We start from the raw sequence: 40933 nt of genomic DNA, 5'->3' as shown, positions 1-40933 counted from the left end.
CGTCGCCTTGTCCTGATTTAAATTTAATCCACTAAATATCGAAAAGGTCGTCTGAAAAGGGGAATCAGCGTCCGGATAGGTTTTGCGCCTGTCTGTGGCGGACCAGCAGTTCGTAATGCCCTTGCAGGCGTTGGGCGAGTTTTTCGACGACATAGACGGAACGGTGCTGCCCGCCGGTACAGCCGATGGCGATGGTCACGTAGCTGCGGCTTTCTTTTTGCAGGCGCGGGAGCCAGTGGTTCATAAAGTGGTCGATGTCGTCCACCATTTCCTGCGCCAGGGGCTGCTGGTCGAGATATGCTTGAATGGGGGCGTCCATGCCGGTGTAGGGGCGCAGCTCGGGATCGTAATAGGGATTGGGCAGGCTGCGCATATCGAACATGAAATCGGCGTTGTTCGGCACGCCGTATTTGAAGCCGAAAGACTCGAGGATAACCAAAAGCCCTCTGCGCTCGATGTTGAGCCATTGTTGAACGGCATAACGCAGTTGCTGCGCGTTCATTTTGGATGTATCGATGCAGTAGGCGATGTCTTTAAGCGGGAACAGCCATTCGCGCTCTTTTTGCAGGCTTTCCAGTAGGGTAAGGTTCAGCCCCGACAGCGGATGGCCGCGCCGCGTTTCGGAAAAACGGCGCACCAGCACGCTTTCTTCTGCCTCCACAAACAATACTTCGACCTGATGGCCTTCATCGCGCAGGTATTGGATTTGCTCCTGCGCTTCCTGAATGTTGATGCCGGAGCGGACATCGACGCTCACGCCGAGTTTGGTTTCATCGGCGCGCTCGATATGGTGCAGCACCAGCGAAGGCAGCATTTCCAGCGGCAGGTTGTCCACGCAGAAATAGCCGAGGTCTTCAAGCTGTTTGAGGGCAACGGACTTGCCCGAGCCGGACAATCCGCTAATCAGGACGATTTTCATGGTTTTGTTCGTTTTCTTTGAGTTGTGTTTGATGGCGTTCGAGGAATTCTTTAGTGCTGTCTTTGCCGCGCAACTGGAGGATGTAGTTGCGCACCGCCGCTTCAACCAATACGGCAAGGTTGCGGCCCACGGCGACAGGCAGGGTGACGGAACGGACGTTGACGTTGAGGATGGACTCGGTTTCCGTGCGTATGCTCAAGCGGTCGAGCTGCTTCATATAATCGTCGTCGGCAGCGACCAGGTTGATAATCAACTGGAGGATTTTTTTCGGACGGATGGAGGTTTCGCCGAAAATGTGGCGGATGTTGAGTATGCCCAAACCGCGCACTTCAAGGAAATCACGTAACATCGGCGGGCAGCGGCCTTCGAGCGTTTCGGGACCGGTACGGAAAAGCTCGACCGCATCATCGGCAATCAGGCTGTGTCCGCGCGAAATCAATTCCAACGCCAACTCGCTTTTACCCAAGCCGGAATGACCGGTAATCAACACGCCGACTTCAAATACATCGAGGAATACGCCGTGTTTGACGATGGAAGTTGCCAGCGTGCGTTGCAGGTAAATCCGCAACACGTCCATCAAATACGGGCTTTCGAGCTTGGAAGTCAAGAGCGGAATGTCGTTTTTATGGCAGTAGTCGCGCAATTTGGGCGAAACCGCCAGACCGTTGGCAACGATGACCAGCGACATGGGGATATCGAAGAGTTCGCCGAAATCGTAATTCAACTCGCCCGATTCGAGGCGTTTGAGATATTCGGCTTCGGCAACACCGACGACTTGGATTTGATTGGGATGGATAAAATTCAAATGGCCGACCAACGCCAAAACGGGTTTGTCGGCCTCTACTCCGATGCGGTTGTCCGCACCCGAATTGCCTGCCGCCCAAGCAAGTTGGAGCTTGTGCTGATTGTCGGAAAACAGGCGGCGGACGGATATACTGGGCATTCTTTACTCTTCTGCCAGAAGTTTGCGCACCTCCTCGGCAGAGGTTGCGGACATCAAGGCTTCACGGACGGCTTTTTGCGAGAACCTGCCCGCCAGTTTGGACAAGACTTCCAAATGTTCGCCGGTCGCATTTTCCGGCACCAACAAAGTGAAAATCAGGGATACGGGTTTGCCGTCGGGCGCATCGAAAGCGACCGGTTCTTTCGTGCGGATAAACGCGCCGGTGGCTTTTTTCACGCAGGCATGACGGCCGTGCGGGATGGCGACGCCCTGACCCAAGCCGGTCGAACCCAGCTTTTCGCGGGCAAACAGGCAGTCGAAGACATCGCCGTGAGGTAATTCTGCTTCATGTTCAAGCAGCAGGCCCGCTTCTTCAAACAAGCGTTTTTTGCTGCCGACTTCCAAGTCTAAAACGATATGGGACAAAGGCAAAATTTCGCCGATAAGGCTCATAGAAATCTCTTTTGATGTGGCAAAATGAAATGGAATTGTACCGACTGTCTGTACAAACCTCAATCCTGAACACGCAATTTACACTCAGATTGCTAACAAGAAACGCTGCTTCTTTGATATTTCTTAACTCACACACAAGGTCGTCTGAAAACGGCGGCAAGTGGTTTACGGCGGGTTCGGATACCAGACAAAACTCCGCCGCCATCGCCAATCCGCCCTGCCCCAAAAGCAAAACGTCGTCTGAAACCCTTTTCAGACGACGTGTTAAGCATCCTATTACCTCACAACCGCGTGGCAGCCAAAGCCCACAAATAATGCCCCGCCAAACCCAAAAACCACAGCAGACCGATATAGTTGTTATCCAGAAACACTTTAAAACAAGTCTGGCGGTCGCGCGTTTTGATGGCATGGTATTGACCGATTTGCAGCCACACCACCGCAGGCAGCATAATCCAATACGGCCATGTCGCGCCGATTTTCACACCCAACACCGCCATCAGCGCGGTAAACCAAAAATGGCAGAGCATGGATGCGGAAATATCGTGATCGCCGAACGTGATCGCCGAAGTTTTAATCCCGATTTTCAAATCGTCTTCCTTGTCCGACATCGCATAAATCGTGTCGTAGGCAAGCGTCCATAGAGCATTGGCGGTAAACATCAGCCACGCCGTAGAAGGCACGCCGCTGCGGACGGCGGCAAACGCCATCGGAATCCCGAAAGAAAACGCCAGCCCCAAATAAAACTGCGGCAGCGGGAAAAAACGTTTGGTAAAGGGGTAAGTCATCGCCAGAAACAGCGCAGGAACGCTCATCACCCAAGTCAACAGGTTCAGCGGCGTCATGCAGAGGGCGGCAAGCAGGCAGAGGATGACGGTCAGCAGAATCGCTTCCGTTTTAGAAACCAACCCGCGGGCAAAGGGGCGGTTTTTCGTGCGCTCGACCGAACCGTCAAAATCGCGGTCGGCAAAGTCGTTGATCACGCAGCCTGCGCTGCGCATAAAAAACGTACCGGCGGTAAACGCCCAAAAAATATCCGCTTCCGGAATGCCTTCCGAAGCGACCCATAACGCCCAATAGGTCGGCCAAAGCAGCAACAACGTGCCGATAGGCTTGTCGATGCGCATCAATTTGCCGTATATGACCATCCGTCCGACGGCATAGCGCGGGAAAAAATGTAGGAGAACACGTCTTATCTTCATGCGAATGTGAAAAATATGTTATTGGTATAATAAATCAATTTGTAATTATTGCTTAGCGTATTATGTTCATTATAAATCAATTTTTAGATTTTACTATTTTATTTAGACCCTTATCCCCAACTTTTACAGAAAGATACAAAAACGGCATATCCGCGCCCTACACAAACTGCGCCAACCCCGCCAAAAAATATTCCGTCAATTCCAACACCTCGCCATCCCAATCGAAATAAGACCTGCGGGCGGCGACAGGTCGTCTGAAATCATCCTGACCGCCAACGTTTTCCATCAGGCAAAACTCGAATGCCGAACGCTTCAAGGGCAGCGTACCGTCAAACAGCCGCTCGCCCAAAGGCTGCGTGCCGCAATCCAATACGCCGCGCCAGGCTTGCGATTGCGGGCTGCACGCGCTGCGCGCCTGTACGACGGGAACGCCGTCCAGATGCAGCAAAACGTCGCGGACGAATTGCGGGGCGGCGGTTTCGGCATGGTTTTCGCCAAACGAATTGCCCTGCCCGTCCAGTTCGCCCATATACAGCACTTTTACCGTAAAACTGCCGCCCAAGGCGCGTAAAGCGGCGGTCAGCGATTGCGCTTGGCACAAAGCGGCGGCGCGTTCGTTCCAGCCCTGCGGCAGTTCGTCGGGAAGTTTGTCTTGCCAATTCAAGGGGGGATTCATGGGGTTTAGATTGATGTGTTTCATGGCAAAATGAATAAATTTTCAGACGACCTCTAAATTTTAAAAGGTCGTCTGAAAACTTATTTAATAATCGGGGTGGCGAGAACAGCCAGAGTAAAGAATTTTACAATCATTTGAATACTGACTACACCCGTCAAAAGCTTTTTGTTCTGCTTTCTCTAGATAATCATCACTTTTTGCACTAGCGCTTTTACTGCCCACAGCAATCGCACTGCAAGCATTGCGAACTTCCGTCATCTTACGACAACCCTTTCCATCTCTATGCAATGGATTTTGACCGCCTCCTGCTTTAATGCAGTTTGCCAATGCCTCTTTATTGGCGGAACGATAGCCTTCAGTATTATTTTCTGCATAGCCAACGGCATCATTGGCAGGATTATAATAAATGACACCCCAGCGGTTCGGAATCTTGACGACTCGGTTTGTTTGCCCTATAGGTCGGTTATTGCCACTACAACCAGGTAGGTCAGGATGGTAAACGCAAGGATTACTCATCTCATTAGCTAGAATCAGTTGACTTAAGGTTACCATGATGAACGTTAAAAATAACTTTTTCATTATTAATCCTTTATTTTATTCCAGTGCTACCGTCATCTTTTTTTACTTCTATCCTTATTCACTCTAGGCGACCCATCCGAATTGGTCGGGCTGTTTCCACCTTGCAGAATGTTATAAGTATTGAACCCCAACGACGACCCGATCAGATTCCCCACCAGCAACGGCGCGGTGATCATCAGCGTACCCATCATCAGCCCCAAACCGCCCTGCATGATCGTAATCTGCACAATACCCAGTCACGATGGAATATTGCTTGTTTACTGCATAAAATTTTCAGACGACCTCAAATCTTAAAAAGACCGTCTGAAAAATCAAATCAATTAATAACGGTACTGAGGATGGCGCGAACAGCCTGAATAAAATATTTTGCAGCCATTTGAATATTTTCCGCAGCCTTCAAGAGCTTTCTGCTCCGCCTTCTCTAGATAAACATCATTTTTTGCAGCATAACTTTCATTACTAACTGCTATAGCACCACATTGATTACGATATTCGGTTACTGAACGACACCCTTGCCCATCTCTATGAGATGGATTTTTACCACCTCCCGATCTAATGCACATTTCTAGTGCCTCACGTCGAGCAGATTTATAACCTTCAGTATTGTTTTCTGCATAGCCCACCGCATCGTTGGCAGGATTATAATAAATGACACCCCAACGATTGGGAATATTAATTACCCGTCGTGACGCAGAAGAACCATTTGCCCCGCACCCTGCCAAATCAGGACGTTGAATACAGGGATTCATCACCGGATCATTGATGGCATTCAGCCCTTCGGCAGAGATAAATCCACTTAATACCATAGAAAATACTAAAAATATTCTTTTTACCATTTCATCCTCCATTTCTTACTACCAAAGACATTGTGTTACTCCCTTTATCCTTAATCCCAAGGCACATTAACAACGAACCCAAAAAACTTCAGTCCCTTGGAAATACTGCTTGGACGAATCATACAGCAAGCACAAGCTGAACCCCAGTTCCGTCAGTATCTCCAGCGACAGCGCAGTTTCGTTTAGCAGCAATGCTCCGCCACTTTTAATCGTTTTCAGACGACCTTTCGTCCGTCTCCACCTTATCCAACTCCATCCACTCCGCATCGGGAAAATCTGTTTTCAGACGACCCTTTAGATATGCCAAGCTGTCTTGGGCGATGTGTTTGTCGCGGCTGTCGTGGATGTGGTTGAAAATCAGGCTGTGCAAGCTGATGCCGTATTGTTTGAGCGCGGCGAAACTGAGCAGGGTGTGGTTGATGCTGCCGAGCCGTCCGCTGGTAACGAGAATGACGGGATAAGCCTGTTGCTGAACATAATCAATGGTTAACAGGTTTTCCGTCAGCGGAACCATCAATCCGCCCGCGCCTTCGACCAATACGATTTCGTATTGTGCCGCCAGCTGCTGCGTAGCGGCGCGGATTTTGTTCAAGTCCAAAGCCCTGCCGTCCAGACGGGCGGCGAGGTGGGGCGAAGCGGGATAGCTGAAGATTTCGGGCATGGTCAGCCGCTGTTTGTCGGCTTCCTGCATGGGTATGCCCATAATTTTGCGGTGGACGGCGATGTCGTCGGCGATGTTTTGGCAACCGGTTTGCACGGGCTTTTGCGTGATCACGCTTTTGCCCTGCTGCAACAATTGTTTTGCCAACACGCCGGTGGCGACAGTTTTGCCGATGTCCGTGTCTATGCCGCTGACGAAGTAAACGCCTTTCATTTGCTGTGTTCCTTCAAGATTTGTACGGTTTTGTCGGCAAGTTCGGTCAAGAGGTCGTCTGAAATGATGTAAGGCGGCATGAGGTACACCAGCCTGCCGAATGGGCGCACCCAAATGCCCTGCGCCACGCAGTCCGCTTGAAAACGCGCCATATCCACGCCTTTTTCCAGCTCGATCACGCCGATGGCACCCAAAACGCGCACGTCTTTCACGCCGCGGATGTCCCATGCGGTTTTCAGACGACCTTTCAGGATGCTTTCGATGCGGCAGATATTTGCCTGCCAATCTTGGGACAAAAGCAGCTTGACCGAAGCGCAGGCAACGGCACACGCCAGCGGATTTGCCATAAACGTCGGACCGTGCATAAACACACCCGCTTCGCCTCGCGAAATCGTTTCGGTGACTTTTTGCGAAGTGATTGCCGCCGCCAGCGTCATATAGCCGCCGCTCAAGCCCTTGCCGATACACATAATATCCGGCACGACCTGCGCGTATTCGCAGGCAAACATCTTGCCCGTGCGCCCGAATCCAGTGGCAATTTCGTCAAAAATCAACACGATATCAAATTCGTCGCACAAATCGCGCAACCCGCGAAGATACTGCGGATGATAAAAATACATGCCGCCCGCACCCTGCACGACCGGTTCCAAAATAAAGGCGGCAATATCCGCATGATGCGCTTCAAACAAGGCGCGGACAGGCTGCAAATCCGTTCCGTCCCATTCATCGTCGAAACGGTTTTTCGGATTATCGACAAAATAACGCTGCGGCAGAGCGCTGCCGAAAATATGGTGCATCCCCGTTTCCGGATCGCAGACGGACATCGCGTTCCAAGTATCGCCGTGATACCCGCGCCGCACCGTCGCGATATTCTGCTTCGCGGTCAAACCCCGCGCCTGCTGGTATTGCACCGCCATCTTCAGCGCGACTTCTACCGAAACCGAACCTGAATCCGCATAAAAAATACGGTCCAGCCCCTGCGGCAAAATCCCGACCAACAACTTGCCCAGTTCCACCGCCGGCTCGTGCGTCAAACCGCCGAACATCACATGCGACATTTGCTTAATCTGCGCCTCAACCGCCTGATTCAAAACAGGATGATTGTAGCCGTGTATCGCACACCACCAAGACGACATCCCGTCAATCAGCCGCGTACCGTCCGCCAATTCGATATGCACGCCCTCCGCACGGCGCACCGGATAAACAGGCAACGGATCGGTCATGGACGTATAGGGATGGAGCAGATGGACGCGGTCGAAATCGAGCAGGGAGGAAGTGTGTTCGGGCAACATATTTTCTGAGAAGGGTTCAATACCAAATTCTGCTATTTTAACCCACTCTGATTAGATGAAAACCTGAAAAGTCTTTATTGAATAAGGAAAAGGTCGTCTGAAAACCTGTTTACTCAGTTTTCAGACGACCTTTATGTTAATTTCAATTTACAAGAAACTTTCTACCATACATATATACTACATTTACGGCGTAAATTTGCATATATAGTAATGTTAGTTTTCAATACTCTCCAATAATTCATTCGGAACATCATCAAAAAAACGACAAAACGGATTTGACCCAACTAAAGTAACACTTGCTTTAGCACGAGTCATAACGACATATAATATCCGCTGCATCATTTCTAATTCATTTAATTGATCTTCTTCGGGGATTTGTGTTAACAATCGTGCAGGATATTGAGCATCGTGCAAACCTAAAATCACAACATGATCAAATTCCAAACCTTTTAATTGATGATAGGTTGTTACAACAATTCCCCCGTCAAAATTTCCTAAACTCTTTCCACGCGCAGCCTTAACCGTTGTTATACCACGTTTTTTTAATGCCTGTTGAACAGGATAAACCTGGTTGGCAAAAGGCAATGCAACCGCCACTGTTGTCGTACGTAACCGTTTAAAATTTTCCGCAATAAAGTCATACCCTTTCTCATAAGCATCCTTTGCAGAACTCCCAAGAATCTTCCTTACTTTATTACCATGCCGATTGGGATAAATAGGCGGGGTAAAATCCTCTTCAGTACTTGTTATATGATTTTTCAATAAATACTGAGCTACCTGCATAATTTCGAATGTCGTACGATGACTACCCAATAAGTTATGTGACCGCCCACCTTGCACACGAATACCTACTGACTTCCAAGTAAAATTACGACGATAAATTTTCTGAGCCAAATCTCCTGCCAAACTCAATGATACGCGTGGTAATTTGACAACCGCTAACAACCAGCTTTTATCAAAATCCTGAACCTCATCAACCATAACATGGTCATAACGCAAATTATCAGGAAATTCAATTCCTTGCTGCTCAAGTGTATTTAGAATCAAACCAGCAGGATTATCATAATCTTGCTTATTATTTTCTTCTAACCATTCCATATATAATTCATATACGTGCCAAACAAAGCGCCGATCTTCTTGGGATAAGCGAATAGCCGTACCACGATTCGTTCGTTCTACTATCAAATATTCATTTAAACGAGTGATGTGTTGCCCGAATAACCATGCAATTTCCTCACCCCACCATTTCAATAATTCTGCTGATGTCTGAATTTCATATAGCCTATGCTCACCAATTTCTTGTTTAGAAATAGAAATGATTTTAGCCAATTCTTCCGATCGCTCTTTACTGTCCACCCAATCTGAAAAATTAGCTCCCATAGATTGGGCACACGATTTTGCCCAATCATGAAATGTGTGAACATCAATATCTCCAGCCATGCCCGCTTTTTTAAATGTTTTTTTGACATAAGCACAAAGTGATGAATTATAGGTCAAAAATAACAAAGACCCTTTATTCATAGCACTTAATATCTTTCCGGCACGTGCTGCTAAAACAGTCGTTTTGCCACTACCTGCCTGCCCTCGAATAAGCAAATGTTCAGTTGGATCAAGATTAATAATACTTTCTTGTTCCGGAGTAAACGTTATTTCAGCCGTACTAACAGGTGTCAATATCGATGATTCTTGAACTGAATCTAACATTCTCTCCGCTAGAGACCATTCATAGTTGCTATTAATCACAACCTTATTTTCTTTTTTCATACGATAAAGTGCAGAGTTAACATCACTCCTATCAGTATGTTGATTGAATTCTTTAGTTAAAATCTGAGCAATTTCACGCGCTTTAATAGGTTGATGCAACCTCACCAAATTTAAGATTTTTTGTTCTAATGCCATGATCTGATTCCCTTTTTACCCAAAATTTCCTATAACAAATTTAAATAAGAATAGGACAATTTGATTATAGTCATTTCCATGCAAAAGGGGATCTATTGATAAATTTCAAAACAACTATACCTAAATCTATCGGAATGATCCCCATCTGCACAAAAACAAGTAAATGCCTGAATTAAAGATTAGTTCACCATAAATTTCCTATAACTCAATCCCTTTCAGCTTTGCCACGGTATTGATGTCTTTATCGCCGCGGCCGGACAGGTTGACCAGAATCACTTGGTCTTTGCCCATTTTCGGCGCGTTGGCGACTGCCCATGCGAGGGCGTGGCTGGATTCGAGCGCGGGGATGATGCCTTCGAAGCGGCACAACAAATCAAAGGCTTCGAGTGCTTCGTCGTCTTTGGCGACGGTGTATTCGACGCGTTTGATGTCGTTCAGGTGGCTGTGTTCCGGGCCGATGCCGGGGTAGTCGAGACCTGCGGACACGGAGTGCGTCCCCAAGACTTGGCCGTTTTCGTCCTGCATCAGGTAGCTGCGGAAGCCGTGCAATACGCCGATGGGGGCTTTGCTGGTAATCGGTGCAGCGTGGTCGGGGGTGTCCACGCCCAAACCGCCGGCTTCCACGCCGACGAGGCGCACGTTTTCTTCGCCGATATACGGGTGGAACAGGCCGATGGCGTTCGAGCCGCCGCCGACGCAGGCAACGGCGACGTCGGGCTGTCTGCCGATGGCTTCCTGCATCTGCGCTTTGGCTTCGTTGCCGATAACGCATTGGAAATCGCGCACCATTTCGGGATACGGCGCGGGACCGGCGGCGGTGCCGATGATGTAGAACGTGTCGTCCACGCGGGCGACCCATTCGCGCATGGCTTCGTTCATCGCGTCTTTCAGCGTGCGGCTGCCGCTGTCGACGCTGACTACGTTTGCGCCCAACAATTTCATGCGGAACACGTTGGGCATTTGACGCTGGATGTCGTCCGCGCCCATGTACACGTCGCAAGTCATGCCGAAGCGGGCGGCGACGGTGGCGGAAGCCACGCCGTGCTGACCCGCACCGGTTTCGGCGATGACGCGTTTTTTACCCATGCGGCGGGCGAGCAATGCCTGACCGATGGTGTTGTTTACCTTGTGCGCGCCGGTGTGGTTCAAGTCTTCGCGCTTCAACCAGATTTGCGCGCCGCCCAGATGCTCGGACAATCGCGCGGCATGGTAAACGGGGCTGGGGCGGCCGACGTAGTGTTTCAAATCGCGGTGGAACTCTTCCCAAAACGACGGGTCGTTTTTCGCTGCTTGATAGGCATCCGCCAGCTCTTGCAAGGCGGGAATCAGGGTTTCGGAGACATAAAGTCCGCCGTGTTCGCCGAAAAAGCCCTTCTCGTCGGGCGCTTGGTAGTTTTTCATCGGATTTCTTCCTTGTCTGTTTTTTCAGACGGCCTCGGTCTGCTAAAGGCCGTCTGAAAGGGGAAATTGTCGGCAATTATAACTGTTTTTCACACAAACCCGCCATTTCGAAAAACGCCCGATACGCCGCCGCCTTTTTCGCCAAACTCAAAGGATAAGCGCGCGAAGTGGACGGCAGGCGGGTCAGGGTCAAATCCCGTCCGGCAAACGGAAACGGCACGGTTTCGCCCGTTTTCGGCATTTTGATGCCGCCGCCCTGAATATCGAGCAGGACTTCCGTCGCCTTACCGCCGGTAGTGCAGATATGGCGGCAGTCGGGCATCTGCGCCAACACCGCCGCCAAATCGACGGTTTCAACCACTTGCAAAAACTTGTCGGACGCATTGCCGTGTTCCCGCACCGCCTTTAACACGGTCGGGCAGGACGCAATCCCCCGTTCGCGCAAAAACGCCTTGATTTTCTCCGCATCAAACGCTTTTTCAGACGACCTTTGGAAATGCGCCGCATCATTAAAAAACACCAGCCCATAAACGCGCCACATATCGTTTTGAAAATTCGGATAATGAAACTGCATCGCGCGTTTGTCTTCCTTGGGCGGAAACGTCCCCATCATCATTACCGTCGCCTGCGGCGGCAGCAAGGCGGGGAAGGGATGGGTTTCGATTTCAAGCGGAGCAGACATCATGATTTCCTTGATAAAAAATATTGAACACGAGGCAGTCGGTTGCTGCCTTTTCAGACGACCTGCCGATTAATACTGATAGACAAGTTTTCTCCCCCAACAAGTTTCCGGCTGTTTCACATTATTCTCTTCCAACAATTCATTTTCCGCTTTTGGACGGGCCGACACCGTCCAGATATCCGGTCGGTCACGATTCCAAGTCAGCAAGGAAACATTGTCAAATACGCAACCCAAAATATCGGTTTGTTTGGGTTCAATCTCTATTTCCACAATATTCTTTTTACCGTCCAGCGTGATCAAGCCTGTAAAAGGCATATTTTCAGAAGCCAACCATGCCAGCCAAACTTTACCGGATTCAATGTATCTCACCTCATGCAAACCAAACTTCACATTTTCGCCCAATTGCGGCACCGGCAGCGCGAAAGACTCATCCAACTGGCACCCCGTCAGCCGGTAATCGTCAGGCGAAGACGTTCGCTTATCCTTCGTACCGACATATTTCCACCCAAAATCTTCAGCGTCCACCCGGCACAACCAACCTTCCGACCATACCGGTTTCTGATCAGCTACTTCCGTCGGCTGCAGAAAGACGCCTTCGCCTATATGTTGATCATAAAACTTCCGTTCCACCGCCTTAATCATCACGCCCTTCCATTCGACAGGCTTGGGAAAGACTGCATACTCGTAAGATTCAATATCCTTTTTCCACCGAAAATGCAACTTTGTTCCGGCGGGCAATGGAAAACCATCTACCACCGTATCCTCACGAAGCACATACCCCTCCGGCTTTTGCTGCCCCATCCACACGCTCCACGCCTGTACGCCCAAACAGCACAGCAAAAACACATTGACCCTGACAGCCATTGCTTTAAACAACGGTCTTTCAGCCTTCAACATCATATCGACAAGCATCAAGCCCAGTATGGCGACCACCGTCAGCCAAATAAAGTTAAAAACCGGCAGCATTTTTTCTTTCTTTATCCATTCTATAGTGGATTAACTTTAAACCAGGACGGCGTTACCTCGCCTTAGCTCAAAGAGAACGATTCTCTAAGGTAGTGAATCGGTTCCGTACTATCTGTACTGTATCTGCGGCTTTCGCCTTGTCCTGATTTAAAGTTAATCCACTATAGAAAAACCTTTTTCAGACGACCTTCTGCCCATACCGCATCAGCGTCATGCCGCCGACCGCTGCCGCGCAGCCCGCAATCAGCGAAATATGCAAAGGTTCGCCCAAAACCCACGCCGAGCTGAGCATGCCGAAAATCGGTACGAGCGTAATATACGCCGCCGCGCTGCCTGCGCCCAAAGTCTTCACGCCTTCGAAATACCACGCGTAGGCCAATACCGTCGCGCCGATGACCAGCCACGCCAATGCCGTCCAACCGCGCGCATCCATCGCCGCCATTGCCTCAAAAGGCAATCCGTCCGTCCACAACGCCACCACTGACAACATCAGCGCGCCGATGAACGACGTTGCCGCCGTTACCGTCAGCGCGTCTATCCCGCGCAAAACCGCACGTCCGATTAAAGTATAAGCCGCCCAGCAGACCACGCAGCCGAAAATCAGCCACTCCCCCGCCTTGATACCGCCCGACAATACCGTCAACGGCTGTCCTTGCGTGACCGCCACAATGGCACCGCTGACCGCCAGCAGCATACCCGCCAAAATCTTCGCGTTTAACCGTTCTCTGAAAAACCAAGCCGCCAGCAGCAGCGTCAGCACGGGATTCACCGCCACAACCACCGCCGCCTTACCTGCCGGCATTGCCTGCAAACCCAGCATGAAAAACACCGCATAGCCGCACACCCCGACGGAAGCGGCTGCCGTCAAGCCCAGCCATTGCCGCGCCGGCAAAGCCGCCAAAGTCGCAAACCTGCTGCGCGCAAACAGCCAACCCAACAACAAAACCGAAGCCAACACAAACCGAACCGCCCCGCCCGTCAGCGGCGGCAGCGACTGCCCCAGCATCCGCCCCATCGGCCAAGACGCGCCCCACAACACCGCCATCCCCAGCAGTTTCAAATGTACAGAATAACGTTCCATCTCATTCCTTTATCAACAAAGGTCGTCTGAAAACCCGATTCCAAGTTTTCAGACGACCTTCCAGTATTGCTGTTGCCAACAGATTACTTGGGCTGCCAAGAGTCTTTCAGCGTGACCGTACGGTTGAACACGGGCTGCTCGGGGCGGTGGTCTTTGCGGTCGGTCACGAAATAGCCGATACGCTCAAACTGCCAACGGCTTTCGGCGGGCAGGTTTTTGGCTGCGGGTTCGGCGTAGGCGGTGATTTCTTTGACGGACTCAGGGTTGAGGAAATCGGTAAACGGCAGGTATTCGCCGTCTTCGCCGCGCACGGCATCGGGACGCTCGACGGTAAAGAGGCGGTCATACAGGCGGACTTTGATTTCGGCGGCGTGTTCGGCGGAAACCCAGTGAATCACGCCTTTGACTTTTCTGCCTTCGGGATTTTTGCCCAAGGTGTCATGGTCGATGCTGCATTTGAGTTCAACCACATTGCCTGCCGCGTCTTTTACTACTTCATCGCACTTGATGACATAGCCGTGACGCAGGCGTACTTCACCTCCCGGGGTCAGGCGTTTGAAGCCTTTGGGCGGATTTTCGGCAAAGTCGTCTGCCTCGATGTAGATGGTTTGGGACACGGGGATTTCGCGCTCGCCCATTTCTTCGTGATTGGGGTGGAACGCGGCGCGGCGGCTTTGGGTTTTGCCGGCTTCAAAGTTGGTCAGGGTGACTTTGAGCGGGTTCAAAACCGCCATCAGGCGCGGGGCGGAGTTTTCCAGCTCTTCACGAATCGCACCTTCCAACACGCTCATATCGACGATGTTTTCAGATTTGGAAATACCGGCGCGTTTGGCAAACAGGCGCAGGCCTTCGGGCGTGTAGCCGCGGCGGCGCATACCGGAAATGGTGGGCATACGCGGGTCGTCCCAGCCGGTAACGTGGCCTTCTGAAACCAGTTGGTTCAGCTTGCGTTTGGACGTGATGGAATACAAAAGCTCCAAACGGGAAAACTCGTATTGGCGCGGGCGGGTGGCGTGCGGCGCGGGGATATTGTCCAACACCCAGTCATAAAGCGGGCGGTGGGCTTCAAATTCGAGCGTACACAAGGAATGCGTGATGCCTTCGATAGCATCGGAAATGCAATGCGTGTAGTCGTACATCGGGTAGATGCACCATTTGTCGCCGGTGTTGTGGTGGTGGGCGCGGCGGATGCGGTAGATGACGGGGTCGCGCATATTGATGTTGCCTGATGCCATGTCGATTTTCAGGCGCAGGGTTTTGCTGCCGTCGGGGAACTCGCCGTTTTTCATGCGCGTGAACAGGTCGAGGTTTTCTTCGATACTGCGGTCGCGGTAAGGGCTGTTTTTACCCGCCTCGGTCAGCGTGCCGCGGTATTCGCGCATTTCTTCGGGCGTCAAATCATCAACATACGCTTTGCCGTCTTTGATTAAACCGACGGCGTAGTCGTAAAGTTGGTCGAAATAATTGGAAGCGAAACGCGGCTCGCCCGCCCAATGGAAACCCAGCCACTCGACATCTTCTTTGATGGCGTTGACGTATTCGTCGTTTTCTTTTTCAGGGTTGGTATCGTCGAAACGCAGGTTGCACAAGCCGTCGTAAATATACGCCAAACCGAAATTCAGGCAGATGGATTTGGCGTGGCCGATGTGCAGGTAGCCGTTGGGTTCGGGCGGGAAACGGGTTTGGATGGCTTCGTGTTTGCCGCTTTTTAAGTCTTCTTCGATGATGGTGCGGATGAAATGGTTGTCCGCGAATTGGTCTTTGTTGAGCATGGTCAGGAGCTATCTGAAAATATGATGTCGTGCCGATTTTACCTGAAAACAGGACGGCTTTACAGTCAATACAAGGTACAGAGGTCGTCTGAAAACCGTTTCAGACGACCTCTGTATAGACAATTACGAATCGGATGAAAGATTGGAATGGTCGGAAGCATTGTCTTCCGGACGTTTAAATGCGGTTGATGAATCGATAAAATCAACCAGCCGGTTAATCAACAGAACGATACCCAAAATAACCAAAAGTGCGATTGGGAAAAAAATCCAAAGCAAACCGGTAGTGCCGATAAAAGACCAGCGCATGGACGCCCAAAATGCTTGAAGCGAGGATTTTTCCAAAGAGAGCAGCTTGGGGCGGGCTGCGGTGGCGATAATGGAAGCAATCAGCGAACCAACATAAAATACAGGCAACCCTAGCCACAAAAAAGCTGATCCGTGATGATCGTAATTAGGGGAGTAAGGGTCATTATGACTGTCAGCACTGTCTACCGCCATCATAAACAACAACCAAAGTATGGTTGTTATCCACACGCTGCCCGCCACAGTAGCAGGTCGCAAACGATGGGAAAACAAGACATAAACCAGATTCGCCGAGCCAAGCATCAACATACCGGCAATTAATGTAAACTCGAAGCGATCGGGTATTGCCTGACTGAACCATATCGAAGTCGTGATGATAATAATGATACTGCCAGCCAATGAAAGGCCGGAAAATGTTCTTTCGCTGATACGGGGGAAATTCATCTTGATGTCTTTTCAAAACTGTTCTTCTGAATCAAAGAACATTCATATACGGATGATTGTTTTCAGACGATCTGCCCATTCAATAGCAGCCATCTGAAAACGCCTCCCCATTGTACCCGAATTTCATTAACCTTTTGTAACCCCCGAAATCAAAGCGGCACAGGCTCGGCAACCAGCCATTCTACGCCCGCATCACCTAAAACCTTCTGCATGGCGGCTTCCGGTACGCGGTCGGTAAATACTTTGTCAAACGAACCGATGTCGCCCAGTCTGACCAAGGCATTGCTGTTGAATTTGCTGTGGTCCACACCCAAATACCTGACCCGCGCATTGGTCATCATCGCCTGCATGACGCTGACTTCTTTATAGTCGTAGTCCAAAAGCGAGCCGTCGCTTTCCACGCCGTGCGTACTCATGACGGCATAATCGACTTTAAACTGATTGATAAAATCAACCGTCGCCACGCCCGTAATCCCGCCGTCCAAGGGGCGCACAACGCCGGAGGTGATGATGACGGTGTAGTCAGTGCGCGCAGACGTGATGGAGGCAACGTAAATATTATTGGTGATAATCCGCAGGTTTTTGCGCTGCTTGACCAACTCGGCGGCAACGGCTTCCATCGTCGTGCCTATACTGATAAACAACGACGAATTGTCAGGAATGTGGGCGGCAATCAGGCGGGCGATGGCGTTTTTTTCATTTTGGCAGTGTTTTCGCTTGCCTTGCGCCACGCCGCCGGAAATATCGCCGACCGACGCTCCGCCGTGATAACGCTTCAACTGCCGCGTTTCGCTCAATTCCTGTATGTCGCGGCGTATGGTCTGCGGGGTCACGTCCAAAGCTTCTGCAAGCTGCTCGACCGTCATGAAATGCTGCTCGCGCACCAGGGCGAGGATGTGTTCGTGTCTTTGTATTTTCGGTTTCATCTGGATTCGTTTCAATTCGTTCCGGTTCGTTTGAATTCGGATTGTACGCCTTTTGCCCAAAATCGGAAAAGGCTGCCGCCGATTCAGCTTTACCCAAAACCAAAGGTCGTCTGAAAACCTGAATCCCGGTTTTCAGACGACCTTTTTGCTGTGTCCGTGTTATTCCGCTTCGTATTTGCGTTCCAAACGCTCCACGCACGCGCTTAAGTGTTTGCGCATGACTTTGACCACGCGGTTGCGTTTGCCGTTGGTCAGCAGGTCGAGGATTTCGCGGTGTTCGGAATGGGTGTGGGTGTTGATGGTGCGTTTTTCATGACGTTGCGCATCGAAGACGGCGACGATGAGCGAAGAGCGGGCGCACAGGGTGTTCATGATGTCGAACAAGACGTTGTTGTCGATCAGACGCGCCAGTTCGACGTGGAAGGCGTTGGACAGGCGGTTCCAACCCACGCGGTCGCCGCTGTCGGATGCCTGTTCTTCACGCTCGATCATGGCGTAGAGCGGCTGGAGACGGGTTTCCAAATCGGGCATATCGGACAGGAGGTTCAAAATCATGCTTTCCATTTCGATACGCGCGTTGAACACGTCCTGCATTTCCTTCAAATCGGGAACATGAACGAACGCGCCGCGATTGGGTTGCAAATCGACGATTTTGTCGTGTGCCAACAGGGACAGCGCGCCGCGCACGGTATTGCGCGAGCAGACCATTTGGCGGCAAAGCTCGGATTCGGTCAGTTTTTTGCCGGGCAGCAAAACATGGTCGGTGATGCCGTCCAAAATCAGGGCGTAAACGCGGAACAGCTCCGAATCATGCCTGCCTGCCGGCATCATGGAAGAAGGGGTAGGCGCATGGAGGGTATCGTTATCGGTATTCATTATTTAAGCTCTCCTCATAGTCTGGCGTGTCATATCGTTTGAAATAACAGAAATTTTGCGACGGCGGCAACCCGCCCCTTATCGCTTTTTGCTTGATTCCATTTCGATATAGCACAAAATCTGATTAAGATATAATTAAAAATTGTTGACAATCTCTAGTGAAGCTTGCACAATATCCTCACAAGGCCAAGTTATGAAGGCTGATAGAGAGAGAATCCACAATAAGCAAGCAGATATATTCATAGTGTAGCGTGAATATATCTGCTTTTTTGTCGGGCGGCATTTATTCACGCTTTAACAATATTCCGCCTCTAAACGCTTTTCAGACGACCCCTGAAAGATACGGGAGGTCGTCTGAAAAATTACTCTGCTTCGACGGTTTCAAAACTATGGGTGATTTTCGCCGCCTTGCCCAGCATAATCGAGGCGGAACAATATTTCTCGGCAGACATCTGCACGGCGCGCTCGATGGCAGATTCGGTCAAATTGTGTCCGATAACTTTAAAATGGATATGGATTTCGGTGAACACGCGCGGGGCATCGTCGGCGCGCTTCGCGGTAACCGTCGCCTGGCAGTCCACCACCTTTTGACGCTGCTTCTCGGCAATCATCACGACATCGATGCTGGAACAGCCCGCCACACCCAAAAGCAGCATTTCCATCGGGCTGGGGCCGCGTTTCGCCTGCCCTTCCGCCGCCGCGCCTTCCATGACGACGCTGTGTCCGTTTTCGGTCGTGCCGACAAAGCACATTCCGTCTATCCATTTTGATGTAACTTGCATGATGTCTCTTCCGCGAAGTTGAAGTTGGTTTGCCCAATATTGTAAACAAATTTGACTGATAAATATAGCAAGAGGTCGTCTGAAATTTCCGTTTCAGACGACCTTATTCAATCCCGATAAGCCCAATGATTGACCGGACCGTGTCCCGCACCGATGTTCAAAGGGTTGCGAATCGCCTCGGTAATGTATTTTTTGGCGGTTTGCACGGCTTCGAGTGTTTTGAAACCTTTTGCCAGCTCGGCGGCGATACAGGCGGAGAACGTGCAGCCCGTACCGTGCGTATGTGCCGTCGGGAAACGGCGGTCGGCAAATTCAAACACGTCATCCGGCGTAAACAGCCAGTCGGTGCAGTATTCGCTGCGGCTGTCGCCCAAATGCCCGCCTTTAATCACCACGTTTTTCACGCCGCAATCTTGCAGGATTTTGGCGGCGCGTTCCGCATCTTGGCGGCTTTCAATACGCACGCCCGTCAAGGCTTCCGCTTCGGGCAGGTTCGGCGTCAGAATGTCGGTATCAGGCAGAAGCAGGCGTTTCATCGCTTCGACGGCGGAATCCTGCAACAGCGGCGCGCCGCCTTTGGCAATCATCACCGGATCGAGGACGCGCTTGCCGAAACGGCATTTTTTCAGATTTTCAGCAACGCATTCAATCACTTGAGCCGTACCCAGCATCCCGATTTTATAGGCGCGGATTTCAAAATCGGCACGGATCGCTTCGATTTGCGCGGCAATGATGTCGGTCGGAATCAGATGCACCGCCGATACGCCGAGCGTATTTTGCGCGGTCACGGCGGTCAGCACGCTGGTGCCGAATACGCCGCGCATCTGAAACGTCTTCAAATCCGCCTGTATCCCCGCCCCTCCGCCGGAATCCGAGCCGGCGATGGTCAGCGTTTGGACGAATGTTTCTTCCATTTGGCTTCTCCTATTGTTTGGTTTGATGAAACGGTTCGGATAGCGGTTTGAAGTTCTTTTCGTTTGTTTGGATCTGTCAGCCCAATTTTTTTAATTCTCGGCTCAAAATGCCGTGTATTTCCAGTGCCGTTTCGTAGCGGTCTTCTTTGGCAGGAACCGGCTCCAGAAAATGCAGCTCCACCTTGCTGGAAGGCTGGCTGATAATCATGCAGATGGATTGCCACAGGCTGGTATCGCCCACATAAGCCGCCTGAAGGTTCGGACTGGTGCCGTCGGGATTGGGGTAGCGGCAGAGCATGGGGATAATGGGAACGCCTGCATCGTAGGCAGTTTGGAAAAAGCTGGGCTTGAACGGGAGGATTTCATAACCTTCCGTACTCGTCCCTTCCGGGAAAATGGTTACGGTATCGCCGTTTTTAAGGGCTTCGGTTACCGTGGCGATTTTAGCGGTATTGCCTTTGGTGCCTTTATTGCGTGAAACGTAAACGGTCTGCGCCTGCGTGGCGAGATAGCCGACTACCGGCCATTTGGCGACATCGTCTTTCGCCACAAACCGACCCGGAAAAGCGCCGTTGACCGCCATGATGTCCAACCAAGAGATATGGTTGCTGATTAACAACTGCGCCTGCCCTTCCTGAGGCAGCGTGCCGAAGGTTTCCAGCTTCATGCCGCATGAAGCGAGGACGCGCAGAGACCAAATTTGGATGGCGCGCAATTTGCGCCGTTTGCTGTAAAAGGGAAACAGGAAGAACATTTCCGCCATACCGTAAAGCAGGCAGATGCCGATGCAGAGCAGGCGGAAGGTAAAACGTAGTTTGGCAATCATAAGGTTGTGGTGTGTGCAATCTTGGTATAGGGTGAAACCGCTAAAAATCGGTTATTTGCTGATTTCACAATAGTTGAGGTCGTCTGAAAAGGTTTTCAGACGACCTTTTGGTCTTTATGGTTTAGGGGCGAAACGTTGGAGGTAACGGTCTGCCAGGCGGGTGATGTCCATCATAATGAGCACGTCGGCGCAGTTGAACGCTTCATCGACGCAAGGCTCGCCGCAGAACCATGCGCCCGCATTGAGGTAGCCTTTAATCAGCGGCGGGACGTCCGGTTTGTCCGACGGGGTAATTTCGTCCCACTTGAGCGGATTGAGCGGCTTGACGCACCATTTTTCAGGCGCGAGGTATTTGGATTTCAGGGCATGATACAGACCCGCCGCATCGCTGCCGCCGTCGTGCATATCGATGCTGCCGCAGCCTATCATGAAGCGCAGGTTTTCGTCTTTCATGAATTTGACCAAACCCGACCACAAAAGCATGACCAAACCGCCGTTGCGGTAGTCGGGATGGGTGCAGGCGCGGCCGAGTTCGACGGTTTGCGGCAAGATGTCTTTCAAAGGGGACAGGTCAAATTCGTGTTCGCTATACCAGCCGCCGACTTTTTTGGCGGTTTCTTCGGTAATCAGGCGGTAGCAGCCGATGACTTCTCCGGTTGCGTCGTCAAAAGCCAAAAGGTGGTGGCAATGTTCGTCGTAAGGATCGACATCGCGACCGTCGTCGCTTTCGATTTCTGCACCCAGCTCTTGGGCGAATACTTGATAACGCAAGCGTTGTGCTGCTTCAATTTCCGCCTGCGTTTCCGCAAGGCGCACGCTCAGACCGATTTTGGGGCCGGTTTGGTTGAAACGGCTTTGGGACATGAATTTTCCTGTCTTGTACATTGGATAATCGATTTGCGATTATAGCGGATATAGGGCGGAATTTATATTGAGTTCGGACAAGTGAAGCAAATTAGGGATGAAATGACTATGCAAAAAGAATTTTTTACAACAGAATGGGGACAACAGTTTTCAGACGACCCCTCCCCTGTTTTGAAAATATCCTGCATCCCCTTTCCCCAATACATACAACCCCTTCATTGAAATCCCACCGCATGATTAAAGGAAGGCAAAGTGTGTATCAACCAAGAGGCTACCTGAAAAACGTTTTATGTTTTTCGGGTAGCCTCTTGCCAAATTGCCTATTCCTTTCTTATTATTCCGCCCTTCATTTTAATGACAGGAAAACGCATTATGCCCTCCAAAATCTCCATAGGCCGTGCAGCCCTCCTGGCCGGTCTCGTTTGTCTCACTGTCGGCTGTGCCAGCTTGGACAAACGTATGAAACGTTTCGTCGGCAAACCTATCGATGCCGTTATCAAATCCTATGGCGTCAAACCCACAGAAGGTGGAGTCAAATCGGAAAACGACCGCTATGCCTACCTCTGGCGCTATACCTACTATTCCTACGCTGGACGTGAATACGAAGGCAGCAGCCAATACGGACCCATCATTACCAACTACTATAGCAACGTCTGCTACGGACAAGACCAAGACCGCATCTTCTACACTGACGATCAAGGCATCATCGTAGATTATTATTGGCAAAACAGCGATAAATGGCGCGTGAATTGCCGCACTCACCAAATCGGCCGGTATTTCCGAAGATCCCTGTAATCAAACACATCCCTCAAACTACGTTAGCGCGTTTAATATGAAGGAAACAGTTAGCCGCAACGAAACCCAATCCAATTAAACAGTTGGAAAATATAGTGGATTAACTCTAAATCAGGACAAGGCGACGAAGCCGCAGACAGTACAGATAGTACGGAACCGATTCACTTGGTACTTCAGCACCTTAGAGAATCGTTCTCTTTGAGCTAAGGCGAGGCAACGCCGTCCTGGTTTAAAGTTAATCCACTATAAGAATGGTATAAGACGGCAAACTTTAAACAGACGGATAATAAAACCGCCCGAATGTTCTGCCAAACAGGACATTCGGGCGGTTTGTTTCCGTTTCTTCAATCAAAAATTAGCTTAGAACTTCCATTCCAGTGATACGGCGTAGTTGCGACCGGGCGCGCGGTAGCGGTCCAAGCCTTTGCCGTCGCGGTCGACCCCGTTGGTGGTGCTGTAACTGTACAAACCGCGCAGGGAATCCCAAGTGGTGTCTTTGCGGTTGAACAGGTTGTACACGCCCGCACGCAGGGTCAGGTTTTTCACCGGTTTGTAGAAGCCGTACATATCGAACACATAAGCCGATTTGTTCAGCCACGGGTAATCCTGTACTTTTTTCTGCAAAGGCGTACCCCAGCCGTTGTTTTCATAAACGGTGTATTGCGCATCTTTCGCCTTTTTCGCGCCCAAATAGGTCAGGCGGGAGAACACGCCCCATTTTTCGCTCGGACTTTCATAGTCGATACCGGCAATCACTTTCAGCGGCTGGGTGGACAGCAGGCTGTTGTCGCCCGACAGCTTGCTTTTCGCGTAACCCACGGAACCAAACAGCTTCCAGCCTTCAGGGACAAAAGAGACTACTTTGTCCAAATTCAGACGACCTGTCAGCTCAAGACCGCGAACCCTTGCCTTGTCGATATTCTGCATCTGCCAATCCAGTTTTTCGGTGTAGGGGTCGCTGCACAGACCGTAGTAATAATCCATCTGGGTGCAGCCGGGTTCGCCGCTGGCGGTCAGTTTCTGCTCTTCAGACAGGAAATTGCGGTAGTTGCTTTGATACAGGTTAGCATCCAGCGTACCTTTTTCGCCGCGTCCTTGCAGGGAGAGGGTGTGGGTGGTGCTGCGCTCGGCTTTCAGGTTGGGATTGGGCAGCCAATTACCCGAACCGTGGTTGTAGGTGAAATACACTTCGGACGCATTGGGGACACGGTAGCCGGAAGTGATGTCGTAACCGACACGCCAAGCCTGATTCAGTTGCGCCGCCAAACCGGCAAAACCGCTCCAGCCGCTGTAAGTATTGGGTGCGGGCGGTGTTTTGTCGCAGGCATGACAGTCGGCATTCAGTTGCTGCGGCGTCATTTTGGTGTGGTCGTAACGGATGCCCGCGCGGCTTGAAAACACATTGTTCCATTGGATTTGGTCGGACAGCGAGAAACCGTAGTTGGTGGTTTTCACCGGATGCTGGATGGTGCTGGTGGTTCGGACGATGCGGCCGCTGAAGAAATAATCGTCGCGGTTTAAATTTTCAAAATCACGGCGGCTGGCAAAGGCCTTGAACGACAGGCGGTGCTGCCCGCCCAGTTGTAGCGGCTGGCTGTCCAAACGCAGGGTGATGCGTTTGAAGCGGGTGTCCATGCTGCGGTTGTATATTTCGTCCAAATCCTTCTGATTGTAGTTGCGCGTCCAGGTGGAATAATCCATCGGGAACGAGCCTTTGTTGTTAACCGCCGCCACTTTGGTTTTCTGATAATCGAAGTCTGCCTTCAACAACGACAACCAATTTGAATCAGGCGTCCATTCGTAAAACAGGTTGGCATTGCGCCGTTTGTTTACATCGTCGGCTTCGCGCCAGGAAGAATCGGTCAGGTTATAAGACTCTTCAACCGTGTAATTGTGCCCCTGCTGGCCGTTGAGCGATGCGCCGATACGGTGGTTCTCATTAATCTGATAACCGATTTTAGCCAAGAAGCTGTGGTATTTGTGTTTGGACGGATCAGGAATGCCGCGTGCCGAACCGCGGATATTCGTGCCGCTGCCCTTGCCTTCCACCGCATAGCCGCGGTTGCCCGCGCTTTCGGTTTCATGGCCGCGCCGTTGTGAATACAGCAAGGCTGCATCGACGCTGCCGTTATCCATGCCGAAGCCGACTGTGTTCGTCCATTCGCGGTTGCGGCTGCTGTAACCGTTTTTCATCATCACGCCGAACTGCCGCTCCGGCAGCAGCAAATCACGTCCTTGCAGGGTTTGGTAATTCACACCGCCGCCCAAGGCGCCGCTGCCGGTATTGAAAGAGTCCGCCCCCTTCACAATGTCGATGTTGCGTACCAACTCAGGGTCGATGGACAGGCGCGAACTGTTGAAATTGCCGTAGCGTGCATACAGTGAGTTTTCTTCCGAATCGGGCAGGCTTACGCCGTCGATGCTGACGCCGACACGATTACCTTCCACACCGCGAACGGCAAAGCCTTTTTGATGGCGGCCGCTGTCGCTCAGGCCGACATCGGTGGAATAGCGCACCAAGTCTTTGTTGTCGCGTATCATTTCCTGTTGAATGCGGCCGAGGTTGACCCGTTCCACGGCGGCGGGCGCGTTGCGATGCCCTTTTACCGTTACCTGTTTCAGTTCGGCTTGCATGGGCTCGGCAGCCGTTGATTGCGCAGCATTATCCGCTGCAAATGCGGGATTGCCGAAAATACTGCCGACAAGGGCGGCAATAGGGAGTATGTGTGATGATTTCATGGTTCAAAACCTCAGAAACAATAAAATTGACCAATATTCAGCTTAATTCAACAATGAAAATTTTTGATAATCATTTATATTTCTATTGAAAGCAATGACGAATATAAATCCCTGTAACGGATGGCCAATAAATTTTTAAATACGGAAACGGAAACCGGATAAAAGCGGCCTTCCTTGCCCATACCATATGTAAGGGGTTGATATTTCAGACTTCAACTGTTTTCCGGCGCAAAATATTGCGCCGGAAAACATATCGCTGGTCTATCAATAATCTGCATTTAGTGGCGGTGCGGAACAAAGCCTTTCGGTGCTTCAGCGCCTTCAGGCAAACCGAAGGTTTCGCGCAGAACGACTTTGTAGAACGCAAACGCATCTTTTGCACCTTGAATCGCCTCGGCTTCGGCTTCGGGGCTTAAGTCCAAAGCATTCAAATGTTCGACAAAGGCACGCCAATGTTTGCCGCGTCCGTTCGGATGGGGAGCGAGGTGGCGCGCACCGTGTTCGCCGTTGTAATCCAGCTTTTGCGCGTGTTTAAACAAAAATGCAGCGCCCAAATTGGAACCTTCGGCGCAATACAGCCAGCCGATGGCTTTATTGCCGGTTTCATGCGGCAGCGGTTTGCCGTATTCGTAAGGCTTGTCGCCCAAATCCGCTAAATCCTGCGTTACCGCGTCGTAACGCGCCATGTATCCCAGCTCGGGAATGGCTTTGTTCAACTCGGGGTCTTTATAGATATGATCGACCGCTTTGTGGAACACGGATTGCAGTTTCAAGAATTTGATGTAATTCTCTTTGTTGGTAAACGGCTCGACAGACATAACCAAATTGTCCACGCTGTCGTGAATGGTGGCGGTTTGCTCTTTCAGCCGTTTGGCAAAAGTCAGTTCTTGTGTTTCGCTCATGTGAATATCCTTTGATGATCTACAAAATTTAATTGACGGTTTTGACAAAACCCGCACAGCAGGTTTTCAGACGACCTCAAATGAAGGCTGCCCGAATCAATAAAAAATAAGTGATGGAAAATCTGTGTTTGAGAATGGAAATTTATGATTTTTAAGATATTTAGGTACTGAGTCGTTTACGAATGAACAAATGAAATCTGTCATATTACAAAACAATTTAGGAATATATATCATTTCTATTACATTATCAAGAATTTAACTTGCTATTATTTACATAAACCTGTTGTTTCTACATATTTGCAACAAATATGACAAAGGGTCGTCTGAAAGCGTTTCAGACGACCCTTTGTTAATTACAAACAATACTATTTATATAGTCATAATTCGTTTTCCAGACACTGTCTCCCCCATATGTAAGCAATTTGGGCTATCCCTATGTTTTCCTTTATAATACCTGCCTCTTTGACCTCTTCCCTCCTCCATGAAACCGATTCCTAGCTATACGCGCTGGTGGCGTTATAAATCCTACCTGCCCGACGCATCGCTGCCGGCGCATACGGTGGATTGCCCGGACTGCGGCAACCGCATGGATATTCCGCGCCTGCGGCAGGGGCAGGAAGCGCATTGTCCGGTGTGCAATCATGAAGTGGTTGAGGTGGAAAACAATCCTTATGTTGCGCCGCTGGCTTACGCGACGACTTCGCTGATTTTGATGGTGTTTGCGTACAGCATGGTTTATATCCGCGTGGAACTCTTCGGCGTAACATCCGTCCTGTCGCTGCCTGAAATGATGCAGCTTTTGATTTATCAGGATTACGGTTTTCTGGCGGAAGTGATGTTCGTCCTCACGTTCGGCGCGCCGGTATTGTTTTTGTTGCTTTGTTTGTACGTTTATACTGCATTGGTGCGCGAGCGGGCGTATCCTGCGTTGCGGTTTGCGACGCGGGTTTTGGTCAGGCTGCGTCATGCGATTATGGTGGATGTGTTTTTTATTTCCACTTTGGTGGCGTATATCAAGCTCTCGTCTGTGGCGGAGGTTGAATTCGGCTCGGCATTTTATTTGATGTTTGCGCTGTCGGTCATGCTGATTCGGACTTCGGTCTCGATTCCGCAGCATTGGGTTTATTATAAAATCCACAGGCTGACGGGTGGGGATGCGGTGCAAACGGCATCCGACGACAAAACCTGTTGCAGCCGCTGCCTGTATTTCCGCGATAAAGACGAGCAGCCTTGCGAGGTTTGCGGTGCGGATTTGTACCGTCGCCGCCCGAAAAGCCTGAGCATTTCGCTGGCGTTTTTGATTGCGGCGTTTATCCTGTATTTCCCCGCGAATATTCTGCCGATTATGATTTCGTCGAACCCTACCGCGCTGGAAGTCAATACGATTTTCAACGGCATTGTGTATATGTGGAACGATGGCGACAGGCTGATTGCGGTGATTATTTTCAGCGCGAGTATTTTGGTGCCGGTATTGAAGATTATCGCGATGGCGGTTTTGATTGCGTCTGCTTATTTCAAACCGCCGATGAGCGCGCCGAAAATGTCGGTGCTTTACCGGATTACCGAATCCATCGGCCGCTGGTCGATGATTGATATTTTTGTGATTATTATTTTGATGAGTTCGTTCCACACCAACATGGCGCGCGTCGTCCCCGGCGGGGCGGCGGTTTATTTCTGCCTGGTGGTGGTATTGACCATGCTGTCTGCCTATTATTTCGACCCCCGCCTGATTTGGGACAGACAGCAGCAGCTTTCAGACGACCCCGATTCCGACGATAACCAGAAACAATGAAAAAACACGATTCTTCTCAAACACATCGCGCACCCGCGCGTGTCAAAAAAACCAATGTCTTCACGTCTATCGTGTGGCTGATTCCGCTGATTGCGCTGATTGCGGGCGGCTGGCTGCTGGTAAAGGACATCCGTAACCGAGGTCCGGTCGTCACGCTTTTGATGGACAGCGCGGAAGGCATTGAAGTCAACAATACGGTGATTAAAGTGTTGAACGTCGATGTCGGACATGTTACCCGCATCAAGCTGCGCGACGACCAAAAAGGCGTGGAAGTCACCGCCCAGCTTAACGCCGATGCGAAAGACCTCATCCGCAGCGATACGCAGTTTTGGGTGGTGAAACCACGCATCGACCAAAGCGGCGTAACCGGTTTGAGCACACTCCTGTCCGGTTCGTATATCGCGTTTACGCCGGGCAAAAGCAATGAAACGAAGGACGTATTTGAAGTACAGGACATCCCGCCGATTGCCGCCATCGGGCAAAGCGGCCTGCGCCTGAAGCTGGTCGGTCAAAACGACAAAATCCTCAACGTCAGCAGCCCCGTACTTTATGAAAACTTTATGGTCGGACAGGTAGAAAGCGCGCATTTCGAGCCTGCCGACCAAACCGTGCATTACACCATCTTCATCCAAAGCCCGAACGACAAACTGATTAATTCGGAAAGCCGCTTTTGGCTGGAGAGCGGCATCAATATCGAAACCACAGGCAGCGGCGTGAAACTCAATTCCGCTCCCCTGCCTGCGTTGCTTTCCGGCGCGATTTCGTTTGATTCGCCGAAAACCAAAAACAGCAAAAATGTGAAAAGCGAAGACAGTTTTACGCTTTACGACAGCCGCAGCGAAGTGGCAAACCTGCCCGATGACCGTTCGTTGTATTACACCGCGTTTTTCAAACAGTCCGTGCGCGGTCTGACCGCCGGTTCGCCCGTCGAATATAAAGGACTGAATGTCGGCGTGGTTTCCGACGTTCCCTATTTCGACCGTAACGACAGCCTGCATCTGTTTGAAAACGGCTGGATTCCCGTGCGCATCCGCATCGAGCCGTCGCGCATGGAAATCAATGCCGACGAACAAAGCAAAGAGCATTGGAAACAACAATTCCAAGCCGCTTTGGGTAAAGGTCTGACCGCCACCATTTCCAGCAACAATTTGATTACCGGCAGCAAAATGGTCGAATTGACCGACCAGCCTTCGTCTTCGCCCAAGCTGCGACCGCACACCGTTTACGCAGGCGATACCGTCATTGCCACACAAGGCGGCGGTTTGGATGATTTGCAGGCAAAAGTGGCGGATTTGTTAGAGAAATTCAACAATCTGCCGTTGGATAAAACCGTTGCCGGGTTGAACGGCTCGCTTGCCGAACTCAAATCCACCCTCAAATCTGCCAATGCCGCCCTAAGCTCCATTGACAAACTGGTCGGCAAACCACAAACGCAAAACATCCCCAACGAGCTGAACCAAACCCTGAAAGAATTGCGCCAGACCCTGCAAGGCGTATCGCCGCAATCACCCATCTACGGCGACGTGCAAAATACCCTGCAAAGTTTGGACAAAACCCTCAGAGACGTACAGCCCGTCATTAATACTTTGAAAGAAAAACCCAATGCGCTGATTTTCAACAGCAGCAGCAAAGACCCCATCCCGAAAGGAAGCCGATAATGCGCCTCTTCCCCATTGCCGCCGCCCTGACGCTTGCCGCCTGCGGCACCGCGCAAAGCCCGCAATATTTCGTCCTGCCCGACAGCCAATACATCCGGCCGGCGGCTCAAGGCAGTGAAATAGCGGTCAAAGTCAACCTTGCCGAACCGCTTGCCAATGGCGGCCTCGTTTACCAAACCGACGCGTATCATGTGAATCTGGCGAAGAACCACCTTTGGGCGGCACCGCTCGACGGCGCGTTGGCGGCAAACCTCAGCAACAAACTCAACCGCCTCAACCCGCGCCATACTTTCGTTCCCGCCTCACGCAGCCAAAGCAGCCAAACCCTGAAAATCTATGTTGAAGCCTTCCAAGGCAGCTATCAGGGGCAAACTACCGTCAGCGGCTACGCCTTATGGCCGGACGGACGCAACAAACCGTTTGACGTTACCACCCCGCAACAAGGCGACGGCTATACCGCCATGTTGGAATCTTTGGAAAACGGTTTGAACGAAGCGGCAAAAAGCATCGCCTATTGATGAGGTCGTCTGAAAACCCGCTGTGGGTTTTGCCAAAACCATTCATCGTGCAAAAGGAAAAGACATGCACAATATCACGCTCTATACCCATCCCTTTTCACGCGGCAGATACGTCGTATGGATGCTCAAAGAATGCGGCGCGGAATACACCGTCGTACCCGTCCAGTTCGGCGCGCAAATGAAATCCGCCGAATATCTCGCCATCAATCCACAAGGGCAAGTCCCCGCACTGAAATTCGGTGATGCCGTACTGACCGAATCGACCGCCATCATTACCTTTTTGGCAGAACAATTCCCCGACAAACACCTTATCCCCGCCGCAGGTACGTTGGAGCGCGGCGAATACTACCGCTGGATGTGCATATTGATGCACCTCGAATACGCAGCCTTCAACAAACTGCACAACCTGCCCGTCGATACGCCCGAATGCCGCCGCCAAATCGGTTACGGCGATTTCGATACCGCATGGAACACATTGCGCGAACACTTGAAAAACCGCGACTACATCGTCGGCAACAGCTTTACCGCGATGGATTTGTACTGCTCCGCGCTGATTCTGCACTTAACGCAAAATTGGAAAGTGTTGCCCGCCGATGAAACCGACGTATTGCAACGCTACGCCGCCAAACATCTCGCCCGCCCCGCTTTCGCCGAAACCACGGCATGGATGCTGGAAACCGCCGCCCAAATGCCGCCTGTTGCATAAATCAAGATTATTAGAACCGAAAGTCGTCTGAAACCTACTGTACGGGTTTTGCCAAAAACATTCACAACGCAAAAGGAAAAGACATGCAAGACATCACGCTCTACACCCATCCCTTTTCACGCGGCACATACGTCGCATGGATGCTGAAAGAATGCGGCGCGGAATACACCGTCGTCCCCATCCAATTCGGCGCACAGATTCAGTCCGCCGAATATCTCGCCATCAATCCACAAGCCCAAGTCCCCGCACTCAAATTCGGCGATACCGTATTGACCGAATCGCTCGCCATCATTACCTTTTTGGCGGAACAGTTCCCCGACAAACACCTCATCCCTGCCGCAGACACGTTGGAACGCGGCGAATACTACCGCTGGATGTGCCTGTCGCTGCACCTCGAATACGCAGCCTTCAACAAACTGCACAACCTGCCTGTCGATACGCCCGAGCGCCGCCGCCAAATCGGTTACGGCGATTTTGATACCGCATGGAACACCTTGCGCGAACACTTGAAAAACCGCGACTACATTATCGGCAACAGCTTTACCGCGCTGGATCTGTACTATTCCGGGCTGATTCTGCTCTTAACGCAAAACTTTAAAGTATTGCCTGCCGATGAAACCGATGTATTACAACGCTACGCCGCCAAACATCTCGCCCGTCCCGCCTTTGCCGAAACCATGGCATGGGCGCAGGAAACCGTTGCCCAAATGCCGCCTGCAGAGTAAATCAAGGCTATTAAAATAAAAAGGTCGTCTGAAAACCCGATTGAGAAGGGTTTTCAGACGACCTTTTATCAGACGATTGGAAAATCAGTATTTCACCGAATCATTACCGCTGTTTTTTTGGATAAATTCAATTTTATAACCGTCAGGATCTTCCACAAAAGCAATAACGGTCGTGCCGTGCATCATCGGTCCTGCCTCGCGCACAACTTTGCCGCCTTTTTGTCTGACCCGTTCGCAAGCCTCATACGCATCATCCACTTCCACTGCGATATGACCGTAAGCGTTGCCGATATCGTAGCTTTCCGTATCCCAGTTGTGCGTCAATTCCAGTACGGTATTTTCGGCCTCATTACCATAACCGACAAACGCCAAAGTAAACCGTCCTTCGGGATAATCGTGGCGGCGCAGTAAAGACATACCTAAAACATTTTGATAGAAGTCCAAAGATTTTTCGAGGTTGCCAACGCGCAACATTGTATGGAGCAGTCGCATAATGTATTCCTTTTATATTGTTTTAAAAACAGATTTTATCATAGTTCGCCCTAAGCGCCGATTGTCTGCACGGAACGAAATAGCGACACATTTTATCCATAAGGAACAACTTTTTCATCCGTCAGGCAGCCATCCTCGTTTTTCAGACGACCTTGCTTTATAATTATGCTTTATGTGTTTTTCAGAACTATCATGAAGTTAAGACAAACAGCCGCTCTTTTATGGCTGTCCATCCTCTCTTTGCCGGCATTTGCCATCGATTTCGGCCGCATCCCTCAAGACGAAATTTCCGTGTATGTTCAAGAATTGGACAGTGGAAACGTCTTGGTCGACCACCGTTCGAATGTGCCAGTCAACCCCGCATCGACCATGAAGCTGGTTACAGCGTTTGCCGCATTTAAAGCTTTGGGCGGCGATTACCGCTGGACGACCCAATTTAAAAGCGACGGCACGATTCAAGGCGATACCTTGCAAGGCGATATTTATTGGGTCGGTAGCGGAGATCCTGTTTTCGACCAAGAAGGCTTGGTCGGGATGCAGCAGCAATTGCGCGATAAAGGCATACGCAAAATCACCGGCGGCTTGGTACTCGACCGCCATTTATGGGGAGATATTCAAAATCCGAGCGATTTCGAATCCGATGTCGGCTCTCTATTTATGACGCCGCCCGACCCGCATATGCTGGCTTACAAAGTCGTATCGGTCAAACCGGAACGCAATGACATGGGCGGAGTGGATCTTGTGACTAACCCGCCCCTTCCCGACATTAAAATCGACAACAAAATCAACGTCACACCATCAAACGCATCCTGCAAAGCCTTACAAAACCATATGCGCGCAAACTACAAAGGCGGCGTATTGCATGTTTCCGGCAAAGTTCCGGAATCGTGTTTGGGCAATGAAATGTACATCAACATGTTGAACATGCGTGAATTTGTACAAAAGAGCTTTATCAACCAATGGCGTTATTCAGGCGGAGAAATTACCGACGGTATCAGGGCCGCATCCGTGCCGCCTCATGCCAAAACGCTGGCGGTACACCAATCCAAACCCATGTCTGCCATTTTGACGGACATGAACAAATATTCGAATAATCTGATTGCGCGCTCCGTATTCCTGAAATTGGGAGGCGAGCATTCCGGCAACTCCGCTTTGCAGCAAGCCTCTTCAGCCGTAAAGCGTGAATTGGCTACCGCGGGCGTGGATACGGAAAACTTGGTCTTGGAAAACGGTTCGGGCCTATCCCGCCGTGAGCGCGTCAGCGCCAATATGTTGGCGCAAATGCTGGAAAAAGCCTATTTCAGCCCGTTCAAACAAGACTTCATCGATACCTTACCCATTGCCGGCAAAGACGGCACGCTGAAATACCGCCTCAAACAGGCAGGCCCTGCCCTGCGCCTGAAAACGGGTACGCTCAAAGATGTACGCGCCCTCGCCGGATATTGGCTGGGAGACAAACCCATGATTGTAGTGGTGGTGATTAACAGTCCGAATGCCACCAACTATCTGAATGATTTGGATAAACTGGTTTCAAAAATCGTACAGCCCGGCGGTGACGCTTGGATTGATGCGAAAATGAAGTGCGCAGAACGAATGGAAGCTTAAAAAGCATCAAAACACTTCAGGCAGCCGAAGAAATGACTTTCCGGCTGCCTGAAGTGTTTTTCAGAGGTCGCAAATCCTACTGTTCCGTTTTACTGAACGAAGCGGGTCACGAATCGGCTTTACCTTTATTTTTCTTATCAGGGAAAATGAAGGAAGCGGCAATCCCGCAGGTCAGCACAACCAATACAACCAGCAAAGACGTATTGGGCGAAATGTCCCATCCGTGATGGAACATATGATTGCTCGCCGACAATCCCAGCTTGGCAGCGATGAAAAACAGCAACACGACCACTGCCTTTTCCAAATGAACCAAATAGCCCTTCAACGCTTCCAATACGAAATAAAGCGTACGCAAGCCCAAAATGGCGAACATCATGGCACTGTAAACAATCAACGGTTCTTTAGATACAGCAATCACCGCAGGTACGCTGTCAAACGCGAACATCACATCCGACAACTCAATCACTGCCAAACATAAAAACAGCGGCGTCGCGACCAACTGCCCTTTACGCATTTTCTGAGGATGGTTATTTTCAGGATGCTTGAGGTCTTCACCCGCCGGCTCAAGCCGCACCTCGGGATATTGCTCATGCGCTTTTTTCAACTCCTCGCCTTTTAAGAAAAAATGGCTGCCGTAAAGACGGGGAAACACAGGGAAAAAGCGATGGACCGCACGATATGCCAAATGTTCGGAATAATCGGCATCTTCTTCGCCCTCCTCTTCATCCCGACGCAGCATCATAACGGCGGTATAGCCGACAATGACGGCAAAAACCACTTCCACAATCGGCCCCAATGCCAACAGTCCGGCACCGATGGCGACAAAAATCATGCGGAAAATAATCGCGCCGATAATCCCCCAGTACAAAACGCGGTGGCGCAGGCCTTCAGGCACTTTAAACCAAGCAAAAACCGCCATCATTAAAAACAGATTATCTACGGACAATACTTTTTCCAAAGCATAGCCGGTAAAGAACAGGCTGGCGGCTTCACTGCCGTGATGAACCCACAAAAATGCGCCGAACAAAATCGATATCAATACCCAAAACAGCGACCATATCGCAGCACTTTTCAGCGACATCGGTTTGTTGTCCCTATGGGCGAATAAATCGATGGCAATCGCACCCACAGACAAAATCACGAAAACGGCGACGGTTTCAATGGGGAAACCCAAATGGTTCATAAAAAGCCTTTGTTATCAAAATAAAGCGTAAGTATAGTGAAACAACGCGGAATAATATAGAGAAATCCAATAAAGATAATGTAATATAGTGGATTAACTTTAAACCAGGACGGCGTTACCTCGCCTTAGCTCAAAGAGAACGATTCTCTAAGGTGCTGAAGCACCAAGTGAATCGGTTCCGTACTATCTGTACTGTCTGCGGCTTCGTCGCCTTATCCTGATTTAAATTTAATCCACTATATTTTCGACAACCGGCACAAACCAGATTCCGCTCTTTATCCACGCCCGACAGACCAGTAAGGGGTCGTCTGAAAATTTCAGACGACCCCTTGCCTTTTCTCATCGACTTCCTAAACCCTATCCACTATATTCAACTTGTTGTCTAATTACATTCAATCCGCATCCGTTTCCAAATGCTTCAGAAAGATAGTTTCAAGCCTATTTAAATGCAATATTTTTCAAGATAATTTGTAAACTAATGTTTTTAATATGGTTTGAAAAATATTTCAGTAAAACCGGCAAGCAACGGTCATCATGAGCTTTGCAAGCCTACTGTTTTCAGGTATCCTCAAACGGATTATTTACAATTTAATATGTTTTAATTACATATCTAATTGAATTAATAAATGATTTATTTCTAACAAGCTACAAAAAATAGAAATTTCCGCTGTATTTTAATTAGAAAAATGTTTGGGCGTGGATTGCTTGCAATTTCATCAGCCCGTGATTTTGAAGTTTTAGATGAGGAATAGTACATGAATCCCATGTATATCACTTTTGCAATCTATCTGATTGCCGTTCTCTTGATTGGTCTGGCCGCGTATTTCTCCACGCGCAATTTCGATGATTATATTTTGGGCGGGCGCAGCTTGGGTCCGTTTGTTACGGCGATGTCGGCGGGTGCGTCCGATATGTCGGGCTGGCTTTTGATGGGTCTGCCCGGGGCGATTTATCTGAGCGGCTTGAACGAGGCTTGGATTGCCATCGGCCTGGTGGTCGGCGCGTATTTCAACTGGCTTTTGGTGGCGGGCCGTCTGCGCGTACATACCGAATATGCCAATAATGCGCTGACGCTGCCGGATTATTTCTTCCACCGCTTCGGCGCGGGCGGACATTTGATGAAAGTGGTTTCCGCGCTGATTATTCTGTTTTTCTTCACGATTTATTGCGCTTCGGGCATTGTGGCGGGGGCAACCTTATTCCAAAGTCTGTTTGAAGGCATGACTTATAAACAGGCGATGTGGCTGGGCGCGGGCGCGACCATTGCCTATACCTTCTTGGGCGGCTTTTTGGCAGTAAGCTGGACAGATACGCTGCAAGCTTCTTTGATGATTTTTGCGCTGATTTTGACGCCGGTAATGGTCTATTTGGGTCTGGGCGGTGCGGAACAAATGTCTGCCGCAATTCAAAACGTTGCCGCAAGTACAGGCAAGGAATACGGCAGCCTGCTTGCCGGCACGACCGTCATCGGCATAATTTCCACCGCCGCATGGGGCTTGGGCTATTTCGGTCAGCCGCACATTTTGGCGCGCTTTATGGCGGCTGAAAGCGCGAAATCACTGGTATCCGCACGCCGCATCGGTATGACTTGGATGGTGTTGTGTCTGGCAGGCGCAGTGGCGGTCGGCTATTTCGGCATTGCGTATTTTGGTGCAAACCCCGACCAAACCGCTTCCATGCACGGCAACCACGAACGTATCTTCATCGCGCTTTCTACTTTATTGTTCAACCCTTGGATTGCAGGCATTATTTTGAGCGCGATTTTGGCGGCGGTCATGTCCACTTTGTCTTGCCAGCTTTTGGTTTGCTCCAGCGCGATTACCGAAGACTTCTACAAAGGCTTTTTGCGCAAAAATGCGCCGCAATCAGAATTGGTATGGGTGGGCCGTCTGATGGTATTGGCGATTGCCATTATCTCTATTCTGATTGCGTCCGACCCTAAGAGCAAAGTTTTAGGCTTGGTATCTTATGCGTGGGCAGGTTTCGGCGCGGCGTTTGGTCCGATTGTGATTCTGTCGGTATTGTGGAAACGCATTACGGCATACGGCGCTTTGTCCGGCATGATTGCCGGCGCGCTGACTGTGGTGGCATGGGCGGAGTGGATTAAAAAACCTGCTTTGGCAGCACATGAAACCGGTATTTGGACTATGTACGAAATCGTCCCCGGCTTCATCGCCTGCTTGATTATCGCTGTTCTGGTTTCACTGACCGACAAAGAGCCGTCTCGTGAAATCCAAGAACGTTTTGAAAAAGCGGACACAGAATACCGCGAGGCGAAATAAGTGTTTTCAGACGACCTGCCGTTGACCGTAGGTCGTCTGAATTTTTATACGGGAAGGCAGGTTTTATTTTTATATTGATGCTCATGCGGATAATGCGGTCTTTTAGCTTTATCTGCTTTTTATCAAAGCAAAAAATCCTGTTTTTGAGATAAATTGCTTGTCCGGCCCTTATAAATTTATTAAGATATTATCTATATACTTTAAATCTTTTCAGACGACCTCGAAAAGGGATGGGGTCGTCTGAAAATCATCATAAAAACTTTGGAGAACCTTAAAATGTTTGACTTTGCTTTTCCGACACAAACGCCACTGCGCCAAGCGATTACCGATGCTTACCGCCGCGACGAAATCGAAGCCGTTCAGGATATGCTGCAACGCGCCCAGATGAGCGATGAGGAGCGTCGGGCGGCGTCCGAACTCGCGCGCCGTTTGGTTACGCAGGTTCGTGCCAGCCGCACCAAAGCCAGCGGGGTGGATGCGCTGATGCACGAGTTTTCGCTCTCCAGCGAAGAAGGCATTGCGCTGATGTGTCTGGCGGAAGCTTTGCTGCGCATTCCCGACAATGCGACGCGCGACCGCCTGATTGCCGACAAAATTTCCGAAGGCAACTGGAAAAGCCATTTGAACAACAGCCCGTCCCTGTTCGTCAACGCCGCCGCGTGGGGCTTGCTGATTACCGGCAAACTGACCGCGCCGAGCGACAAGCAGATGGGTTCGGCTCTGAACCGCCTCGTCAGCAAAGGCGGCGCGCCCCTGATCCGCCAAGGCGTGAACTACGCCATGCGCCTGTTGGGCAAGCAGTTTGTTACCGGACAAACCATTGAAGAAGCGCTGCAAAACGGCAAAGAGCGCGAAAAAATGGGCTACCGCTTCTCCTTTGATATGTTGGGCGAAGCCGCCTACACCCAAGAAGATGCCGACCGCTATTACAACGACTACGTTCAAGCCATTCACGCCATCGGCAAAGATGCTGCCGGACAAGGCGTTTACGAAGGCAACGGCATTTCCGTCAAACTTTCCGCCATCCATCCGCGCTACTCGCGCACCCAACACGAACGCGTGATGAGCGAACTCTTACCTCGTCTGAAAGAGCTGTTCCTTTTGGGTAAAAAATACGATATTGGTATCAACATCGATGCCGAAGAAGCCAACCGTTTGGAGCTGTCTTTGGATTTGATGGAGGCACTCGTTTCCGACCCCGATTTGGCGGGTTACAAAGGCATCGGCTTTGTCGTTCAGGCATATCAAAAACGCTGTCCCTTCGTCATTGACTATCTGATTGACCTTGCCCGCCGCAACAATCAAAAACTGATGATCCGCCTCGTTAAAGGCGCGTACTGGGACAGCGAAATCAAATGGGCGCAAGTGGACGGCCTGGACGGCTATCCGACCTACACCCGTAAAGTCCATACCGACATTTCCTACCTCGCCTGCGCGCGCAAACTGCTGGACGCGCAAGATGCCGTGTTCCCGCAATTCGCCACCCACAACGCCTACACCTTGGGCGCGATTTACCAAATGGGCAAAGGCAAAGACTTTGAACACCAATGCCTGCACGGCATGGGCGAAACCTTGTACGACCAAGTGGTCGGCCCGCAAAACTTAGGCCGCCGCGTGCGCGTGTACGCCCCGGTCGGTACGCACGAAACCCTGCTCGCCTACTTGGTGCGCCGCCTGTTGGAAAACGGCGCGAACTCGTCGTTCGTCAACCAAATCGTTGATGAAAACATCAGCATCGATACGCTGATCCGCAGCCCGTTCGACACCATCGCCGAACAAGGTATCCACCTGCACAACGCTTTGCCGCTGCCGCGCGATTTGTACGGCAGGGGTCGTCTGAACTCTCAAGGCGTCGATTTCAGCAACGAAACCGTGTTGCAACAGCTTCAAGAAAAACTCAACCGCGCCGCCGCGCAAGACTTCCACGCCGCGTCCATTGTCAACGGCAAAGCCCGCGATGTCGGCGAAGCGCAACCGATTAAAAACCCCGCCGACCACGACGACATCGTCGGCACAGTCAGCTTTGCCGATGCCGCGCTTGCCCAAGAAGCCGTCGGTGCAGCCGTTGCCGCGTTTCCTGAATGGAGCGCGACGCCAGCCGCCGAGCGCGCCGAATGCCTGCGCCGCTTTGCCGATTTGCTGGAGCAGCACACCCCCGCGCTGATGATGCTTGCCGTGCGCGAAGCAGGTAAAACGCTGAACAACGCCGTCGCCGAAGTGCGCGAAGCCGTCGATTTTTGCCGCTACTACGCAGGCGAAGCCGAAAACACTCTGCCCAAAGATGCCAAAGCCGTCGGCGCCATCGTCGCCATCAGCCCGTGGAACTTCCCGCTCGCCATCTTTACCGGCGAAGTCGTTTCCGCATTGGCAGCCGGCAACACCGTTATCGCCAAACCTGCCGAACAAACCAGCCTGATTGCCAGCTACGCCGTTTCCCTGATGCACGAAGCAGGCATCCCGACTTCCGCCTTGCAACTTGTCCTCGGCGCAGGCGATGTCGGCGCAGCGCTGACAGGCGACCCGCGTATCGGCGGCGTGATTTTCACCGGTTCGACCGAAGTGGCGCAACTGATTAACAAAGCCCTCGCCAAACGCGACGACAGCCCCGTATTGATTGCCGAAACCGGCGGTCAGAATGCCATGATTGTCGATTCCACCGCGCTGCCCGAGCAAGTTTGTTTGGACGTGCTCAACTCCGCCTTCGACAGCGCGGGACAACGCTGCTCCGCCCTGCGTATCCTTTGCGTTCAAGAAGATGTCGCCGACAAGATGCTCGCCATCATCAAAGGCGCGATGGACGAATTGGTCGTCGGCAAACCCGTTCAACTTACCACCGACGTAGGCCCCGTCATCGATGCCGAAGCGCAGCAAAACCTGCAATCGCACATCAACAAAATGAAAGGCGTTGCCAAGTCTTACCACGAAGTCAAAGCCGCCTCCGACGTTGATCCTGCGAAATCCACTTTCGTGCTGCCGATTTTGTTCGAACTCAACAATTTGAACGAACTCACCCGCGAAGTCTTCGGTCCCGTCCTGCACGTTGTCCGCTACCGCGCCGACGAGCTTGACCAAATCATCGACCAAATCAACAGCAAAGGCTACGCGCTCACCAGCGGCGTACACAGCCGCATCGAAGGCACGGTCAAACGCATCCGCGAACGCATCGAAGCGGGTAACGTTTACGTCAACCGCAACATCGTCGGCGCCGTCGTCGGCGTACAACCGTTCGGCGGACACGGTATGTCAGGTACAGGTCCGAAAGCAGGCGGTTCGTTCTACCTGCAAAAACTGACCCGCATCCCCGAATGGGTTGCCCCGCCGCTGAGCCGTATCGGACAAGCGGACGAAGCCGCACTCAAACGCCTCGAAGCCCTGATTCACAAGCTGCCGTTTAATGCGGAAGAGAAAAAAGCAGCGGCATCAGCATTGGGACACGCCCGCATCCGTACCCTGCGCCAAGCAGAATCTGTCTTGGTCGGCCCGACCGGCGAACGCAACGCCATGAGCTGGCGTGCGCCCAAACGCGTCTGGGTACACGGCGGCAGCCTCCTGCAAGCCTTCTGCGCCCTGACCGAACTTGCCGCCGCAGGCATCGTAACCGTCGTCGAACCCGACAGCCCGCTTGCCTCCTACACCGCCGACCTCGAAGGCCTGCTGCAAGTCAACAGCAAACCTGAAAGCACAGGCGTGCATCACGTCGCCGCCCTAAGCCCGCTGGATAGCAGCCGCAAGCAAGAGCTGGCAAACCGCGACGGCGCACTCATCCGCATCCTCCCGTCCGAACAAGGCTTGGACATCCTGCAAGTGTTTGAAGAAATCTCTTGCAGCGTCAATACCACAGCCGCCGGCGGCAACGCCAGCCTGATGGCCGTTTCCGACTAAAAGGATTGAATAAACGCCAGAGCGTTTGAACAAAGGTCGTCTGAAAACGTTAGCAAAACCCGCTAAGTCCGTTTTCAGACGACCTTTTTATGCTTTGATGAAAAGTCGGATTCGTTATAGTGGATTAACTTTAAATCAGGACAAGGC

At 51.1% G+C, this 40933-nt stretch carries 35 protein-coding genes; 9 read left to right on the top strand and 26 right to left on the bottom strand.

The window, feature by feature from the left end; translation table 11 throughout:
* Positions 1-64: 64 nt before the first annotated feature.
* The 22 genes from rapZ to HMPREF3050_RS10725 form a co-directional block, all read right to left on the bottom strand.
* Positions 65-919 (bottom strand): RNase adapter RapZ, encoded by an 855-nt coding sequence (rapZ, locus tag HMPREF3050_RS10825; RefSeq protein WP_003756091.1) that lies wholly within the window; start codon positions 917-919, stop codon positions 65-67.
* Positions 900-1862 carry an HPr(Ser) kinase/phosphatase gene (gene hprK, locus HMPREF3050_RS10820; RefSeq protein WP_003756089.1) on the bottom strand — a complete coding sequence of 321 codons (963 nt, stop codon included), beginning with the start codon at positions 1860-1862 and terminating at the stop codon, positions 900-902. Before hprK ends, rapZ begins: the two co-directional genes overlap by 20 nt.
* Before the next feature lie 3 nt (positions 1863-1865).
* The gene (gene ptsN, locus HMPREF3050_RS10815) at positions 1866-2315 is read right to left on the bottom strand and encodes a PTS IIA-like nitrogen regulatory protein PtsN (RefSeq protein WP_003743926.1); all 450 of its coding nucleotides are present in this window, start codon (positions 2313-2315) and stop codon (positions 1866-1868) included.
* A 281-nt stretch (positions 2316-2596) separates the two neighbouring features.
* On the bottom strand, positions 2597-3514 hold the full coding sequence (gene ubiA, locus HMPREF3050_RS10810; RefSeq protein ID WP_009311220.1) for a 4-hydroxybenzoate octaprenyltransferase: 918 nt from the start codon (positions 3512-3514) through the stop codon (positions 2597-2599).
* Between the two features lie 157 nt (positions 3515-3671).
* Positions 3672-4214, bottom strand: a complete 543-nt coding sequence (locus HMPREF3050_RS10805; protein ID WP_053089844.1) for a chorismate--pyruvate lyase family protein — start codon at positions 4212-4214, stop codon at positions 3672-3674.
* 60 nt (positions 4215-4274) lie between these two features.
* A complete protein-coding gene (locus HMPREF3050_RS10800; protein WP_003769079.1) occupies positions 4275-4769 on the bottom strand; it encodes a DUF4189 domain-containing protein in 495 nt (164 codons plus the stop codon).
* A gap of 320 nt (positions 4770-5089) precedes the next feature.
* Complete coding sequence (locus HMPREF3050_RS13780) at positions 5090-5605, bottom strand: DUF4189 domain-containing protein (protein ID WP_003768990.1); 516 nt, start codon at positions 5603-5605, stop codon at positions 5090-5092.
* Positions 5606-5810: 205 nt separating this feature from the next.
* Positions 5811-6479: a dethiobiotin synthase gene (gene bioD, locus HMPREF3050_RS10795; protein ID WP_003769100.1), complete on the bottom strand. Its 669-nt coding sequence runs from the start codon at positions 6477-6479 to the stop codon at positions 5811-5813.
* Complete coding sequence (bioA, locus tag HMPREF3050_RS10790) at positions 6476-7771, bottom strand: adenosylmethionine--8-amino-7-oxononanoate transaminase (protein WP_070774796.1); 1296 nt, start codon at positions 7769-7771, stop codon at positions 6476-6478. The genes bioD and bioA overlap by 4 nt, the downstream gene beginning before the upstream one ends.
* Before the next feature lie 213 nt (positions 7772-7984).
* Positions 7985-9670: a UvrD-helicase domain-containing protein gene (locus tag HMPREF3050_RS10785; protein ID WP_070774795.1), complete on the bottom strand. Its 1686-nt coding sequence runs from the start codon at positions 9668-9670 to the stop codon at positions 7985-7987.
* A 198-nt stretch (positions 9671-9868) separates the two neighbouring features.
* Positions 9869-11071: a tryptophan synthase subunit beta gene (trpB, locus tag HMPREF3050_RS10780; protein ID WP_049248239.1), complete on the bottom strand. Its 1203-nt coding sequence runs from the start codon at positions 11069-11071 to the stop codon at positions 9869-9871.
* Between the two features lie 76 nt (positions 11072-11147).
* Positions 11148-11753: a DNA glycosylase gene (locus HMPREF3050_RS10775; RefSeq protein WP_070774794.1), complete on the bottom strand. Its 606-nt coding sequence runs from the start codon at positions 11751-11753 to the stop codon at positions 11148-11150.
* A 69-nt stretch (positions 11754-11822) separates the two neighbouring features.
* A complete protein-coding gene (locus HMPREF3050_RS10770) occupies positions 11823-12719 on the bottom strand; it encodes a hypothetical protein (RefSeq protein ID WP_070774793.1) in 897 nt (298 codons plus the stop codon).
* Between the two features lie 178 nt (positions 12720-12897).
* Positions 12898-13800, bottom strand: a complete 903-nt coding sequence (locus tag HMPREF3050_RS10765) for a DMT family transporter (protein WP_070774792.1) — start codon at positions 13798-13800, stop codon at positions 12898-12900.
* Between the two features lie 83 nt (positions 13801-13883).
* The gene (locus tag HMPREF3050_RS10760; RefSeq protein WP_070774791.1) at positions 13884-15572 is read right to left on the bottom strand and encodes a glutamine--tRNA ligase/YqeY domain fusion protein; all 1689 of its coding nucleotides are present in this window, start codon (positions 15570-15572) and stop codon (positions 13884-13886) included.
* A 123-nt stretch (positions 15573-15695) separates the two neighbouring features.
* Positions 15696-16319, bottom strand: a complete 624-nt coding sequence (locus HMPREF3050_RS10755; RefSeq protein WP_070774790.1) for a hypothetical protein — start codon at positions 16317-16319, stop codon at positions 15696-15698.
* A gap of 149 nt (positions 16320-16468) precedes the next feature.
* Positions 16469-17245, bottom strand: a complete 777-nt coding sequence (locus HMPREF3050_RS10750; RefSeq protein WP_039410480.1) for a DeoR/GlpR family DNA-binding transcription regulator — start codon at positions 17243-17245, stop codon at positions 16469-16471.
* Between the two features lie 159 nt (positions 17246-17404).
* Positions 17405-18121, bottom strand: a complete 717-nt coding sequence (locus HMPREF3050_RS10745; RefSeq protein WP_070774789.1) for a GntR family transcriptional regulator — start codon at positions 18119-18121, stop codon at positions 17405-17407.
* A 362-nt stretch (positions 18122-18483) separates the two neighbouring features.
* Positions 18484-18903, bottom strand: coding sequence for an OsmC family protein (locus HMPREF3050_RS10740; protein WP_003741038.1), 420 nt, complete (start codon positions 18901-18903; stop codon positions 18484-18486).
* A 107-nt stretch (positions 18904-19010) separates the two neighbouring features.
* On the bottom strand, positions 19011-19817 hold the full coding sequence (gene thiD / locus HMPREF3050_RS10735; protein WP_070774788.1) for a bifunctional hydroxymethylpyrimidine kinase/phosphomethylpyrimidine kinase: 807 nt from the start codon (positions 19815-19817) through the stop codon (positions 19011-19013).
* A gap of 76 nt (positions 19818-19893) precedes the next feature.
* On the bottom strand, positions 19894-20643 hold the full coding sequence (locus HMPREF3050_RS10730) for a lysophospholipid acyltransferase family protein (protein WP_003756032.1): 750 nt from the start codon (positions 20641-20643) through the stop codon (positions 19894-19896).
* A 114-nt stretch (positions 20644-20757) separates the two neighbouring features.
* Positions 20758-21507, bottom strand: a complete 750-nt coding sequence (locus HMPREF3050_RS10725; protein ID WP_003769049.1) for a GNAT family N-acetyltransferase — start codon at positions 21505-21507, stop codon at positions 20758-20760.
* A gap of 372 nt (positions 21508-21879) precedes the next feature.
* Here HMPREF3050_RS10725 and HMPREF3050_RS10720 point away from each other — a divergent pair, with 372 nt between their 5' ends.
* Positions 21880-22302 (top strand): hypothetical protein, encoded by a 423-nt coding sequence (locus HMPREF3050_RS10720; RefSeq protein WP_070774787.1) that lies wholly within the window; start codon positions 21880-21882, stop codon positions 22300-22302.
* Positions 22303-22662: 360 nt separating this feature from the next.
* Here HMPREF3050_RS10720 and HMPREF3050_RS10715 read toward each other — a convergent pair whose 3' ends face one another.
* Positions 22663-25041, bottom strand: coding sequence for a TonB-dependent hemoglobin/transferrin/lactoferrin family receptor (locus HMPREF3050_RS10715; protein WP_070774786.1), 2379 nt, complete (start codon positions 25039-25041; stop codon positions 22663-22665).
* Positions 25042-25319: 278 nt separating this feature from the next.
* On the bottom strand, positions 25320-25943 hold the full coding sequence (locus HMPREF3050_RS10710; protein ID WP_070774785.1) for a biliverdin-producing heme oxygenase: 624 nt from the start codon (positions 25941-25943) through the stop codon (positions 25320-25322).
* Positions 25944-26424: 481 nt separating this feature from the next.
* Here HMPREF3050_RS10710 and HMPREF3050_RS10705 point away from each other — a divergent pair, with 481 nt between their 5' ends.
* The 5 genes from HMPREF3050_RS10705 (at position 26425) to HMPREF3050_RS10685 (ending at position 31342) form a co-directional block, all read left to right on the top strand.
* Positions 26425-27735, top strand: a complete 1311-nt coding sequence (locus HMPREF3050_RS10705; RefSeq protein WP_070774784.1) for a paraquat-inducible protein A — start codon at positions 26425-26427, stop codon at positions 27733-27735.
* Positions 27732-29393: an intermembrane transport protein PqiB gene (pqiB, locus tag HMPREF3050_RS10700; RefSeq protein WP_003769024.1), complete on the top strand. Its 1662-nt coding sequence runs from the start codon at positions 27732-27734 to the stop codon at positions 29391-29393. The genes HMPREF3050_RS10705 and pqiB overlap by 4 nt, the downstream gene beginning before the upstream one ends.
* Positions 29393-29911: a PqiC family protein gene (locus HMPREF3050_RS10695; RefSeq protein WP_003768992.1), complete on the top strand. Its 519-nt coding sequence runs from the start codon at positions 29393-29395 to the stop codon at positions 29909-29911. The genes pqiB and HMPREF3050_RS10695 overlap by 1 nt, the downstream gene beginning before the upstream one ends.
* Before the next feature lie 64 nt (positions 29912-29975).
* On the top strand, positions 29976-30617 hold the full coding sequence (locus tag HMPREF3050_RS10690; RefSeq protein ID WP_070774783.1) for a glutathione S-transferase family protein: 642 nt from the start codon (positions 29976-29978) through the stop codon (positions 30615-30617).
* 83 nt (positions 30618-30700) lie between these two features.
* The gene (locus tag HMPREF3050_RS10685) at positions 30701-31342 is read left to right on the top strand and encodes a glutathione S-transferase family protein (protein WP_070774782.1); all 642 of its coding nucleotides are present in this window, start codon (positions 30701-30703) and stop codon (positions 31340-31342) included.
* A gap of 84 nt (positions 31343-31426) precedes the next feature.
* Here HMPREF3050_RS10685 and gloA read toward each other — a convergent pair whose 3' ends face one another.
* Complete coding sequence (gloA, locus tag HMPREF3050_RS10680) at positions 31427-31834, bottom strand: lactoylglutathione lyase (RefSeq protein WP_003756006.1); 408 nt, start codon at positions 31832-31834, stop codon at positions 31427-31429.
* A 165-nt stretch (positions 31835-31999) separates the two neighbouring features.
* On the opposite strand from gloA, the gene dacB reads away from it, so the two are divergent.
* Positions 32000-33439 (top strand): D-alanyl-D-alanine carboxypeptidase/D-alanyl-D-alanine endopeptidase, encoded by a 1440-nt coding sequence (dacB, locus tag HMPREF3050_RS10675; protein ID WP_070774781.1) that lies wholly within the window; start codon positions 32000-32002, stop codon positions 33437-33439.
* A gap of 106 nt (positions 33440-33545) precedes the next feature.
* Here the strand turns inward: dacB and HMPREF3050_RS10670 are convergent, their stop codons facing one another.
* Complete coding sequence (locus HMPREF3050_RS10670) at positions 33546-34622, bottom strand: TerC/Alx family metal homeostasis membrane protein (protein WP_003756000.1); 1077 nt, start codon at positions 34620-34622, stop codon at positions 33546-33548.
* A 755-nt stretch (positions 34623-35377) separates the two neighbouring features.
* On the opposite strand from HMPREF3050_RS10670, the gene putP reads away from it, so the two are divergent.
* Positions 35378-36904: a sodium/proline symporter PutP gene (putP, locus tag HMPREF3050_RS10665; protein WP_070774780.1), complete on the top strand. Its 1527-nt coding sequence runs from the start codon at positions 35378-35380 to the stop codon at positions 36902-36904.
* Between the two features lie 276 nt (positions 36905-37180).
* Positions 37181-40786, top strand: coding sequence for a bifunctional proline dehydrogenase/L-glutamate gamma-semialdehyde dehydrogenase PutA (putA, locus tag HMPREF3050_RS10660; RefSeq protein ID WP_070774779.1), 3606 nt, complete (start codon positions 37181-37183; stop codon positions 40784-40786).
* Positions 40787-40933: the final 147 nt, after the last annotated feature.

The sequence above is a fragment of the Neisseria sp. HMSC065D04 genome (genome assembly GCF_001815675.1).
Lineage (GTDB): Bacteria > Pseudomonadota > Gammaproteobacteria > Burkholderiales > Neisseriaceae > Neisseria.
Note: the sequence above shows the minus strand (reverse complement) of the source record. Positions and strands in the feature narration are given on the sequence as shown.

Excerpts from the sequence above, each read along its gene's own strand:
- rapZ (WP_003756091.1), bottom strand. The coding sequence starts at position 919 with ATGAAAATCGTCCTGATTAGCGGATTGTCCGGCTCGGGCAAGTCCGTT.
- hprK (WP_003756089.1), bottom strand. The coding sequence starts at position 1,862 with ATGCCCAGTATATCCGTCCGCCGCCTGTTTTCCGACAATCAGCACAAG.
- ptsN (WP_003743926.1), bottom strand. The coding sequence starts at position 2,315 with ATGAGCCTTATCGGCGAAATTTTGCCTTTGTCCCATATCGTTTTAGAC.
- ubiA (WP_009311220.1), bottom strand. The coding sequence starts at position 3,514 with ATGAAGATAAGACGTGTTCTCCTACATTTTTTCCCGCGCTATGCCGTC.
- HMPREF3050_RS10805 (WP_053089844.1), bottom strand. The coding sequence starts at position 4,214 with ATGAAACACATCAATCTAAACCCCATGAATCCCCCCTTGAATTGGCAA.
- HMPREF3050_RS10800 (WP_003769079.1), bottom strand. The coding sequence starts at position 4,769 with ATGAAAAAGTTATTTTTAACGTTCATCATGGTAACCTTAAGTCAACTG.
- HMPREF3050_RS13780 (WP_003768990.1), bottom strand. The coding sequence starts at position 5,605 with ATGGTAAAAAGAATATTTTTAGTATTTTCTATGGTATTAAGTGGATTT.
- bioD (WP_003769100.1), bottom strand. The coding sequence starts at position 6,479 with ATGAAAGGCGTTTACTTCGTCAGCGGCATAGACACGGACATCGGCAAA.
- bioA (WP_070774796.1), bottom strand. The coding sequence starts at position 7,771 with ATGTTGCCCGAACACACTTCCTCCCTGCTCGATTTCGACCGCGTCCAT.
- HMPREF3050_RS10785 (WP_070774795.1), bottom strand. The coding sequence starts at position 9,670 with ATGGCATTAGAACAAAAAATCTTAAATTTGGTGAGGTTGCATCAACCT.
- trpB (WP_049248239.1), bottom strand. The coding sequence starts at position 11,071 with ATGAAAAACTACCAAGCGCCCGACGAGAAGGGCTTTTTCGGCGAACAC.
- HMPREF3050_RS10775 (WP_070774794.1), bottom strand. The coding sequence starts at position 11,753 with ATGTCTGCTCCGCTTGAAATCGAAACCCATCCCTTCCCCGCCTTGCTG.
- HMPREF3050_RS10770 (WP_070774793.1), bottom strand. The coding sequence starts at position 12,719 with ATGCTGCCGGTTTTTAACTTTATTTGGCTGACGGTGGTCGCCATACTG.
- HMPREF3050_RS10765 (WP_070774792.1), bottom strand. The coding sequence starts at position 13,800 with ATGGAACGTTATTCTGTACATTTGAAACTGCTGGGGATGGCGGTGTTG.
- HMPREF3050_RS10760 (WP_070774791.1), bottom strand. The coding sequence starts at position 15,572 with ATGCTCAACAAAGACCAATTCGCGGACAACCATTTCATCCGCACCATC.
- HMPREF3050_RS10755 (WP_070774790.1), bottom strand. The coding sequence starts at position 16,319 with ATGAATTTCCCCCGTATCAGCGAAAGAACATTTTCCGGCCTTTCATTG.
- HMPREF3050_RS10750 (WP_039410480.1), bottom strand. The coding sequence starts at position 17,245 with ATGAAACCGAAAATACAAAGACACGAACACATCCTCGCCCTGGTGCGC.
- HMPREF3050_RS10745 (WP_070774789.1), bottom strand. The coding sequence starts at position 18,121 with ATGAATACCGATAACGATACCCTCCATGCGCCTACCCCTTCTTCCATG.
- HMPREF3050_RS10740 (WP_003741038.1), bottom strand. The coding sequence starts at position 18,903 with ATGCAAGTTACATCAAAATGGATAGACGGAATGTGCTTTGTCGGCACG.
- thiD (WP_070774788.1), bottom strand. The coding sequence starts at position 19,817 with ATGGAAGAAACATTCGTCCAAACGCTGACCATCGCCGGCTCGGATTCC.
- HMPREF3050_RS10730 (WP_003756032.1), bottom strand. The coding sequence starts at position 20,643 with ATGATTGCCAAACTACGTTTTACCTTCCGCCTGCTCTGCATCGGCATC.
- HMPREF3050_RS10725 (WP_003769049.1), bottom strand. The coding sequence starts at position 21,507 with ATGTCCCAAAGCCGTTTCAACCAAACCGGCCCCAAAATCGGTCTGAGC.
- HMPREF3050_RS10720 (WP_070774787.1), top strand. The coding sequence starts at position 21,880 with ATGCCCTCCAAAATCTCCATAGGCCGTGCAGCCCTCCTGGCCGGTCTC.
- HMPREF3050_RS10715 (WP_070774786.1), bottom strand. The coding sequence starts at position 25,041 with ATGAAATCATCACACATACTCCCTATTGCCGCCCTTGTCGGCAGTATT.
- HMPREF3050_RS10710 (WP_070774785.1), bottom strand. The coding sequence starts at position 25,943 with ATGAGCGAAACACAAGAACTGACTTTTGCCAAACGGCTGAAAGAGCAA.
- HMPREF3050_RS10705 (WP_070774784.1), top strand. The coding sequence starts at position 26,425 with ATGAAACCGATTCCTAGCTATACGCGCTGGTGGCGTTATAAATCCTAC.
- pqiB (WP_003769024.1), top strand. The coding sequence starts at position 27,732 with ATGAAAAAACACGATTCTTCTCAAACACATCGCGCACCCGCGCGTGTC.
- HMPREF3050_RS10695 (WP_003768992.1), top strand. The coding sequence starts at position 29,393 with ATGCGCCTCTTCCCCATTGCCGCCGCCCTGACGCTTGCCGCCTGCGGC.
- HMPREF3050_RS10690 (WP_070774783.1), top strand. The coding sequence starts at position 29,976 with ATGCACAATATCACGCTCTATACCCATCCCTTTTCACGCGGCAGATAC.
- HMPREF3050_RS10685 (WP_070774782.1), top strand. The coding sequence starts at position 30,701 with ATGCAAGACATCACGCTCTACACCCATCCCTTTTCACGCGGCACATAC.
- gloA (WP_003756006.1), bottom strand. The coding sequence starts at position 31,834 with ATGCGACTGCTCCATACAATGTTGCGCGTTGGCAACCTCGAAAAATCT.
- dacB (WP_070774781.1), top strand. The coding sequence starts at position 32,000 with ATGCTTTATGTGTTTTTCAGAACTATCATGAAGTTAAGACAAACAGCC.
- HMPREF3050_RS10670 (WP_003756000.1), bottom strand. The coding sequence starts at position 34,622 with ATGAACCATTTGGGTTTCCCCATTGAAACCGTCGCCGTTTTCGTGATT.
- putP (WP_070774780.1), top strand. The coding sequence starts at position 35,378 with ATGAATCCCATGTATATCACTTTTGCAATCTATCTGATTGCCGTTCTC.
- putA (WP_070774779.1), top strand. The coding sequence starts at position 37,181 with ATGTTTGACTTTGCTTTTCCGACACAAACGCCACTGCGCCAAGCGATT.